The organism is Mesorhizobium sp. M7A.F.Ca.US.005.03.1.1 (assembly GCF_003997975.1).
Classification (GTDB): Bacteria; Pseudomonadota; Alphaproteobacteria; order Rhizobiales; family Rhizobiaceae; genus Mesorhizobium; species Mesorhizobium ciceri.
Genome location: NZ_RZRO01000051.1, coordinates 1 through 47,215, shown reverse-complemented (window position 1 = coordinate 47,215; position 47,215 = coordinate 1). Strand labels below are relative to the sequence as shown.

Genomic DNA, 47,215 nt, shown 5'->3' with positions numbered 1-47,215 from the left:
GCCGTCATTGCCATCCGTACCCGCGCCGCCACCGCCGAACAGACCTAGACCGCCACCGCCGTCGCCGCCGCCACCGCCCACCGACTGCACGACCATGCCGCTGGCAAAATCTCCCCGAGTTGTGATGGTCCCGGAATTTATCCCCTCGGCATTGCCGCCGATTGTCGGCACGCCCCCATTGCCGCCGTTACCCACGATACCGAAACCACTCGCACCATCACCGGCAACGCCGCCCGCCGACCGCACAAGCATACCCTTCGAGAAAGCCCCGTCCGTGGAAATGGAGCCGGCATTATCGCCTTTCGCGTCACCGCCGAAACCGCCATTGCCGCCATTGCCACCCTTGCCGGCACCGATCGCAGCGCCCAAGCCGCCATTGCCGCCGCGCCCTCCGCTGGAATTGACGGTGATGCCGTTCGAATTGACCCCGTGCGTGATGATATTGCTTTCGATCGTAGTGGTCACGGTCGCCGTGCCGCCATCGCCACCCCGCCCGCCGACGCCGCCCTTACCGCCTACCGCGATGGCGAATGCCCATGCGCCGTTACCACCATCCCCACCGCCGGCGTCGCCCGATATGCCGGGAGCATTGTCCCCCGATGTTTCGAGGGCGCCAGATGCGTTGTTTGTTATATCGACGGTTCCGCCCTTGGCGCCATCGCCGCCTTTACCACCCTTGATCTCCACAAAAGGCGGGACGGCTGTTGCATGGACAGCCGAGCCGCCATCGCCGCCGCGCCCACCCCGGGCGCTGCCAACGAAAGCGGCCTCCCCGGAGGTCGTGCGGCCGACACTATTCGTTCCCGTAGCCGGCGCCACCGGCGAATGGCCATCTCCGGCGTCAGCAGTACCGATTCCGTCATCACCATTGTCGCCCGGTGCACCATCCGTATTGATGGACAATTGCTGCGCATGGACCGGAGATTGAGCGTAAGGAAAGACCAGCCCCACCAGTGCCGTAGCGCAAAGCAATCGAGCTATCCGTTTGGGCAGAGTGGCGAGACATTGATTCGGCCGGCCGGGCAAACCCTTCTGAGTCGCCGCGGCATCACGAAGAACTTCCTCAGAACATGCCTTGGCTGAACCGTCGTCGGCCGATGCGCACGACAATACGGCAACGCGCTCTGTGAACAAAGCCATGCACTTACCCCCCATTTTACGGGGGCGCGCCTCAATGCCTGCTTGAGTCCGACGCCACCGCTATGCTCTGCTCATGCAATTGCAATAAGGATGCCGGCACTGTGCAATAAGGTTCAATGCATTAAAACAGGGCATCCGTATTCCCACTTGCGGAGCTCTGACTCAATTAGAATACATTAACTTATGCCGGATGAAACCAAAAATTTACGTGGGGAACACTGACCAAAGCCACCGACGTTTCATAGTCATCATATGATGACTATCTGCCGTTTCGCGGCCGAAATCGCAGAACAAAGCGATTGGACCGCCCGATTTCGTGATACTCGACCCGCTGGCCATGGCATCGACGCGCAAACGCCCTATATCAAAGGACAGAGTTTTTGCGCGGGAATGAACGGATGTCGGCACTTCGGCCATCAACGATCTTCACAGTGGCAATGCTGGCCACGGCAGTGCTGGCGGGCGTTTGCCTGCCGGCTTCCGCGCAAGCGCTCAATCCCGCTACCGGCAACAATGCGCTGATCCGGCAGAACGACCTGCAAATCCTGCAAAACAGGATACAGCGGCAGCAATATCAACAGCAACAGCAGCAGAATCGCGCCCAGGACCGCCAGATCTTTCAGCAACCGCCACCGGTCGTGCAGCAGCTCAAGCCAAGCTGCCAGACCCAGATAATCGGCACCACCGCCGTGAGCAATTGCCGCTGACATCAAGGCCTTTTTCGTTTATTTAGCCGACTTATGTATTTCGAGTGTCGTTGGCACATGCGAAAGTTTTGGTTTTGCAACGACGCCTTGTCGCGCTATGCGGCATTGCATCGACTGGATTGACGAATGGCAGCCACCAAGAAAAAGGCCGTACGCAAGGCAAAGAAGGGCGAGAGAATCCGCCAGGTGGCGGCTATTCCCTTCCGGCTGACCGCGCGTGGCGATATCGAGGTGATGCTGGTCACGTCGCGTACCACCAGGCGCTTCATCGTCCCCAAGGGCTGGCCGATGAAGGGCAAGAGCGGACGCAAGGCGGCCACCATCGAGGCGCAGGAGGAAGCCGGCGTGCTCGGCAAGACGCTGAAGCAGCCGGCGGGCACCTATTCCTACTGGAAGCGGCTGGCCAATCGCTTTGTCCGCGTCGACGTCATCGTCTACCTGCTCGAGGTGAGCGAGGAACTGGCCGACTGGCAGGAAGCCAAACGACGCCAGCGGGCCTGGCTGGCGCCAGCCGATGCGGCCATGCTCATCGACGAGCCGGATCTTTCAACGTTGGTGAAGACGCTGAAGATCCCTGTGCAGGTGGACCAGGCGTAGAGCCTCACTCGCCGGGGTCATCGCTTTCGGGAAACGGCCGCACCGGCGTGCCGGTATAGGCCCACAGCCACTCGCGCGGCAGCGGCCCCTTGTTTCGCTCGGCCTGCTGCGACTGCTCCCAGGCATGCGCCAGGATGCCGACCGAGCGCGACAGCACGAAAAGCCCTCGCGTCAGCGGCGGCGGAAAACCGAGTTCGCCATAGATGACGGCGGTGGCGCCATCGATGTTGAGGGGTATTTTTTTCCCCTTGCGGCGTTCGACATCCGCCTCGACCGCTTCGGCGATATCGGCGAAACGCCCATTGACGGCACCGCGTGCGGCAAATTCGCGGGTCAGTTCCAGCAAGCGCGGCGCGCGCGGGTCGACGGGATGGAAGCGATGCCCGAGCCCCGGCACATAGCCCTTCTCCTCGGCGAAGAACCGGTCGAGCCGCGCCGAGACCGCCTCATTCAGCGTCATCCCGGCATCGATCGCCACGGCAATGTCACCATAGAAGGAAAGCGCCTGCTCGCCGGCGCCTCCATGCACGTCGCCGAGAACGTTGATGGCTGAGGCCATGGCGCTGTTGATACCGACGCCGCAGGTTGCAGCCATGCGCGCGATGGCAATCGATGGCGCCTGCGGTCCATGGTCGACGGCGGCAGCCAAGGCAATGCCGAGCAATTCTGCCTGGTCCTCGCTGGGCAGTTCGCCGCGCAGCATCAGCCAGATGACAGCCGGAAAGCTGACGCGGCCGATCAGATCCTGGATCTCGTAGCCGCGCAGCCGGATGACACCAGGCCGCATCTCGATGATATCGGTCTGCCACCATTCCTCGCCGCGCTCACGGCCCGTCTTCTTCTCCGTGCCGCTCATGCGCGTGCCTTTGTCCTGGCGTGGGGCGGCAGGTCGGCGAACACCTCGCTCATATGTTCGCCGAGCGCCGGCGGCGGCTTTGTCGGCAAGGGCGCCTCGCCATCGACCATGAAGCCGCCGCGCAAAACGGTCAGCGGCTTGTCCATGCCAGCCACATCGTCGAAATGCGCGGTCACCTGGCGCTCGAGGACTTGGGGCTCGGCCAGCACTTGCGGGATCGTCAGCACCCTGCCGGCAGGCACGCCGGCGCGATTGAGCGTCTCTTCCCAGGCCGCCGCCGAGGCGCCCGCCAGGGCGTCCTCGATCTCGACTTTAAGCGCCGCACGGTTGCGCTTGCGCGTCTCGCGCTCTGCATAGCGGATATCGGAAGCCAATTCCGGCCGGCCGATCAGCCGGCACAGCGCCACGAACTGCTCCTGCTTGTTGGCGGCGATGTTGATGAGCCCGTCGCCGGTGCGAAACGCACCGGAGGGTGCCGCCGTCATGTTCTCGTTGCCCATCGGCATGGGGTCGATACCTGCGGTCAGATAGTTGGAAACCGGCCAGCCAAGTGCGGAAAGTGTGCATTCGAGCATCGAGACGTCGAGAAAGGCACCCTCGCCGCTCGTCTTCTGCCGCACCAGCGCCGAGGCGATGGCGAACGCGCCGACCAGTCCGCCAAGCGTATCGGCGACGGGATAGCCGACCCGCAGCGGCGCCGTTTCCGGTGTGCCGGTGATGCTCATGATCCCAGACAGGCCCTGGATGATCTGGTCATAGGCAGGATTATCGCGCATTGGCCCGGTCTGGCCGAAACCCGATATCGCGCAATAGACGAGGCCCGGACGGACCGTCTTCAGTGCCTCGTAGCCAAGCCCCAGCCGATCCATCACGCCGGGGCGGAAATTCTCCACCAGTGCGTCGGCGCTGGCCACCAGATCGAAAAAGCGCTCGCGATCGGCTTGCTTCTTGAGGTCGAGCACAACCGACCGTTTGCCGGCGTTCTGAGCCAGGAACGAGGCGCCCATGCCGGCGCTGTTCAGCTTCGGCGAGCCGCCGAGCTGGCGGGCGAGGTCGCCGCCTTGCGGCGCCTCGACCTTGATCACGTCGGCGCCCAGCAGCGCCAGCTGATAGGCACAGTAGGGACCGGCCAGGACATTGGTCAGGTCGAGGACGCGAATACCGGAAAGCAGTTCTGTCATGGCGTCATGGATCGATCAGGCATCGCCGGGCACATGCTCCGGTCCGCGCCGACGACGATGCTCGATGAAGGCCCAGATATGCGGGCCGGCGAGGCCGATGAAGGCGAGCGTCAGCAGTGTCAGCGACAGTTTGTGGGTGTAGAACACGGACCAGTCGCCATTCGAGATGGTCATCGCCCGGCGGAACTGGGTTTCGGCGAGCGGCCCAAGGATCATGCCGATGATGACAGGCGCGGTCGGAAAATCGAACCGCCGCATCAGGAAACCGGCGGCCCCCAGCAGATAGAGGATGACGAGGTCGATGGGCGATTGCGAAATGCCATAGGTGCCGACCGTGGCGAACACCAGGATGCCGGCATAGAGCTGCGGCGCCGGGATTTTCAGCAGCCGCACCCACAGCCCGATCAGCGGCAGGTTGAGGATGACCAGGATGACGTTGGCGATGAACAGGCTGGCGATCAGCCCCCAGACGAGGTCGCCCTGGGTCGTCAAAAGCAGTGGTCCGGGATTGATGCCGTAGCTCTGGAACGCCGACAGCATGATCGCCGCCGTCGCCGAGGTCGGCAGGCCAAGCGTCAGCATCGGCACCAGCACGCCGGCTGCGGACGCATTGTTGGCGGCCTCGGGGCCGGCAACGCCTTCGATGGCGCCGACCGTGCCGAACTCCTGCTTGTGCTTCGACAGCTTCTTTTCGATGGCATAGGACAGGAAAGTCGGGATTTCGGCGCCGCCCGCCGGCATGGCGCCGATCGGGAAGCCGATCGCGGCGCCGCGCAGCCAGGGTTTCCACGAACGTCCCCACTCGGCCGCCGTCATGTAGAGCGAGCCCTTCAGCGGCACGATCTCGTCCTTGCCGGCATAGCGGCGCGAGGCCATGTACAGCGTCTCGCCGACGGCAAACAGGCCAACGGCGGCGATGATGACGTCGACGCCGTCGAGCAGTTCGGTCATGCCGAAGGTGAAGCGCGGCTGGCCGGTCTGCAGGTCGACGCCGATCATGCCGATGACGAAGCCTGCGAACAGGCTGGTCAGGCCGCGAACGGAAGACGAGCCGAGCACCGCCGAGACGGTGATGAAGGCCAGCACCATCAGCGAGAAATATTCGGCCGGGCCGAAGGCCAGCGCGAATTTGACCACCACCGGCGCCAGGAAAGCGACGCCCATCGTGCCGATCGTGCCGGCGACGAACGAGCCGATCGCCGAGGTGGCGAGGGCTGCACCGCCGCGGCCGGAACGCGCCATCCTGTTGCCTTCCAGCGCGGTGACGATGGTGGCGCTTTCGCCGGGCGTGTTGAGCAGGATCGACGTCGTCGAGCCGCCGTACATGGCGCCGTAATAGATGCCGGCAAACAGGATGAAGGATGCCTCCGGCGCCACCTGATAGGTGATCGGCAAAAGCAGCGCGATGGTCAGCGCCGGCCCAAGACCGGGCAGCACACCGATGGCGGTACCAAGCGTGGTGCCGAGCAGGCACCACAGAAGGTTGACCGGGGTGAAGGCGACCGAGAAGCCATGTGCCAGATGTCCGAGCGTTTCCATGGCGTCAGCCCCTCAACATGGTGATGAACGCATCGATGACCGTGTTCAGCTGGTTCTCGATGAAACCGGCACCGATGTTGACGCCGAGCGCCCTGGCGAAGCCGAAATAGGCGGCCAGCGCCAGGATAAGGCCGAGCACGACGTCCCGCAGCGTACGCTTGCTGCCGAAGCCGTAGCAGACGAGCACGAACATGATGACGGATGCCGCCGTGAAGCCGAGCGGTTGGATGAGCAGCAGATTGGCGATCAGGCCGATAACGACGAAGCCCATTGCCTTCCAGTCGGTCGGCGTCTCCTTTTCCTCCTCCGGCTGCCAGCCGCCGCGAAGCGCGGCAAGGATGAGCAACAGCGAAAGTACCACCAGGCCAACCATGGTAAGGTAGGGAAAGACGGTCGGGCCGACCTTGGAGTAGAGCGGCGACACCGGGATCGCCAGCGTCTGCCAGGCAACGGCGCCGGCGCAGGCCAGGAGCCCGATGCCTATCAACAATTCCGGCACGGCAAGCCGCGACGGCGCCGGCTGCTGGTCGCTGGTGCTCATGATTGTCCTCCCCAGGAGAGCTGGCCAAGTATGGTTGGCGAAAATGCCCGGCGCCGCATGCTTGCTCCCCACCGCAGGGTCATGCCGGCTTGCATTTCATGCGAGAAGGGGCGACCTGCGCCGCCCCTATGACGATGGATCAGGCGAGCCCGAGATCCTTCAGGATCGCCTCGATGCGGGCTGAATCCTCGGTGACGAACTTCGCATAGTCGTCGCCGGTGAGCAGGATCGGCGTCCAGTTGCGGTTCTTGCATTCGGTCGCCCACGCGTCGCTCTTGGCCATGGTCTCGATCAGGGTGATCATCGCTGCCTTGTCGGCGTCGGAAATACCCGGCGGTGCGAAGACGCCGCGCCAGTTGAACAGTTCGACATCGATGCCGGCCTCCTTCAGCGTCGGCGCATCGATGCCGTCCTGGCGCTTGTCTGCCGAGATGGCGAGCAGCCGCAGCGCGCCCGCCTTGACCTGCTCGGAAAACTCGCCAAAGCCGGAGATGCCGGCCGCGACCTGGTTGCCGAGCAGCGCCGACAACGCCTCACCGCCGCCGGCGAACGGCACGTAGGACAGGTTTGTCGCCGGCACGCCGACAGTCTTGGCAATCAGGCCGAACAGGATGTGATCGGAACCGCCTGCGGAGCCGCCGGCGACAGGAACCTTTGTCGGATCGGCCTTGAGCGCGGCGACGAAATCAGCGGCCGTCTTGAACGGCGACTCCGCCGGCACGACCAAGGCTTCGAACTCGCCGGTAAGGCGGGCGATCGGGGTGACCTGCGTCAGATTGTTGGCGGCCTTGTTGGCAATGATGGCGCCAACCATGACCATGCCGGCAACCATCAGGGAATTGCCTTTGCCGTTCCACTGGCTGATGAATTGCGGCAGCCCGACAGTCCCGCCGGCGCCGCCGACATTGGTGATCTGCGAACCCGAGATGAGCTTTTCACTGCGCAGCACCTGGTCGATCGTGCGCGCCGTCTGGTCCCAGCCACCACCCGGTGCGGCAGGCACGAAGAGCTGTATCTGGGGCGCGCCTTCGGCCAAAGCGGGAGAAAGATGCGACGTCATCAGCCCGGCACCCACGGCTGCGGTGCTCATCAAAAATCTGCGTCTGTCCAGCATGGGATTCCTCCAAATCACGACACCTCCTCCGGTGCCCGCCAAAACGCGCCTGCATCCAGACCCGTCATCGATTTCAAGCAGATGTTACGGAGTTCTGTCAACGGAAACGATATTCTACTGGACAGAACGATTTGGCGGCGCGACACAGTCGCGTCGCTCGGCTTTCTTCAAACTGGAACCGCCATGGATTCGCCAAGCAAATCGGCAGATGCGGAAATCGACCGCGCCGAAGGTGTTGCAGCACTCGATCGGGCGATTGCCATCCTCGATGCCTTCAGCACGGAGGACCGGTCGCTCAGCCTAGCCGAAATCGCGGCGCGCACCGGCCTCTACAAGAGCACCATCCTGCGGCTTGCGAATTCCCTTTTGCGCGGACGATTGCTCGAGCGCCTCGACAATGGGCGCTACCGCGTCGGACCCGCGACGTTTCGGCTCGGTGCGCTCTACCAGCGTTCGGTCGTGGCGGTCGACATCCTGCTGCCGATCATGCGCGATCTTTCCGAGCGAAGCTGGGAAAGCGTTGCCTTCTACGTTCGCTCGGGCGATGTCCGCACCTGTCTTTACCGCGTCGAATCCAAGCACCCGATCCGCTACACGATACGCGAAGGCGACGTATTGCCTTTGCTGCTCGGCTCGGGCGGCCGCGTGCTCGCAGCGTTTTCGGGCCAGCAGGGCGAACCCTACGAGACCATCCGCAAGACCTGCAACTGTCTCGCCGTCGGCGACCGCGACCCCGAGACCGGGGGCGTGTCGGCGCCGGTATTCGGGCCGGGGGGCGTCCTGCTCGGCGCCTTGACCCTGGCTGGACCAAGCACGCGCGTCGACGCGGCCTTTCTGCAGCGCATGAAGCGTCCGCTGCTCGAGGCAGCGGCCCGCGCCACCCGCGCCTTCGGCGAGGACGCCTCAATGCTCGAGCAGGCAAGCCTGGCAGCGGACGCCCTGCCGTAGAATGCGGCCTGATTGGAAGGCTCGCCCAGTTCAACTTGACCAGAACCACACGGCGGTTCTTGGCGCGGCCCGCCTCGTCATCGTTGCTGGCGACAGGTGCCATCATGCCGGCGCCTGCAGCGGTCAATCGCGCCGCTCAGGTCACCGCGCCAGCAGGATGGTCGGAGCGTCGTGATAGGTGGTCTTTACCACTTCCCGGTAACCGCACTTGGCAGCCACCCTCAGCGAAGCGCCATTCTCCGGATCGATGATACAGACGGTCTTCTCGCGCCCGAAAATCACTTCGCCCCATGCCAGGACGCGGCCAACCACCTCGGTGGCGAAGCCCGCCCCGTGCACGGCCGGAACCAGCGCCCACCCGGCCTCGGGAATGCCTTCGATCGATGGTTCCATGTCGCGCTTCAGATCGTGAAACCCGGCCTCGCCGATGAAGCGCCCGGTCGCCTTCTCCTCGATCGCCCAGAAGCCATAGCCAAGCAACGACCACAGGCCGGCGTGACGCAGGAAGCGCATCCAGCTTTCTTCGCGCGTGCGCGGCTTGCCGCCGATGAAGCGGGTGACGACGGGATCGGTCCACATCGCGGCATAGGTGTCGAAATCATCCAGCCGGTGTGCCCGCAGGATGGTTCGCTTCGTTTCGATGACAGGAGCACTGGTCGCTTGCGGATTGTTCATGGGATCTGCCTCGCACGGATCGCCAGCGCTTAGCAAATCGCCGGTGCTGCGCAAGGGGCCAGGGCAACACGGCCCATCATCCAGGCGCCGCTATGGGAATTTTGCGCGACGATGTTATTTTTCACCGCAGGCTGATTCAACACCTGCCAGCCCGACCTTTTTTCAGGCGCGCATTGGTGGCGTCAAACCCAGGGAAAAGAGCATGGATACCACCGATCTTGTGCTTGCGATCTTCCATCATCTGCTGGTGTTTTCGCTGGCGGGGATCATCGGCGCCGAATTCGTCCTGATCCGCGGCGACCTGGGTGCTGCGACGCTCAAGAGGCTCGCCGGCATCGACCGCCATTACGGCGTCATCGCCGCGCTGATCATCGTCGTCGGCATCGGCCGCGTCTTCTATGGCCTCAAGGGCTGGGAATTCTACGTCTACAACTGGGTGTTCTGGGCCAAGATAGCGGCGTTCGGCGCTGTCGGCCTGCTGTCGATCATCCCGACCGTCCGCTTCATATCCTGGAACAGGCAGGCGAGCGGCAATGCCTCGTTCCAGGTGCCGGCGACCGAACTTGCGTCCGTGAAGACCTATATCCGCGCCGAAGCTTTCATCTTCCTGCTCATCCCGGTCTTCGCCGCGGCGATGGCGCGCGGCTACGGCTACTAGGGTGGCGATCACCCTCCGACATTATCCACCCATCGAGTGCGGATGTTTGCGGATATCGGCAGTTTGCCGCCCAGTTGCTATTTGCTAGCTTGCCCTAGTTGTTGCTTCATGCGCAGCCGGTGTTGAGAGGAGATCCGCGCGGCGTTGGAGATTCATATCCCGGGAGGAGATCACGATGAGAAGATTTGTCGCCGCTCTGGCTGCTGCCGCGGCCGTCACGCTTTATGGGTTCGCGGCCAGCGCGCAGACCTATCCTGAACGAACCATCACCGTTGTGGTACCGTTTGCCGCCGGCGGTCCGACCGACACGGTCACGCGCCTCGTCGCCGAAGCGATGTCGAAGGATCTCGGCCAGCAGGTCATCGTCGAGAATGTCGGCGGCGCCGGCGGAACGCTGGGTGCCGGCCGCGTCGCCAACGCCGAGCCTGACGGCTATACGCTGCTGCTCCATCATATCGGCATGGCGACAAGTGCGACGCTGTACAGAAAGCTCGCCTACGACACGCTGAACGCCTTCGAATATGTCGGCCTCGTCACCGAGGTGCCGATGACCATCGTCGGCCGCAAGGACCTGGAGCCGACCGATCTCAAGGGGTTGGTGGAGTACGCCAAGGCCAACAAGGATTCCATAACCGTCGCCAATGCCGGCATCGGTGCGGCCTCGCATCTGTGCGGCATGCTGTTCATGAGCGCCATCAAGACGCCGCTGGTCACCGTGCCCTACAAGGGCACCGGCCCGGCCATGACCGATCTCCTCGGCGGTCAGGTCGACATCATGTGCGACCAGACGACCAACACCACCAAGCAGATCCAGGGCGGCACCATCAAGGCCTATGCCGTCACCTCGCCGGAGCGCCTCGATGTGCTGAAAGACGTCCCGACGACGGTGGAAGGCGGCCTTCCCGAAGTGCAGGTCGGCATCTGGCACGGTCTCTATGCACCCAAGGGCACACCGGCCGGGATCACCGAACGCCTGTCGAAATCGCTTCAGGTCGCGCTGAAGGACCAGAACGTCGCGGCCCGCTTCGCCGAACTCGGCACCAAGCCATCGCCCGAGGCCGATGCGACGCCCGCCGCACTGAAGGCCAAGCTGGAAAGTGAGATCGCGCGCTGGAAGCCGATCATCGAAGCCGCCGGCCAGTATGCCGACTGAGGTTTGAACAGGGGCGCCACCGGCGCCCCTGTTCGCTCGGCATCCGCTACGCACCGCGGCTTGGGAGAACCATCATGAAACCTTTCGCGATCGACAGGGCCAACGGCCTGTGCGCCGCCCTGTTCATCGGTTTCGGCGCATGGTTCGCGCTGCAATCGCTCGGCCTCGAAATCGGCACCGCGTTGCGCATGGGGCCAGGCTATTTTCCGCTGGTCCTGGCGATCGTGCTGGTCCTGCTTGGCGCCGTCATTCTCGTCCAGGCTGTACGCGTCGAGGGCGAAGCGGTCGGGCATATTGCGTGGCGCGGCATGCTGCTCATCCTGCCTGCTCCGATCTTCTTCGGCCTGACGGTGCGCGGCCTCGGATTCATCCCGTCGATCTTCCTGACGGCGCTGATCGCGTCGTTTGCCAGCCGCTGCATGAAGCCGTTGACCGCGCTCGTGCTGTCGGCCGGCCTGACATTGTTTGCATTCCTTGTCTTCAGCTACGCGCTCGGCCTGCCGTTCCGCCGCTTCGGCCCGTGGCTGGCCCCGTGGTTGGTGTCGTAAGGCGATGAGCATGGATCTGCTCGACAACCTTGCGCTCGGCTTTTCGACGGCGACGTCGCTGACCAACCTCGGTTTCTGCCTGATCGGCGTCCTTCTCGGCACGCTGATCGGCGTCCTGCCCGGCATCGGCGCCACCGCGACCATCGCCATGCTTTTGCCCATCACCTTCCAGATCGGCGACCCGGTTTCCTCCCTCATCATGCTCGCCGGCATCTATTACGGTGCGCAATATGGCGGCTCGACCACCGCCATTCTCATCAACATGCCCGGCGAATCCTCGTCCGCCGTCACCGCGATCGACGGCTACCAGATGGCCAGGAACGGCCGCGCCGGGGCGGCCCTCGCGATCGCGGCCATCGGCTCGTTCTTTGCCGGCACCGTTTCGACGTTCCTCGTCGCCATCTTTGCCCCGCCGCTGACGGCGATCGCGCTGAAATTCGGCGCGGCCGAGTATTTTTCGCTGATGATCGTCGGCCTGGTTTCGTCCGTCGCGCTCGCCCACGGCTCGATCGTCAAGGCGCTGGCCATGGTCGTGCTCGGCCTGCTGCTCGGCGTTGTCGGCACCGACATTTACACCGGCACGCCGCGCTTCACGCTTGGAATCCGGGAATATGCCGACGGGTTGAATTTCGTTGCGGTGGCGGTCGGTGTCTTTGGCATCGCCGAGATCCTGCGCAACCTCGAAAACGAGGATGAGCGCTCCGTGATGATCCGCAAGGTCACCGGCCTTATGCCGACCCGCGAGGACTTTCGGCGCATGGCAGCGCCCATCGTGCGCGGAACGATCATCGGTTCAGCGCTCGGCATCCTGCCGGGAGGCGGCGCGATCCTGGCAGCCTTTGCCTCCTACACGGTCGAAAAACGCGTCTCGAAAAACCCGAAGGAGTTCGGCAAGGGCGCCATCGAAGGCGTCGCCGGACCGGAATCGGCAAACAATGCCGGTGCGCAGACTTCCTTCATCCCGATGCTGACGCTGGGCATTCCGGCCAACCCTGTCATGGCGCTGATGATCGGCGCCATGATCATCCAGGGCATCGTGCCCGGCCCCAATGTCGCGACCGAACAGCCGGCGCTGTTCTGGGGCATCATCGCCTCGATGTGGATCGGCAATCTGATGCTGATCATCCTCAACCTGCCGCTGATCGGGCTTTGGGTGAAGCTGCTGACGATCCCCTATTACGTGCTTTTCCCGATCATCATGGCGTTCTGCTCGATCGGCGTCTACAGCGTCAACAGCAACGTCTATGATCTCTACGCCGTCGCCTTCTTCGGCTTCCTCGGCTACCTCCTGACCAAGCTGCGCTGCGAACCGGCACCGCTGCTGCTCGGCTTCGTGCTCGGCCCGCTGCTCGAGGAAAATCTGCGCCGCGCCATGATTCTCTCGCGCGGCGACCCGAGCACCTTCGTGACCAGACCGATCAGCGCCGGCCTGCTGCTCATAGCGCTCGCCGTGCTCGCCGTCGTCTTCCTGCCGGCGGTCAAGAAAAAGCGCGAAGAGGTGTTTGTGGAGGAGAGTTGAATTACGCCGCCGTTCCGCCTCGGTCCTGAACCTCTTCGACCGGGTCGAGCGGTGCGATCGGCACCAGCGGTGCCGGCACATCGGTCGTCTTGACCTCGGCCTTGCAGATGTCGGCGATGACGCAGGCCGGGCAATCCGGCTTGCGCGCCTTGCAGACGTAGCGGCCATGCAGGATCAGCCAGTGATGTGCATGGCGCATATATTCGTCCGGAATGATCTTCAACAATCCCTGCTCGACCTGTTCCGGCGTCTTGCCGGGCGCTAATCCGAGCCGGTTGCCTATGCGAAGAATGTGCGTGTCGACCGCCATCGTGTGCTGGCCGAAGGCCATGTTGAGCACGACATTGGCGGTCTTGCGCCCGACCCCGGGCAGCTTGACCAATTCATCTCGATTATCGGGTACCTCGCCGCCATGGTCGCGGATCAGCGCCTGCGACAGCGCAATCAAATTCTTCGCCTTGTTGCGCCACAGCCCGATGGTGCGGATATATTCGCCGACCCTTGCTTCCCCCAGCGCCAGCATCTTGTGCGGCGTATCGGCGGCCCTGAACAGCGCCCGCGTCGCCTTGTTGACGCCTACATCCGTCGCTTGCGCCGACAGCACCACCGCGACCAGCAGCGTGAAGGCGTTGACATGTTCGAGCTCGCCCTTCGGCTCGGGCCGCTGGACGGAAAAGCGCCGGAATATCTCTTTCACTTCGGCCGGGCTGTAGCGTAACGCGCTTCGCGCCGGCCGCGGGCGCGGCTTTGCGTTCGAACCATCGCGTCGTGCGGGCAACGGCTCTTTTTTGGACAGGGAAGAATCTTTGGACTTGGGGCTTGCCATTTCCCTCCTATAATATCCCCTCATGAGCGACACAAACGCCTCGTTTCAGGCCGACGAGCCATTCTTTCAGGCGCTACTGACCCCGCACCGGTCTCTGGGCCGGACAGGCTTCTTCGTCCTGATGGGCGCGCTGCTGTTCGGCTGGCTGGTGACAGGCGCGTTTTTCCTGTCGCGCGGCGCCTGGCCGGTGTTCGGCTTCTTCGGCCTCGACGTGGCCGCCGTCTACATCGCCTTTCGCATCAACTATCGTGCCGCTCGCGCACGCGAAGAAGTCTCGGTTTCGCGCACCAGCCTCGACATCCGCAAGACAGCCCCCTCGGGGAAATCGGAAGCGCATCGCTTCAATCCGTTCTGGGCGCGGTTTTCGGTGGCCCGTCACGCCGAGATCGGCATCACAGGCATGACGGTGCAAGGTGAAGGCCAGAACGTGCCGATCGGATCGTTCCTGGACCCCGATTCCCGCGAGAGTTTTGCCACCGCCTTTTCGCGCGCGCTGGCGGCCGCCAAGGCACGCTGAGCCAGCCGCGAGCGATTCCAGGGCTCGAATCCGGTGCCTATCCGGGTATGCGCCGCAAGAAGGCAAGTTTCGGGTGGCGATCGACGCCCCGAGGGGCGATATTCCGGCCCAAGGAGACAGTTCCATGAGCACACACACCGCAGTCCTCAAAAAGGACATCACGCCTGAGGGCAGCGATTATGAGATCGTGCGCCGTGCCATCGAGAAGATCAGTCTCGACTATCGTGATCAGCCTTCCCTCGAAGAGCTGGCCGAGGAGGTCGGCGAGACGCCGACCGGCCTGCAAAAACTCTTTACCCGCTGGGCCGGCCTGTCGCCCAAGGCCTTCCTGCAGGCGGTGACACTGGACCATGCGCGCAGGCTGCTCGATTCCGGCATGCCGCTGCTCGAGACCTCATTCGAACTGGGCATGTCCGGCCCCGGCCGGCTGCATGACCTGTTCGTCACGCACGAGGCGATGTCGCCGGGCGACTACAAGACACGCGGCGCCGGGCTCACCATCCGCTACGGCTTCCATTCCTCGCCGTTCGGTACCGCCCTGATCATGGCCACCGAGCGCGGGCTCGCCGGCCTCGCCTTCAGCGACCCCGGCGAGGAACGCGCCGCCTTCGCCGACATGTCCAGCCGCTGGCCGAACGCCATCTACGTCGAGGACATGACTGCCACCGGCCCCTATGCCGCCCGTATCTTCGACCCGACGCTGTGGCGCCCCGACCAGCCGCTGCATGTCGTCATGATCGGCACCGACTTCCAGGTTCGCGTCTGGGAGGCGCTGCTCAAGATCCCGATGGGCAAGGCCCGCACCTATTCCTCGATTGCGGCCAGCATCGGCGCCCCGTCCGCCAGCCGTGCGGTCGGTGCGGCCAACGGCGCCAATCCGCTCTCTTTCGTGGTGCCTTGTCACCGCGCCATCGGCAAATCAGGCGACCTCACCGGTTATCATTGGGGCCTGACCCGCAAGCGCGCCATTCTGGGTTGGGAAGCCGGGCAGGTATCGTAATATCGATTTTTCTCGATATTGCGAAGAAAAACATGGTTCTATCGGCGCTATCAAGTATAAGCGCTATTTACGCTGTGGTTCCGCTTTTGCAACCGAGGGCAACCTCCGGTTCCTGTAGTTGTTATTTTTGAGGCGTTATTTTAGGTAACTCTAAATTAACCACGATAAAGTGATGATGCTCTCATATTAATCCGGACGATCCGGCTTGATAGGAGGTCTCGATGACATTGTTTCGCGCCGCCTGCGGCGCAGCTCTGCTGGTTGCCAGCGTCGACGAGGCCGCGTTGGCCACGACGCAGAATGTCATCTTCAACGGCACGATCGCGCCCACCTGCACGCTGGTCGTTGCCACCAACGGTACGATGACGGCCAGTCCCGATCTCCAGTCCCTGAGCTCCCACAACAGCGGCGGCTCGGCTGGAACCGTGACGCTGACGACGACCGGAGGTGTGTCGCTGAGCGTCGACCCGGTCACCACCATGACGGTGCCATCCGCCGACAGCACGTCGACGACCTGGACACCCACCTACTCCGCCGCCGGCGCGCATTCCATCGTCGAGACCGGCTCGACAACCAGCATCACCACCCCCGGCGCAGATCTCGTCTCGGTTCACCTTGCCGGAACCAAGGGCGGCAGCAATCGCTTCGCCAACGGCAATTATCAGGCAACGGTAACGCTGCGCTGCGAATGACGCGAGCGAAGGAGGGGTCGTGAAACATGCTCGAATCCTGGCGACGGCGTTGGCCGTCGGATTGGCGCCCGTTGCCGCCAAGGCTCAGTCGATGTCGCCGATGCGTGGCGAGATCAACAGCTTCACCGACGTCTTTGCGGTTCGCGTCTTCCCCGCCAATCCCTACGACCGCAACATCCGGGTCGAAATTCACGTCTACGATCAGGATTTCCAGCCGGTAGATGCCAGGGTCTCTCCAAATGTCTTCCAACTGGCCTCCCAGGCCTCCCGTTCTGTCCTTGTGGTTGTGCCTTTCGGCGGCGCTGCCGAGCGTAAAGTGCGTATCTGTACCGAAAGCATCCCCTTTCCCAATCAACAGACGCAGATAAGGGCACAGATATGCGGAAAGTTTTTTGGGCGCCGCAAGTCCTGACACTGGCGCTCGCGGCTGTTTGGGCGGGTGCCTCGCCGGCCGGGGCCGAGGACGTCTACAACCTCAACCAGAACGAAAGCGGCTTCAACCTGCCCGGCGTCACCTTGCCCCAGGGCCAGGACGAGGTCCATGCCGCGGATGGCACCACTTGCCGTTCCGCCGTCTCCGGCTCCGGCGCCTATGTCGATCTCGGCGTCATCAGAGGCAACAGCCAGTCCGACAATGATGTCGCCACTTACGGCCGCGTGGTGATCCCCATCGGGCGTACGCCCAAGCGCGTCGATTGCAGCCGTCTCTACGAGCTTGAGGTCGAGCGCCTTCAGCTGGAGCTGAAGCTCCTCAAAATGGGCCTCGGCACCGACGGCCAGACGGCGAGTATTGCCGCCACCGCTCCCGCGACCGCATCACCGGGGTGGGCCAACGAAGGCTGGAGCATCAGAACCGGAAATGGCGATGGCAAGAAAAAGAAGAAGCAGTAGCCGCGCGCTGTTTGCGATGGCGGCACTTGCCGGTTCCTGCCTTCCGATGCAGGCGGCGATCATCGGCACCTGCACCATCATGGTCGGGGCGTCCGGAACGATGAAGGCCAGTCCCGCCATCAGCATACTGGGCTCCAAACAGGCAGGCGGATCGAGCGCCAGCGCCACCGTGGTGGCAAGCTCCCTGTTATGCTCAATACTCAACCTGCTTGACTGCTATTCGGTTTCGGCGCCGGCGCCTGCCGCATTCTCGTCCGCGCCGAGCGGCGGTGGCACCAACGTGACGTTCGCTTCGGTCTTCCGCCTCGATGGCTCGGGGGCCGATGTCAACGGAAGTGTGCCGCAGAGGGTTGCCAACGGCACCCACGCGATGCAGGTCGACCTCACCGCCACCAAGTCGAGCGGTATCTTTCCCGCCGGCAACTATCAGGGCACGGTCACCGTGCGCTGCGAATAAGGCCGCGACAACTCAAATCGGGCTGGACCATGCGCGTGGTCTGGCAAGCTGCGGCCTTACAGGTTAGCTTCCACGCAATCGGAACGATCTGCGTTCGCCCGGACGCACGAAGACGCTCCGGCATTTTGAATTTGCGTTGCCAGGAGGCCCTGCTTGATTATCGTCATCGGCTCGATCAACCTCGACCTTATCGCCAAGGTCGACCGCTTGCCGAGCCCCGGCGAGACGGTGGGCGGCTCGGCCTTCACCACCGCGCCCGGGGGCAAGGGCGCCAACCAGGCCCTGGCCGCCGCACGCGCCGGCGCCTCGGTGCGCATGGTCGGCGCCGTCGGCAGGGACAGCTTCGCCGCCGAGGCACTGGCATTGCTGCGCGACGGCAAGGTCGACCTGTCCGGCGTTGCCGAGACTCACGCCTCGACCGGCACGGCACTGATCATGGTCGCCGACGACGGCGAGAACATCATCGCCGTGGTGCCGGGCGCCAACGCTTCCGTGGTGCCCGGCGATCTCTCCAAGGCCTTTCTGAAAAAAGGCGACGTCGTGCTGCTGCAAAATGAGATTCCGCTGGCCACCGTCGATGCCGCCCTCGACCAGGCAAGGGCGGCCGGCGCCATCACGGTGCTCAACACAGCACCTTTCCAGGCGCAAGCAGCCGGCTTTCTCGGCAAGGCCGACTATGTCGTCGCCAACGAAACCGAGTTCGACCTGTATGGCGAAGCGCTGTCGCTGCAAGGCCGCGATCGGGCGGTGCACATGCGCGACTTTGCCGGAAAGACCGGCCGCACCGTCGTCGTCACGCTCGGCGGCGATGGCGTGATGGCGGCGACACCGACCGAGTTCCTGGCCGTTGCTGCGCGCAAGATCGTCCCCGTCGACACGGTCGGCGCCGGCGATACGTTCTGCGGCTATTTCGCCGCCAGCCTGTCGTCGGGCCTCACGCTCGAACAGGCGCTGGCGCGCGCCGGCGCGGCCGGCTCGCTGGCCTGCCTGAAACCTGGCGCCCAACCGGCGATCCCGCTCGCCAAAGACGTCGATCAGGCGCTGCAGGAAACCCATTAAAATGCTGCGTCCTCAAACAAAACATGCCGTGCCACCGGCAGGCGACATCTGCCGCCTGTCCGCAGTCGAACTCGCCGGCGCGATCCGGGAGAGGGAGCTTTGCGTGCGCGAGGTGGTGGCGGCATTCCTCGACCGCATCGAGGCGGTCAATCCGCTGGTCAACGCCATCGTCTCCTTGCGCGATCGCGCCGATATCCTGCGCGAAGCCGATGCGGCCGATGCCAGCCCAACGCGAGCCAAAACCAACCCGCTCTTCGGCCTGCCGATGGCCATCAAGGACCTCGCCTCGACCACGGGCCTCAGGACCTCTTTCGGCTCGCCGATCTTCGCCGATTTCGTGCCGCAGGAGGACGATTTCTTCGTCGAGCGCATCCGCAATGCCGGCGCCATTATCATCGGCAAGACCAACGTCCCCGAATTCGGGCTTGGTTCCAACACCTACAACGCCGTGTTCGGGCCGACGCTGAACGCCTTCGATCCGGCCCTGACCGCCGGAGGCTCGAGCGGCGGCGCGGCCGTTGCCCTGGCGCTCGACATGGTGCCCGTCGCCGATGGCAGCGACTTTGGCGGCTCGCTGCGCAACCCGGCCGCCTGGAACAATGTTTTTGGCTTCCGCCCGTCGCAAGGACTTGTTCCCGGCGGACCCGATTTCGAAGTCTTCCATGCGCAGATGGGCGTCGACGGGCCGATGGGCCGCAACGTCCGTGACATGGCACTGCTGCTCGATGTGCAGGCCGGTTACCACCCGCACGCGCCATTGTCCTACGAGAAACCCGGCTCGTTCCTCGAAGGGCTTGGAATACCCGCAACTGGTGGCCGCATCGCCTGGCTCGGTGATCTCGGCGGTCATCTGCCGGTTGAAACAGGCGTTCTCGGCCTGTGCGAGGCGGCACTTGGCCGCTTTGCGGAAGCGTCCTTCGCGACCGAGCCCCTGCTGCCGGATTTCGATTTCGAAGCGCTGTGGCAGGCCTTCGTGACGCTGCGCCAGGCCAGCAGCGGCTGCGCGCTCAAAACCCACTATGACGATCCCGCGAAGCGCCGCCTGCTCAAGCCGGAAGCCATCTGGGAAGTGGAGAACGCAACGCGGCTGACGGCGCCGCAGATCCGCGCCGCTTCGGTCATCCGCACGTCCTGGCATCGCACGCTGCTGTCGATCTTCGACCGCTATGATCTGATTGCGCTGCCGACAGCGCAGGTCTTCCCCTTCGACATCGATACGCATTGGCCGCGTGAGGTCGCCGGACGCACAATGGACAGCTATCACCGCTGGATGCAGGTTTCCGCCTTCGCGACCTTGGGCGGCTGCCCGGCGGCCAATGTGCCGGTCGGCTTCGACGATAGAGGGCGGCCGATGGGCATGCAGCTGATCGGCCGGCCACGCGGCGACCTTGCCGTGCTCAAGGCGGCGGCCGCCTATGAGGCAACACTGCCCTGGCCGGCCGGCGCCTGAATCGCACGCGTTGGCGTGCCGCGGCGCTTCGCGCACCGGCTTGCATCGCTATCGCCGCCATGCATTGATTATCCTCAGCCGCGCCGCCTCGGCGGTATTCCTGGGGAAAAAGCATGTCGCTCGAACTCTACGCCGCCTATGTCCTCGCTTGCATCGTCATTATCCTGGTGCCCGGTCCGACGGTCACGCTGATCATTGCCAACAGCATCCGCCATGGCTCGCGCGCCGGCCTCGCCAACGTCGCCGGCACGCAGGCCGGGCTTGCCGTGATGATCGCCATCGTCGGCATCGGCCTCAACACGCTGATCGCAGGCATGGGCCACTGGTTCGAGTGGGTACGACTGATCGGCGCGGCCTATCTGATCTGGATGGGTGTGCAGATGTTCCGCTCCAAGGGCACGTTGAATGCCGATGGAACAGCGAGAAAGCCGCGCGGCGGCTTCTTCCTGCAGGGCCTGCTGGTGGCGCTGAGCAACCCCAAGACGCTGATTTTCTTCGGCGCCTTCTTTCCGCAGTTCATTTCGCCGCAAGGCAACTACTCGCTGCAGATCGCCGTCATGGGTCTGACCGCCATGATCTTCGCCGCCTTCTCGGATTCGACTTACGCGCTGGCCGCCGGCCGCGCCGGGCGCCTGCTGTCGGCCGGCCGCATCAAACTCCTGTCGAGGATCAGCGGCAGCTTCATGGTCGGCGGCGGCCTGTGGCTGGCGTTTTCGCGGTCGAAGTAAAGGCGGCCGAGCCGGCGCCGCAAGGAGTTGCAGCACCCTGGAATGGCAACAGATTGAAAGTGTGCTGTCCCACCACCACATGAATCTGGCTTGAGGGATTCATGTCTGTCTTTTGGACTTGGGATGGTTTGAAGAGGAACGCGCCTGGCGTGATCCTCTTTATTGGTGCGTTTGCGGTTATGATCATGTTGGCGGCAAACAAATGGATCAACGACGCCAGCCCGATCCGATCGGTCGACACAGTCGAGGCAAACGTCGAAAGTGTCCGGTTGGACCATGGCCGCGGCATATATCTGGTTTCTATCGAGAACGGTTCGTCTGTCCTTATCGATGACGATCACCCGCATCTGATCGGCTCGCGCACAAACATCGAACGCGTCACGCGCGACAATGGCTTCGTCTTCTACCGATTCGTGAATTGAATCATGGCAACAGTATCTTCTCTCAGAAACCGCCTGCTTCTGTTTCAGGCAGAATACCGAGACGCAGTCATTGGTGTCGTATTCTTCTGCGCACTGCCCCTGGCGGCGCTGATCCCGATTGCGATGAACCAGGACAATCCGGTTGTGGCAACTCAGAGTGTGATGGGCACTATCGAGTATGTGAGGTTAATGCCCATCAATCCGAAGATGGCTGCCGGGCGCGGGCTGTATTACACATACGATGTCCGCCTTGATGGCAACAGCGCGGTGACATCCATCGATGATGAAGTGGGGATGCCGCACCTTGTCGGTTCGGTCATCCCCATCGAGCGGCAACATCATAAGCGCGGCGGAGACACCTATCGGTTTCTCAATGAGTGAAGACGCGTGCTCACAAGTTCAGTTCTGTTCTGACGGTCAGTTAAGCCGCCCCAGCCTCTCCACCAGCAAGGCGAAAAACGCATCATGGTCGATGTCGCGCATCACCATGGCGTTCTTCGGCCGTTTGGTGACGCCCCACCAGTCGATCACGGTCATGCCCATGGTCAGTTCCGAGGCGGTTTCCACGCTGACGTTGCAGTTGCGGCCCTTGAACAGGTCCGGCTTCAACAGATAGGCGATGACGCAAGGATCGTGCAGCGGGCCACCGTCGGTGCCGTATTTCTCTTCATCGAAGCGCTCGAAGAACTCCAACATCTCCGCGGTGGCGGTGCCGACCCTGGTGCCCAGCGCGCGGAAGGCCTGCGTGCGCTTGGCGGTGGTCAGCGCCTTGTGGGTGACGTCGAGAGGCATCATGACGATCGGAATGCCGGATTTGAGCACGACATCTGCGGCCTGCGGGTCGACATAGATGTTGAATTCGGCGGTCGGTGTGACATTGCCGCCTTCGAAGAAGCCGCCGCCCATCAGCACGATTTCCTTGATGCGCGGTGCGATGCGCGGCTCGCGGATCAGCGCCAGCGCAATGTTGGTGAGCGGGCCGAGCGCGCAAAGCGTGATCGTGCCGCTTTCTTCGCTCATCAGCGTCTCGACGATGAAATCGACCGCGTACTGGTCCTGCAGCTTCATCGTCGGTTCGGGCAATTGCGGACCGTTGAGGCCGGTCTTGCCATGCACTTCCTCGGCGGTGACCAGTTCGCGCGTCAGGGGCCGGATGGCACCGGCATAGACCTTGATGTCCGGGCGGCCGGCCAGCTCGCAGATCTTGCGGGCATTCTTTTCGGTAAGCTTCAGCGGCACGTTGCCGGCAACGGCTGATATGCCGACGATCTCCAGTTCGGAGCTGCCGAGCGCCAGCAATATGGCGACGGCATCATCCTGGCCGGGATCCGTGTCGATGATGATCTTGCGTGACTGGGGCATTTCAATTCCTTGTTTGGCGAGGTCGTGGACTTGCATCGATCCGATCGGAACATCCAAATGACGCCGAAGCGGCCGCGAGCTGCCAGGCCGAACCGCTCGACCGGGGAAGACAATCCCGACCCGCGCGCTTTTCCTTGCATCTGCTCGCCGTTTCAAGCGCCATGTCTGTCATTCCTGTGAGTCCACGGCCTGGTCTTTTTGGGCGGGTCTGTTGACGGCTTGAACTTGGTCGCGGGGCGGACCATATCAAGGCCATCGGGAAAAATGCCATCTGGGTTTTTCCACTTTATGTCGCTCTTGAGAGGACAGTGTAACATGAGCCGAATGACGCCCTTTTCCAGCCCGCTTCTGCTTGGTTTCGACGCCATGGAAAAGACCCTGGAACGCTTGGCGAAGTCCGGTGACAGCTACCCTCCCTACAACATCGAACGCCTCAGCGGCGCCGACGGCAAAACCGAAAGGTTGCGCATCACATTGGCGGTCGCCGGTTTCGCCGAAAGCGATCTCGATGTCACCACGGAGGAAAACCAGTTGGTCGTGCGCGGCCGTCAGACCGACGACACCGAGCGCGAATTTCTTCATCGCGGCATCGCCGCGCGCCAGTTCCAGCGCTGTTTCGTGCTGGCCGACGGCATGCGGGTGATCGCAGCGGAGTTGAAGAACGGCCTTTTGGCGATCGACCTCGATCGGCCGGAGTCCGAACGGCTGGTACGGAAAATAAACATATCGGTGAAAGACTGATCTTTACCGATGGCTCTCATGCGGGATGGCCTTGAGCGGCGTCCTCGCGCCAAGGAGGCTTTGAAATGACCAGAACTGAAACTATCACCATGACCAATGGCGAATTCGCTCATCTCGGCGAGGGCTCGGTCGCTTATCTCAGAAAGGTCTCGAGCGACGAATTGCTCGGCCGTTTCCCCAATCTCGGCGAAATCGCTCCCGGCATGGAACTGTGGGCGCTGTTTGCCGCCAATGGCCAGCCGATCCTGCTTTCCGACGCGCGTGACCGCGCACTGGCCGGTGCCATGGAAAACGACCTGACCACGGTCGCCATCCACTAAGACCCAGCGCGCCGCCCTGTTAGGCGCGACCAGCAGGCTCAAACGCATAGGGCCGCCCGTGGCGGCCCTTGAAGTTCGTCTCACCAGAAAAATCAGGCCGCGTGCGAGGCCTGGGTGTCCGATAAAAGCGCGTGGATAGCCGCGGCGTCGCGCGTACCCCTGATCTTGGCCACCGTGTCGGCGTCACGCAGCACTCGCGCGATGCGCGACAGTGCCTTGAGGTGATCGGCACCCGCCCCTTCCGGCGCCAGCAGCAGAAACACCAGATCGACGGGCTGATCGTCCAGCGATTCGAAATCGACAGGCGTCTCCAGCCGGGCGAAAACACCTGCGATGCGCTTCACGCCGGCCAGCTTGCCGTGCGGGATGGCGATGCCGTTGCCGACGCCGGTCGAACCCAGCCGCTCACGCTGCAGGATGGTGTCGAACACCTCCCGCTCCGGAATGCCGGAAATCGCCGCCGCCCGTTCGGACAGCAATTGCAGCAGCTGCTTCTTGGAGTTCGCCTTCAACGCCGGCAATATCGCCGGAACGTTGATAAGATCGCTCAGATCCATGCTTGAAAATCCCTTGTTCGCCTGCCGTCACCAGTCCTCACCCCTCGTGCGGCCGGCTCTTATCCCAGTGCGACCTCGTCGTCACCGTGCGACCCTTGTCGTCACCGTGCGACCGTTGTCGTCACGCTTGTGCGACCTTGGTCGTCGACGGGTCGATCCAACCGATATTTCCATCGGGTCGGCGATAGACGATGTTGAGATGGTCGGTTCCCGCGTTGCGGAAGACGAAGACCGGGCTGTCCTTGGTGTCGAGCTCGATGACCGCCGACGCCACCGACATGGTCTTCAGCGTCATGGTTGATTCGGCGACGATGGCCGGCGCGAAATTCTCCGGAATGTCCTCGTCGTCATCGGCAAGCGGCGCCATCACCGTGTAGGCTATGTCGGTCGGTTGGCCGTTGGCGGCGCCCGAATTGTGCGATTTCAGCCGGCGCTTGTAGCGCCTCAGGCGGGTTTCCAGACGGTCCGCCGCCGCCTCGAAGGCAAGCGTCGGATCCTGGGCATCGCCGGTGGCCTGCAGCGAAGCGCCGGAATCCAGCCGGATCATGCAATCCGCCGAATAGCGCGAACCCGATTTGATGACCGTGACATGTCCGGCAAAGCCGCGATCGAAATATTTGCCGATCGCTTCGCCGACACGATCGTTGATGCGTGTCCGAAACGCATCGCCGATGTCCATGTGTTTTCCCGATATGCGCAGATTCATCTGAAAACTGACCTTCCTTGCTCAGGCTTCAAACTGGCCCGAGTTTATACTCGTGATCCGTGCGCACAAGCTTTGCGGCGTCACTTGCGCCGATTTTAAATCCAGACTTTCCGGTTGATCACAAGCCGCCCTTTGACCGTCCCGAGGCCAACGTCGTGACGGACCATCCGCATGCGGGCATCTAGCCCGTCTCATGCGGGCGGGCTTCTAGCCAGTTCACCGCGGCTTGTCAATGAAGTGCTGGCTTGTGGAAAATCGACTCGCCTCAGCGCCCGGCGCTGGCCATCGCACGTTTCTCGCGCCGGCGCTGCACCGAGGAGGGGATATTCATGCCTTCCCGGTACTTGGCGACCGTACGCCTTGCAATGTCGACGCCACTTTCGCGCAACATGTCGACGATTGCATCGTCGGAAAGCACGTCGACGGGCTTCTCCTCGTCGATCAACTGCTTGATGCGGTCACGCACGGCTTCCGAGGAGTGCGCATCGCCGCCGCCCGATGCGGCGATCGAGGCGGTGAAGAAGTAGCGAAGCTCGAACACGCCGCGCGGCGTCAGCATGTATTTATTGGCTGTGACCCGGCTGACGGTCGATTCGTGCATGCCGATGGCGTCGGCCACCGTGCGCAGATTGAGCGGCTTCAGCTGCCGCACGCCATGGACGAGGAAGGCGTCCTGCTGGCGAACGATTTCCGAAGCGACCTTGAGGATGGTCTTTGCCCGCTGGTCGAGGCTGCGCGTCAGCCAGTTGGCGTTCTGCAGGCATTCGGCCAGAAAATCCTTTTCCGCCTGGTTCTTGGCCTGCGGAGAGACCTGGGCGAAATAGATATGGTCGACCAACACCCGCGGCAGCGTTTCGGCATTGAGTTCGACCGTCCAGCTGCCGTCATTGGCCGCGCGCACCTCGACATCGGCGACGATCGCGTCGCTGGCGCCGCCCGAAAACGCCATGCCCGGCCGGGGATCGAGCGCCCGGATTTCGGCCAGCATGTCGAGCAGATCCTCCTCGTCGACACCGCAGATCCGTTTCAATGCGTGAAAATCGCGCCGTGCCAGGAGTTCGAGATTGGCGACCAGCGCCTTCATCGCCGGATCGAGCCGGCTCCGCACGGCAAGCTGCAGCGACAGGCATTCGGCCAGGTCGCGGGCAAACAGGCCGGCCGGCTCGAAGGTCTGACACACCGCCAGCACCTTCGCCACGGCGGCCGCATCCGCACCGAGACGAGCGGCGATCTCTGCCAGATCGGCACGCAGATAGCCGGTCTCGTCAAGGCCGTCGGCGAGGTCGGCGGCGATCAGACGTGCAGCCGGATCGGCGAAGGCTAGCGCCACCTGTTCACCGACATGGTCGCGCAGCGTGATCGCAGCAGTCGCCATATCGCCGGCGTCAAACCACTCGGATGAGGAACCCGCGCCATTGCCGGAAGCCGATTTCCATTGCGCCGTCAGGTCGGGACCGAGCCGCTCGCTGGTGCCCGGGTCGTCGGGAAACAGGTTTTCCAGCGACGTGTCGAGCTTGTCCGAGATCGCCTCCGCGCTCCACTGCGTCTCGTTTTCGAACCAGTCGCCTTCGGAGGTGGCTTGCGGCTCCGCCTCGATCTTCTGCGCCTGGTCGCTGGCGGCATCGTCCTGCGGCTCGGCGCGCTCCAGCAGCGGATTGCGCTCGATTTCCTCGTCGATGAAATGCTCGAGCTCGACATGGGTGAACTGCAGCAGCCGAATCGACTGCATCAGTTGCGGCGTCATCACTAGCGACTGCGATTGTCGTAGCTGTAGTTTGGCCGCCAACGCCATGGTTCGGTTTCAAACGCCTCGTCTACGCATCCGGACTTCCGGAAAGGAATTTTGCAGCCGGCCATAGAAACTGGCCCGGCTTTTGCTTGTCAAGGCAATTGGTAGCAAAACTCGCTTACCGGAGCGTTATCTCGGAGCAAAATCGAGGAAAAAGCGCCGCGCGAACCGCAAAAATCGTGTCAGGAAACAAATTTCACGCTCAGAGGGTGAAACCCTCGCCGAGGTAAAGTCGCCGCACATCCGGGTTTGCCACCACTTCGTCGGCCCTTCCATGGGTCAGCACCTGGCCGGCATGGATGATGTAGGCGCGGTCGATGAGGCCGAGCGTTTCGCGCACATTGTGATCGGTGATGAGGACGCCGATGCCGCGCGCCGTCAGGTGGCGCACCAGTTGTTGAATATCCGCGACGGCGATCGGATCGATGCCGGCGAAAGGCTCGTCGAGGAGCATGTAGGCCGGACGCGTCGCCAGCGCTCGCGCGATTTCCAAGCGTCGCCGCTCGCCGCCCGAAAGCGACATGGATGGCGCCTTGCGCAGATGGCTGATGTGGAATTCCTCGAGCAGTTCGTCGAGATTGCGCTCGCGCACCTTGCGGTCCTTTTCGACCACTTCCAGCACGGCGCGGATATTCTGCTCGACATTGAGGCCGCGGAAGATCGATGCTTCCTGCGGAAGATAGCCGATGCCGAGGCGTGCGCGACGGTACATCGGCATCGACGTGACATCGAAGCCGTCGATCTCGATCGTGCCTTCATCCACCGGCACCAGGCCGGTAACCATATAGAAACAGGTCGTCTTGCCGGCGCCGTTGGGGCCGAGCAGTCCAACGGCCTCTCCGGCGCGCACGCCGATGGTGACGCCGCTGACGACCTTGCGGCCCTTGTAGCTCTTGGTCAGCCCCTTGGCGATCAGGGTTCCCTTGAACTTTCCCGCATCGACGGTCACCGTGGCCGGCGCCGAAAGCTTGCCGGCGGCCCGTCCCGGAAGACGCGCCGTCAGCGACGACAGGCTGGCCATCAGGGGTTCGTCGCTCCCGATTTCGGCGGCGGTGTGATCGACATCTGGACGCGTTGCCCAGCGCATGGATCCACCTGAGCCAGCCCGCTTTTCATCTGCACGGTAAGTTTGCAGCCCACCAGAACGTTGTCGTTTTGCGACAGAACGACCTTTTTGCCCGAAAGCACCAGCACCTGGCTCTTCATATCGAAGCTGCCTTGATCGCCGGTCGCGATCTGCGCATCCGACTTGATATAGACCTTGTCGGAGATCTCCAGGTGATCGATGTTGGCCGAGCCCGTCATCGCAGCACCCGCGGCCTCCGTGCCCTTGGCAGCGGCGTTGGGGTCCTTGACGTAGTAGACCGTCATCTTGCCGGCCTTCATCAATGTCGGCCCCTGGACGACGCTGACATTGCCCGTGAAGATGGCGACACTGTCGGCCTGGCGGACTTCCAGCTTGTCGCTCTCGATCTGGATCGGCTTGTCGCCGGACAGTTTGAGGCCTGATTGACTGGTCGTCTGCGCCCATGACGGCACGAGTCCGAGCAGCAGCAACGCTGAAGTTGCAGCCGCGAGCCGCGTCGAACTACTGAGCCGCATTGGTTTCTCCGCTGTTTCCCTGTGCCGCCTTCAGGGCGGCGGAATCGATGTTGACGCGCACTTTGTTCTCGAAAACCAGAATCTTGCCATTGTCCTGAACCGACATCGTATCCGCCGTGATCCGCGACCCGCCACGGCTGACATCGACGGGATCTCCTGTCTTCATAGTGCCTTTGCCCATGTCGAGGAAGACCGATTTGAACTTGGCCTGCATGCCGTCGGTCGTGGTGATCGTCACGTCGCTGGTCAGGTTCATCGTATTGCCGTCGCGATCGTAGGTGCCGTGCGAGGCCTTGACCGCCGCCACATTGTCGGACGCGATCGGCACCTTGGCGTCGATGCCTTCCAGCTCGATGATACCTTGCGTGCTGACATCCTGAATGGCACGCAGCGCCGTCATCGAATAAGGCTGCTTCTGCTTGGTGAAACCGTTGAGCTTGGGATTGGCCATCACCAGCTTGCCGTTGGAAAAGGCAGTGCCTTCCGCCTGAATCTTCACCGAGACGGGTGCGGCGAGATAGGAGTAGACCGGGAAAGCGACCGCTATCAGTGCTGCGGCCACCGGCACGGCAAATTTGAGAACGCGCACGCGGCGCGAATGACGCTGTGCACGGTCGAAAGCATCGCCGCGCGTCCGGCCGTCCGCCGGGGGAGCCAACACCGCCTCGGCGTCGGTCGGTTCAATCGGTCGCGCTAACATTCACTGCTTTCTTCTAACCCTGCCCGCCCTCGGGCACCGCCTATAGGTGGGACGCCGGCGCTTTCAAGCAAGCACAAGCCCACGAAAACTGCAAAAATGTGACAGCCGCCTTTGTACAGACGAAAACGAAGTCCGCACAACTGCCGTCTTCTCCATAGCAGAAACAGACACGCGGCGTAAAATTTATCAGCCATCGGTCTCGTCGCCCGACCTGGTGGCGATTGCACGAATATGTGAGCAGACCGACGCCTGGAGAGGGCCCCGACCCGGCCCCGTCGACTGCCGACGCGGATAGCCACCTCACGTCCAGGCGCCGACTTGTCTCGGCATGCGCAAAAGAGAACTGCTTCCAGATGGGAGGATCATGGTCTAAAAGCGTCTCCTCCCGCCGACTGAAAGGCTGACCATGGCACTGAGAGCCGACGACCTGATCGACCGCCGCCGTTTGCGGCGCAAGCTGACATTCTGGCGCGTCGTCGCCATAGGCATTATAGCCCTTGGGGTGATTGCGCTTTCAACCTGGTTCTATGGCGACGATTTCGGCGGCTCGACGGTCGACCATATTGCCAAGGTCAAGATCGAAGGCACGATCACCGAGGACGAGGAACTGATCAAGCGGCTGGAAACCATCCGTCTTTCATCGAAGGTGAAAGGCGTGATCCTGTCGATCGATTCGCCTGGCGGCACCACCGTTGGCGGTGAATCGATCTATGAAGAAGTGCGCAAGCTGGCCGCCGACAAGCCGGTGGTGGCGGAAGTCGGCACGCTCGCCGCATCGGCGGGCTATATGATCGCCAGTGCCGCAGATCACATCGTTGCCCGCAAGACCTCGATCGTCGGCTCGATCGGCGTGCTGATCCAGTATCCCGACGTCAGCGGCCTGATGGACAAACTCGGCGTCAAGCTGGAGGAGGTGAAATCCTCGCCGCTGAAAGCCGCGCCCTCTCCCTTCAAGCCGACCAATGACGACGAGCGCGCCATGGTTCGCAAGCTCATCCTCGACAGTTACAACTGGTTCGTCGACATCGTCGCCGAACGCCGCAAGATGAGCCGCGAACAAGCGCTGGCGCTTGCCGACGGCTCGATATTCACCGGTCGCCAGGGCGTTGCCAACGGGCTGATCGACGCCGTCGGCGGCGAGGCCGTGGCGGTCGACTGGCTGGCGACCAAGGGCGTCGATGCCAAGCTCAAGGTCGTCGAGTGGAAGGATACCGAACGGCGCAGCGGCTTCCTGTTCTCGAAAGCGATGGCGCAAACGATCGGCAGTGCGCTCGGCCTGCCCGCCTACAGCAGCGACGTCATCCATGAACTCGGAGCCGACCGCTTGTTTCTTGACGGTCTCGTTTCCGTCTGGCACCCTTGAGAAGCCGTTTGGGGCAAGTGAAAAAAGCAAATAAAATCATCCTCATAATTTTGACCGCACTGCTTTCACGGGGACCCGTCTCATGATCAAGTCCGAACTTGTGCAGATTATTGCCACGCGCAATCCGCATCTTTTCCTGCGCGACGTCGAAAACATCGTCGGCGCGATCTTTGATGAAATCACCGACGCCCTTGCCGAAGGCAACCGGGTCGAGTTGCGTGGCTTCGGCGCTTTTTCGGTGAAAAATCGTCCCGCCCGCACCGGACGCAATCCGCGCACCGGCGAATCCGTCGAGGTCGAGGAGAAATGGGTGCCGTTCTTCAAGACCGGCAAGGAACTGCGTGAAAGGCTGAACGGCGGCAAGTAGGCGCGACGCCAGCGCCTGACGGCCTTTCGGACAGGCCAGCTTCCGACGGAAAACATCATGTTCAATCGCTTCATCCTTATCGCGATCTTCGTGCCCCTGGCGATCATCCTGATCGCACTCGCTGTCGCCAACCGCGAACTGGTCGCCTTCACGCTGGACCCGTTCAATCCCGGCAATCCGAAGCTGACCCTGACTTTGCCGCTGTTCATCTTCCTGTTCCTGGCGCTCGCCATCGGCATGATCGTCGGCAGTCTGGCTACGTGGGTCAAACAGGGTCGCTATCGCAAGCTGGCGCGCCAGCGCGGCGTCGAAGCCGAGAACCTGCGCCAGGCGGTCAGCCGTGCGCCGGCGGTATCACAAAGCCAGGCACCGGGGTCCGCCCAGGAGGCAGCATTGCCGAAGCCGACCGCTTGAGCCGCCAATCGGCGGTTTTGTCCTCACGGAGTTTTTCATGCTGACCATTTCGGCCGCAGAGGTCGACCATGCGCTGACCTTTCCCCGGCTGGTCGAGACGCTGCGCATGGCGTTTCGCGACGGCGCGGTGCAGCCTGTCAGGCATCATCATACGATCGAGCGGCCCGATGGTGCCGCCTCCACACTGCTTTTGATGCCGGCCTGGACCGATCTCAACGCGGCCGGCACGTCGGCCGGCGGTCACGTCGGCGTCAAGATCGTCACCGTGTCGCCCGACAACAATGCCATCGGCAAGCCCGCGGTGATGGGGCTCTATCTTCTGCTCAACGGCGCCACCGGCGAACCCGAGGCCCTGATCGACGGCCAGCGGCTGACACAATGGCGCACCGCCTGTGCTTCGGCGCTCGCGGCCTCCTATCTCGCCCGCGACGATGCCTCGCGGCTGCTTGTGGTCGGCGCCGGCGCGCTGTCGCCCTTCCTCGCCAAGGCGCACTCGGCCGTGCGGCCCATCAAGACCATCCGCATCTGGAACCGCACCCCGGCCAATGCCGAGAAAGTCGCGGCCGATCTGTGCGCCCAGGGCTTCGCCGCCAGTGCGGCAAGCGATCTCGATACGGAGCTTGGGCAGGCCGACATCGTCTCCTCGGCGACGATCACGACCACGCCGTTGATCAAGGGCGCATTGTTGCGGCCGGGAACCCATGTCGACCTGGTCGGCGGCTTTACGCCGACGATGCGCGAGAGCGATGACGATGCGATCAGGCTTGCCCGCGTCTATGTCGACACCCGCGCCGGCGCCACCAAGGAAGCCGGCGACATCGTCCAACCGCTGGCCTCCGGCGTGCTGAAACCGGAAGCCATCGTCGCCGATCTGCACGAATTGGCGCGCGGCCGGAAGAAGGGCCGCGAGAGCGCCGGTGAGATCACGCTGTTCAAGTCGGTCGGAGCGGCGCTCGAGGATCTTGCCGCCGGCATTGCCGTCTACAAGGCGCTCACGGCCTAGTTTACCGTCGCACCCATTTCGGCGCCCATCGCCTCGGCGATCACACGAAAATCGTGATCCCCGATTTCAAAAAGGCCAAAGCGAAGCTGATAACCCCAGTTCGACTTGGCCGCGGTGAAGTCCAGCCTGTCGAGCAGCGGCTTGATCGGCGCTTCCTCGGCCTTGGCCCATGCCACATCGCGGCGGAACGGCGTGAAGCCGGCGCCCATATCGCCCTGATAAGGCTCGCCTTCCCGCACGATGCCTATCGCCGTGAAAGCCTGCAGGCCGTCTTTCTCGCCCAAAACAGTGGTCGGCGAATAGTAGACGACGCCATCACCCGGCTTGACGCGACGCAGCGGTGCCGCCTTGCCGTGGTTGACCTGCATGAAGCCGGCTGTGCGACCACGCCGGACATGCTCGGCCGACGCCACCGCTATCCAATACGCGCTCATTTCTGTTCCCCATTGGCCTGTTCCCCGTCGGACAGCCAGTAGACGCGCAGGCGATGATTATCGGGATCGAGCGCGACAAAAGTACGGCCGAAATCCATGTCGGTCGGCGTCTGCAGGATCTTCAGCCCGCGCCCGGACCAGTCGGCATGGGCGGCATCGACCGCATCGGGCGTATCCAGCGCAAACACGATTTCGGCGCCACCGCCTGACGTGGCGGCTGCCGGCTCCACCGTATGGCGCGACCACAGGCCGAGCTTGAAGCCGGCATCGAGCACGAACAGCACGAAGGTCGGCGAACTTTCGACCGGCTCACGACCGAGCAGCGCGCTGTAGAAGGCACCGCTCTGCTGCGGCTGGTCGACATAGAGGATGACGAAATTCGGGGTGGCCATATCTGCTCTCCAAGGTTCGGTGTTTCGACTTGACGAACATACGATAGGCTACTGTCAGAATATGGCAGCAGTCATCGCGAACCACGCGGCTTGTCGAGCGTCGTTCGCCATTCCTTGAGCAGCGCCTGGCGACGACGCGGATAGCGCGTGTCCATTGCTTGGAGTTCGGCGATGCGATCGGCGCGAAAATGCCGGAAATCCTGCCGCATCTCGCACCACGCCACCACCACCCGCACCTTGTCGAAGAAGCCCAGCGCAAATGGCCAGACGACGCGCTGGGACACGGCCCCGCCGGCATCGCGGTAGAGAAAGCCGAGCTTGCGCTCGTTGCGGATGGCCTGCCGCACCAGACCAAGATCGATGCCCTCGGTGGCCGCGGCAGGAGGCCCGACCAGCAGTGTGCTCGCGTCAAGATCCTCGCGCAGATCGTCGGGCAGCACGGCTGCGATCTTGGCCAACGCGTTGGCGGCGGCGGCCGAGAGACGCTGGTCCGGCTGCCTGGCGACCCAGCGCGAGCCGAGCACAATGGCTTCGATCTCCTCGTCGCTGAACATCAGCGGCGGCAGCATGAAGCCGGGCTTGAGCACATAACCCAACCCCGCCTCACCTTCGATCGGCGCGCCCTGGCCCTGCAGCGTGGCGATGTCGCGGTAGAGCGTGCGGATCGAAACGCCCGTCTCGTCGGCAAGCATGTGCCCGCTCACCGGCCGGCGATGCCGGCGCAAGCACTGTATGAGGTCGAGTAGGCGTTCGGAGCGGGACATCGAGCAGATTTGCCTGTTTCTTTGACATTGGTCCATCGCCGGCAGACATAAACCGGAGAGGCCGACCTGTCGGACTTGGTTGCGAAGCCGGTTGCCCTATGTCAAAAGCGGCCACGCCGTTCGGAGTTGCCCCCGCTTGAAGTCTTTTCGCGACAAACGCCGCGACAACCGTCCACATCCATCCGCCAAGAGTGCGGCGGACGTGTCACGCCCGCGTCCCGGCCAGGCTCCTGCCAGACCGGAAGCGCCACCGCGCGAGCGCCATGAGGCGAAGACGGAAAATCGTTCCGAACCGAACTCGGCGCCGCGCATCCTGGCCCGCCGCGAAGGCGCTCTGCCCACTGAACATCTTCCCGTGATCCTGGAAGTGGCGCCCAATGCCGATTATGCGCTGCTCGACAGCGGCACCGGCCAGAAGCTCGAACAATATGGCCCCTACCGGATCGTGCGGCCAGAGGGCCAGGCGATCTGGCAAAAGGCCTTGCCGGCAAAGGAATGGGAGCGCGCCGACGCCGTCTTCACCGGAGACACCGACGAGGAGGGGATCGGCCGCTGGCGTTTCCCGAAGCTGCCGCTCGGCGAGACCTGGCCGATGAAGCATGACGGCATCGACTATCTCGGCCGTTTCACCTCGTTTCGTCATGTCGGCGTCTTTCCCGAGCAGGCTTCCCACTGGGACCACATGGCCGGGCTGATCGCGGCGGCGAAGCGACCGGTCAAGGTGCTGAACCTGTTCGGCTATACCGGTCTCGCTTCCTTGGTGGCGGCTCGCGCCGGTGCCGAGGTCACCCATGTCGATGCCTCGAAGAAGGCGATCGGCTGGGCCCGCGAAAACCAGGAGATGGCCGGCCTCGGCAGCAAGCCGATCCGCTGGATCGTCGACGACGCGGTCAAATTCGCCGAGCGCGAGGAGCGCCGCGGCAGCCGCTACGATATCATTCTGTTCGACCCGCCGGCCTATGGCCGTGGCCCCAAGGGCGAGGTCTGGCAATTGTTCGAGGACCTGCCGGATTTGACCGACCTCTGCCGGGCGATCCTGACGCCGAAGCCGCTCGCCGTGGTGCTGACCGCCTATTCGATCCGCGCCTCCTTCTTCGCCATCCACGCCCTGATGCGCGATACCTTTGCCGGCATGGGCGGCAAGGTTGAATCGGGTGAGTTGATCATCCGCGAAAAGTCCGCCGGCCGGGCGCTATCGACCTCATTGTTTTCGCGTTGGGTGGCTGAATGAACGAGCGGCATGCAGGCGCACCTGGCCAGGTGAAGGAGGTCACCAGCCTCGCCAATCCGCTGGTCAAGGACATCAAGGCGCTCGCTCAGAAGAAATTCCGCGACCAGCAGAGCGCCTTCATGGCCGAGGGGTTGAAGCTGGTCATCGATGCGCTCGATCTCGGCTGGCAGATCAGGACATTGGTTTTCGCCAAGGCCGGGCGCGGCAACGCTGCGGTGGAGAAGGTGGCCGCACGCACGGTTGCGGCAGGCGGCATGGTGCTCGAAGTGTCGGAGAAGGTGCTGGTCGCCATCACCCGTCGCGACAACCCGCAAATGGTGGTCGGCGTCTTTTCGCAAAAATTCCTCGCCTTGAAGGATGTCCGCGCTGACAATGGCGACGTCTGGGTGGCGCTCGACCGGGTGCGCGACCCCGGCAATCTCGGCACCGTCATCCGCACCGTCGATGCCGTCGGCGCCAAAGGCGTCATCCTGGTCGGCGATACCACTGATCCATTCTCCGTGGAGACGGTGCGTGCCACCATGGGTTCGATCTTTGCCGTGCCGGTGGCGAAGGCGACAACCGAGGCTTTCCTCGCCTGGCGAGGCGGGTTTTCAGGCCTCGTCGCCGGAACCCACCTGAAAGGCGCCGTCGACTACCGCTCGGTCGATTTTTCCCGCGGGCCCGTGCTGCTGATGATGGGCAACGAGCAGCAGGGACTGCCCGAAAGCCTGGCTGCGAGTTGCGACAGGCTGCTCAGGATTCCGCAAGCGGGCCGTGCCGATTCGCTCAATCTGGCCGTTGCCACCGGCATCATGCTGTTCGAGATCCGGCGCGGCGCGCTGAAGCTCGAGCCAATCCTGGACCAGCAATGAAGGTTGCCTGCCCGTGAGATCATGGTCTCCCTACGCATTGCTCGTCGTCGCGGCCATCGCGCTCGACCAGTGGATAAAATACCTGGTCGAGGCCGATCTGCCTTTTCAGGAGAAGGTTGATCTGCTGCCCTTCCTGGCGCTGTTTCGCACCTACAATACCGGCATCGCCTTCTCGATGTTCTCGTCCTTCGGCGACACCGGGCTGATCGTCATTTCGCTCGCCGTCGTTGCCTTCGTGCTGTTCCTGGCGACCCGGATCGCGCCGTCCCAGATCCTTGCCCGCACCGGCTTTGCGCTGATCGTCGGCGGCGCGCTCGGCAATCTGATCGACCGCGCCGTCAACGGCCACGTCATCGACTACATCCTGTTCCACACGCCGGTCTGGTCCTTCGCCGTCTTCAACCTTGCCGACGCCTTCATTTCGGTTGGTGCGGCACTGGTCGTCTTCGACGAGCTGGTCGGCTGGCGGCGCGAACCCAAAGCCAGTCCTTCCAAGGATTGACCCCGTGCGGCCATCGCCGCACAGTTCATGTCGTCAAGATCGCGGAGAAAGACATGTCCGAAACCTTCAAAGCCATCCTCGTTTCGCGTGACGCCGAGAAAAAGCAGTCGGTCGCCGTGACCGATCTCACCGAGGCCGACCTGATGGAAGGCGATGTCACCGTCGCGGTCGAGGCAACGACGGTGAACTACAAGGATGGCTTGGCGATCACAGGCAAGGCGCCGGTGATCCGCCGCTGGCCGTTGGTGCCGGGCATCGATTTCGCCGGCACCGTCATTTCGTCCTCGCATCCCGACTGGCGCGCCGGAGACAAGGTCGTGCTGAATGGCTGGGGCGTCGGCGAAACCCATTTCGGTGCCTATGCAGGCCGTGCCCGCGTCAGGGGCGACTGGCTGGTGCCGCTGCCGCAAGGCATCAGCCCGCATGACGCGATGGCCGTCGGCACCGCAGGATATACCGCCATGCTCTGTGTCATGGCCCTGGAGCGGCACGGCATCCTGCCCGATCGCGGCCCGGTGGTGGTGACGGGGGCAGCCGGCGGCGTCGGCTCGGTCGCGGTCTCCATCCTGTCCAGCCTCGGCTACCATGTCATTGCTTCCACCGGCCGCAATGCCGAAAGCCCCTTTCTGATGGACCTTGGCGCCGCCGAGGTGATCTCGCGCGAGGAGCTTGCCCAGCCGGCCAAGCCGCTGGCCAAGGAGCGCTGGGCGGGCGGCATCGACGCTGTCGGCAGCCACACGCTGGCCAATGTGCTCTCGATGACCTCCTATGGCGGCGCGGTCGCCGCCTGCGGCCTGGCCGGCGGCATGGACCTGCCGGCCAGCGTCGCGCCCTTCATCCTGCGCGGTGTCTCATTGCTCGGCATCGATTCAGTGATGGCGCCGAAAGCAGTCCGCCTCGAGGCATGGCGCCGCATCGGCACCGACCTCGATCTGCAGAAGCTCGCCAGCCTGTCCAGCACCATCGGGTTCGACGGCATCGTCGATGCCGCGCGCGATATCGTCGAGGGCAAGATCCGCGGCCGCGTCGTCGTGGATATGTGACTCCGCCCAACTGCCGGAAGGGCGGATGCAATCGCCAGATCTGGTGGCAAACCCGCCGCGCCTCGGCAAAAAGCGCTCATCCGCTAAAATTGGAACGATCCGCCGCAATTTTCCATAAGCTCTGTCTGGCAAGAATTTCGCATGATCGCGCAATCCGGCAGCCAACAGGCGGACACTGGCGACGATGTCGATGCGGTGCTCCCGCCGGCGTCGACGCGGCGCTTCGTCGCCGCGCCGCCGCTGGTGCCCGAGCCGGAATTCTCCAGGCGCGAAGGCCTGTCCTTTCTGACATTCGTCGCCATCGTGGTGATGGCCGGGCTGGCGCACCTGACCGGGGCACCGATGTTCATCAGCGTTGCATTGCTCGCAACCGGCCTAGCCGGCCTTGCCATGCATCTGCGCGCCAGGCGCAGCGAACATCGCACCGCCGCCCTTCTTGACGAAACCACGGCCCGCAGCCGCGCCGAGATCGAGACGCTGGCCGACCGCATGTGGGAGATGCAGGAGAGCGATGAGCGCTTTCGTGGCCTGATCGACGCGCTTGGCGATCTCGTCATCCATCGCGACCGCGACGGCTACATCGTCTATGCCAACAAGGTCTTCGCCGATCTCGTCGAGATCGACCAGCGCGATCTTGCCGGCAAGACCCTGGCGGAACTCGGCATCGAGGTCGGCATGGTTCCCGATGCCGCCTTTTCCGACCATGAGTGCCTGAGTTCCACCGATGTCTCTATCAGCACGCCGAGCGGGCAGCGCTGGTTCTCCTGGATCGAACTGTCGGTGCGCGACAAGGACAGTGGCGCGGTTTCGCACCGCGCCATCGCCCGCGACATCACCGCCCGCAAACGCGCCGAGTCCTCGCTGATCACCGCACGCGAACGGGCCGAATATGCCAGCCAGGCCAAATCGCGTTTCCTCGCCACCGTCAGCCATGAAATCCGCACCCCGATGAACGGCATCATGGGCATGGCCAGGTTGCTCGCCGACACCAGCCTGTCGCCGGAGCAGCAGACCTATGTCGGCGCCGTCTCGACCTCAGCCAGCGCATTGCTTGCCCTGATCGAGGATCTTCTCGACTATTCCAAGATCGAAGCCGGGCGTTTCGACCCGGAGCCGCAGCCGATGTCGGTGCGCGAGATCGCCGACAACATCATCGAATTGCTGGCGGCGCGCGCCTTCGCCAAGGATATCGGGCTGGGTTGTCATGTCGAACCCGACGTGCCGCAATTGATCACCGCCGATCCAGGCAAGGTCAGGCAGGTGCTTCTCAACCTCATCGGCAACGCCATCAAGTTCACCGACAGCGGCGGCGTGCTGGTGAGCATTGCACGCGCACGCACCGAAACCAGCGACCGCATATGCTTTACCATCGCCGATACCGGTCCGGGCCTGCATGATGCCGACCTGGAGCGCATTTTCGAGGAGTTCGAGCAGGCGGACGGCACGTCGACACGCACACATGGCGGGGCCGGCCTCGGCCTTGCCATCTCCAGGCGCCTGGTGGCCGCCATGGGTGGCACGATCTCGGTATCCAGCCGGCTCGGCCAGGGATCCGAGTTCGTCTTCGAAGTCCCTGCGACAGCGGCCACCGAAGCGCCGCAGGGCCGCCAGAATGCTCTCTCGGGCAGACGCGTGGTGATCCTGTCGAAGAACGCCGTCGAGGCCGACGCCATCGCCCGCACCATCCGTGCCAACGGTGGCGCGGTCGACATCGCCACCACCGCCGCACAGGCCGCGCCTTTCGCCGCCGGCTGCGACGCGATCCTGGTCGATGCAGCGATGGAGGAAGGCGACGGAAGGCTGCTCAAGCGCCTGCGCCAGAGCGGTTTCTCCGACTGTGAGGCGATCACGCTGATCGCGCCGACAGATCGCGGCATGCTTGGCGAGTTCCGCGCCAGCGGCTACGCAACCTTCCTGGCCAGGCCGGTGCGCGGCGGAACACTTTTGCGTGTACTGTTGAGCAGCCATGCTCCGAGCCTCGGCCCGCCGCAGCCGGAAAAGCGCGGCGCGCCGACACTGCGCGCCGTCGGCAACCGCCAGCGCGGCCTGTCGGTGCTGATCGCCGAGGACAATGACATCAATGCCATGCTGGCCCGCGCCACGCTGCTGAAGGCGGGGCATCGCGTCAGGGTGGTCGGCAACGGCAAGGCGGCCGTCGAGGCTGTCACCGGCGCCGCGCACAAGGACCGCTTCGACGTGGTCTTGATGGATCTGCACATGCCGGTCATGGACGGGCTGGACGCGATTGCCGCCATCCGCCGCCATGAGGAAGAAAGTGCCGTGCGGCCGGTGCCGATCATGGTGCTGTCGGCCGACAGCCAGGAAAAGACCCGCCATGCGGTGTTGGCCCATGGCGCCAGCGGCTTTGTCACCAAGCCGCTCGACCCCGAGGCGCTGGTCAATGCCGTCGAGGGCCAGGTCGTCGCGGCCTGAGCTTTCCACCGCCCATTCCGCACCGGGCGATCACTTAAACGTAGCCGGTTGATCGTATTCGCCAGCCGACGAAGTATTGCCCACGACGTCGTATCACGGTACTGTCACAATCCTGTTGCACCTACACCGTATCCCCGTGCCAAGAGGGATGGCTCGAAGGAGAATCACTCGTGCATACAGTTATGCCGGAATGTGACACTCGGCCGAACGCCAGCAGCGCCTTGCTTGCCGGACGTAACGTCGATTCCGTCATAAAGGGCGCCGCACTGGGCCGTATAGGCAATCTTGAAGTGCGGCTCGCTCGCAACGAGGCCGAGATCGCGGCCGCGCAGGAAGTGCGCTACCGGGTGTTCTACGACGAACTTGGCGCCAGGAAGGACCTGTTCCAGGCCCATGACCGCCGTGACGCCGACCGGTTCGATCCGCTCTGCGACCATCTGCTGGTTTTGGACACCACGCTTTCCGGTCCCGAACATCGCCGCATCGTCGGCACATATCGGCTGCTGCGGCAAGAAATCGCGGCCACGGCCGGCGGTTTCTATTCCGAAGGTGAATTCGAGCTGACCAAGCTCATTGCCCGTCACCCCGGCCAGCGTTTCCTTGAACTCGGCCGCTCCTGCGTTTTGCCGGAATACCGCTCGAAGCGCACCATCGAAGCGTTGTGGCAAGGCATCTGGGCTTACATCAACCATTATGAAATCGGTGTGATGACCGGTTGCGCTTCCTTTCACGGCACCGTGCCGGCGGCGCATGCCGAGGCGCTCACCTACCTCGCCCACCACTGCCGCACGAATTCGGCCTGGGACGTGCGCGCGGTCTCCGGGCGCTACTGCTCGATGGACCTGATGCCTATCGAGGCGGTCAATGCCAAGGCGGCGATCGCCGCGATGCCGCCTCTGGTCAAGGGCTATCTGCGCGTCGGCGCCCGCATCGGCGACGGCTGCGTCATCGATCGCGAATTCTCGACGGTCGATGTGTTCGTCGTGATGCCGGTCAAGGAGATCGGCGCACGCTACGTCAACTATTATGGCGGGGGAGCCCAGCGCTTCGCTGCGTGAGGCTAGCGAATAGAAAGTAGCGGGAGCTATCTCGTTCAACCCCTATTCGCTATTCGCTTCCTTTTCACAAAATATCTTCCGGCCGCCTGCCGGGCCGGCTCTTGTAGGACGGAAACGACCAGCCGAATTTGAGCGCGCCGCCACGCACAAGGAACGCCGCCGCAAAACCGGCAAGGTCCGAGGCGAGCGGCGGCAGTCCGGCAAGATCGCCAAGCGTGTAAAGGCCGGCACCTGCAAGGGCCGCCGTGACATAGATTTCGGGCCTGAGCAGCACCGATGGCTCGCCGGCAAGGAGATCGCGCAGAATGCCGCCGAAAGTGGCGGTGAGCACGCCGGTGATGACTGAGACGACCGTCGAACCGGTAATCGCAAGCCCCTTGGCCGCGCCCATCACCGAAAAAGCGGCGAGCCCGATGGCGTCGAGCCAGAGCAGCCATTTCCAGCGCGATTCGACACGATGCGCGCTGAAGAAGACCAGCACCGCAACCGCGGCGCAGACCAGCACATAGCCGGAGTTGGCGACCCAGAAAACCGGCAGGTTGAGGATGACGTCGCGAAGCGTGCCGCCACCTATCCCGGTGACGCTGGCCAGGAACAGGAAGCCGATAATGTCGAGCTGCTTGCGCGAAGCCGCAAGCGCTCCGGTCGCCGCGAAGACGGCGACACCGGCATAGTCGAGAAGCGCGATGGGGTTCATTGCAGGCCAGGGGAGTAAGGGAATAAGGCAGTAGGGCAGTAGGGCAGTATGTTTAGCACGAAGCCGCACGGAAGGTGCGATTGCCCTTTTCCCTACTGCCCTACTGCCCTACTGCCCTACTCCCCTACTCCCTTAACTATGCATCTTTCTCAGCCTGCTCGTTTACCGGCCCCGGCTCGACCGGCGCTTCAGCGGCGGCAAACTTCGGACCGCCTTTGGCGACGCCGACCATAGCCGGGCGCAGCACGCGGTCGCCGATCGAATAGCCCGGCTGCACGACCTGGACCACGGTGTTGGCCGGGACGTCCGGATTGGGCACTTCGAACATCGCCTGGTGGAAATTGGGATCGAACTTCTCGCCTTCCGGCGCGAGCTTCTTGACCCCATGCCGTTCCAGCGCCGACAGCATGGCGCGCTCGGTGAGGTCGACGCCTTCGATCAGCGCCTTGAAGCCGGCGTCACCCGATGCCTTGGCCTCGGCGGGAATCGCATCCAGCGCGCGGCGCAGATTGTCCGACACCGAAAGCATGTCGCGGGCGAAATTCGCGACCGCGTAGGTGCGCGCATCGTGAACATCGCGCGCCGTGCGGCGACGCAGGTTTTCCATCTCGGCCGCCACGCGCAGCGCGCGGTCCTTCAGCTCTTCATTTTCCTTCAGCAGCCGGACAAGGGCTTCATAGTCGCCGTCGGTGCTGCCTTCCGTGCGCTCGGCTGCGGGCTCGGTCGCCTCGACTTCATCGGGCGCGCGTTCGTCTTTTGCCTGGTCGCTCATCGCCGTTTCCCGTCAATCTCGAATGATGTGGATTTTGTGCCCGATATCGATGTTTGGCAGCCAAAAATCAAGGGGTAAGCGATTATGGAAGCCACCGGCCAAGGCCGGACAATGGCAGGCAAGGCATTTCGATTTTAATTCAAATTTTACCTTAACTGCCGGCTTTGCTTGCCCCACAGGCAGGATGGGGGAACCATTCCCTTACTGGAGGAGTTTCGAAGCCGACACAGGATTTTGAGACGATGACCCGCAACACGGGCGAAAAGGCAGAAGGGCTGGCCATCGAGGTCAGGCGCCAGTTGGGTGCCGAGGCGGTGACCCGCTTTCTACGCACCTTGCCGGCCTTCCGCACCGAGGCCGACATTCCCGACCGGCTCCGAGAACTGCTCGACCGCCTCGATGGGGCGGAGCGCGGTGACATCGGCTGGCGCCGGCGTTAACGCAACAATCGATCTTGGCAGCAAACCTCCTATCGGCAATAGCCGGGGAGAGCCGAACCATCTAAGGATAGATGTGTTGTGGTTCAAAATGGAGGACGTAGTGGGCAAGGTTTCGATCACCTCATCGCTGATGGCGCTTGTCGGCCTCGGCGCCATCACCTTGGCGGCTTTTCCGGCACAAGCAGACAATCTGCAGCTGCAATTGGGCAAACATGGCCCGCGGCTGAAGCTCATGGAAGATTGCGACCCCGCCTATGACGATTGCGAAGGCCCCCGTCGCGACGACCGGCGCGACCGCCGTCAACGAGGCTGCACGGAGGACCGGGCCCTCGACAAGGCAGACCGAATGGGCATCCGCCGCGCAAGGATAGAGTCCGTCGGCCGCCGGGAGATCACAGTCCGCGGCAGACAGGGTGGCGACCGCGTGCGCGTGACTTTTGGCACCGAGCGCGGCTGTCCCATCCTCGATCGCGAATAGCGATCGACCCCAGCGGAAAACCGACGCTCAGAATCATCAGCAGGTCGAACCGGCGGTTGGCAGGCTCGACCGCCGGGCCACGCGACAATTACGCACAGTAATTTTGCGTGATGTCGCCTTGCGGCGGCGAGGCACCCCGCCTATGCTTCCTGATGAACATGATTTCCCCTGAGACGGTCGCCAACAGCAAGCGCGCCTGGCTGAAGATTCTCGCCCGCTACAAGAAGCCTGACAGGCGGCGCAGCACCGTCGAACTCGCCATCACTCTCATTCCATTCGCCATACTCTGGGGCCTGTCCTCGGCGGCCTATGCCTATGGCCATTGGTGGGGACTGATCCTCATCCTTCCCGCGGCCGGGTTTCTGGTGCGCATCTTCATGATCCAGCACGATTGCGGCCACGGCTCCTTCTTCGCCAATCGCTACGCGGACGACTGGATCGGCCGCGCGCTCGGCATCCTGACGCTGACGCCCTACGATTGCTGGCGGCGCGCCCACGCGACCCACCACGCCAGCGCCGGCAATCTTGACGAACGCGGCATGGGCGACATCCGGACGCTGACCGTTGCAGAATACCGGCAGATGTCGTGGCGAGGCCGCCTTGCCTATCGTCTCTATCGCCACCCGCTGGTGATGTTCGGGCTCGGTCCGATCTGGCTGTTCATCTTCGAGCAAAGGCTGCCCGTCGGCATGATGCGCGGCGGCCTGACCCCTTGGGTGTCGTCGATGACCACCAATCTTGGCATCGCGGTCGCAGCAGCCATCCTCATTTGGTTCGTCGGTCCCGGCGCGTTCCTGGTGGTCCACCTGCCGATCGTCATCCTCGCCGGTTCGGCCGGCATCTGGCTGTTCTATGTCCAGCACCAGTTCGAGGAAACGGAATGGGCGAAGGATGTCGACTGGGAATTCCAGCACGCTGCCTTGCACGGATCGTCCTATTACGACCTCCCGCCGGTGCTGAACTGGTTCACCGGCAACATCGGTGTCCATCACGTCCATCACCTCTCCGCCAAGGTGCCGTGCTACCGGTTGCAGGAAGTGCTGCGGGATTATCCCGAGCTGCGCGACATCGGCCGTGTCACGCTGCTGGAAAGCCTGCGCTGCGTTAAACTGGCGTTGTGGGACGAGAACCGCCGCAAGCTGGTGTCGTTCCGCGAGGCACGGGCGGCGGCTTAAGCAATTCCAGCAGAAGTGGTGAACGGTTTCCAGGGAAAGCGCGTAGCGTTTTCCCTGGGGCAATTGCGTCAAACCAAGAAAAGTAAAACGACCGCCAGTCTATAGGCACCGCGCCTGGAGCTCCTATCAGGCAGCCCTGATCATGTCGGCGGCCTTTTCGGCGATCATGATGGTTGGCGCATTGGTGTTGCCACCAATCAGTGTCGGCATCACCGAGGCGTCGACGACACGCAAGGCTTCAAGCCCGCGCACCTTGAGTTGCGGATCGACCACCGCCATCTCGTCGACCCCCATCCGACAGGAGCCGACCGGGTGATAGACCGTGTCGGCGCGGGTACGGATATGGGTCATCAGATCGGCATCGCTTGGCTCGCCGGCGATGTGCATTTCCTTGTGCCGGTAGCGCGTCAGCGCCGGTGAAGCCAGCACCTGCCGGGTGATCCTCACGCCTTTCAACAGCAGCTCCGCATCGCGCTGGTCGCCGAGAAAGCGCGGATCGATGCGCGGCGCGGCAAGTGGATCGGCACTGGCCAGCCCAACCTCGCCACGCGAGTGCGGCCGCAATATGCAGACATGACAGGAGAAGCCGAAGCCGTAGTGCAGCGTGCGCGCATGGTTTTCGACCAGCCCGATGACGAATTGCAGCTGCAGGTCAGGGCGCTCAAGCGCCGGGTCGGATTTGACGAAAGCGCCGCTCTCGGCCGCCGGCGAGGCGATCAGCCCGGTCCCATCCCGCCGCCACTGCGCGATATGCCGTAGGAAACCCAACGCGCCGCGCGGGCTCATGCCAAGCATATCGGTGTCCTTCGATCTCCAGCCGACGATGAAATCGAGGTGGTCCTGCAGGTTCTTGCCGACGCCCGGCAGTTCGTGGACGACGGGAACGCCATGCACGGCAAGTTCGGCCGCCGGGCCGATACCCGACAGCAACAGAAGCTGCGGCGAACCGAAGGCACCGCCACACAGGATCACCTCGCACGACGCCTGCGCCACTGCCTCGCCTTTGCGTGTCCGGTAGCGGATACCGGTGGCCCGCTTGCCGTCAAGGACGATGCGTGTGGCGTGCGCCCGCGTGATCACGGTCAGATTGGTCCGCTGCATCACCGGATGGAGATAGGCGGCGGCAGTCGAACAGCGCTCGCCATTACGGGCGCCACCGGCAAATTGGGTCACCTGGAAATAGCCGGCGCCCTCTTGTTCCGGTCCGTTGAAATCGTCCGAGGCGCGAATCTGGTTTTCGGCACAAGCCTCTATGAAGGCCTTGGCGATTGGCCTCGGCGAGCGCTGGTTCGACACTTTCAGCGGGCCGTCCCCGCCATGCAGGGCATCAGTGCCGCGCTCATTGCCTTCGGCGCGCCGGAAATAGGGCAGCACCTCATCCCACGACCAGCCCTCACAGCCCAGATCGGCCCATTCGTCATAGTCGCTGCGATGGCCTCTGACATAGAGCATCGCATTGATGGCGCTGGAGCCGCCCAGCGCCTTGCCGCGCGGCTGGTAGCCGTTGCGGCCGCCAAGACCTTGCTGCGGCACGGTTTCGAAGGCCCAGTTGTTGATCCTGGGCCGGCCGGAAAGCATACCGATAATGCCAGCCGGAGCGCGGATCAGCATATCCCTGCCCTCGCCGCCAGCTTCGATCAGGCAGACCGTTTTCGAGGGATCTTCCGAAAGCCGTGCGGCAAGCGCACAGCCGGCGGACCCACCGCCGGCTATGACATAGTCGTAACGCATGAAGACCCCTCCCCGATCATTCCGGATTTTCCATCCGGAAGCTCAAGAGAAGGCTTGAACAGGGGGCGTTGTAAAGACGCGCGGAATTACCGCAACGTCAGCTGCTGCGAACGCGCCGCCAGGAGTATTTCGGGCCTTTTGGTTCCGGCACGGCGGCTGGCTGGTAGTAGAGCCCCAATCCGCCGGTGCGGCCCTCCTCCAGACGCTTCAACAGCACGGGGTTCGATATCTCGAACTCGTCGAAGCCCAGGCGCAGCATATGCGGCAGTTGGTCGACCAGTACCTGGCCCGTGGCGCGAACGGCACCTTCGAAATGGTAGCGGCCGCGCAGCAGTTCTCCCTTGGAGAAGGAGCGGCCGTCGCTGAAGGCCGGAAAGGCCAGCGCCACCAGCGACAGCTGGTCGAGCAGGTCGGCGATCTTCTCGAGCTGATCACCCGGCTGCAGCAGGACGCCGAGCCGTTCCTTGGCCGAGCGGCGCACCTCCGGATCGAGATCGAGGAAGACTTGCAACGGCAGGATGAAGCGGCCGTTGCCGGACAGCGCATCGGCGCTTTCGGCATGCGTCCACTCATCCTCCTGAAAACCCGCAGGGGTCCAGAGCCGGGTCTCCGGTGTCGTCGGTCCAGTCATCAAAAAGTTCCTAAACAGTCAAACGAAACCAAGGATGTGTTGAGATTCAGGTCAGGCTGCGCCGAAAATGGCGGCTTCCGAGAACCGGAGCGGAGCATACTTGAAGTACGTGAGCACCGGAAGCGCAGGAAGCCGCCGTTTGCAGGCCAGCCTTACCTGAATATCAGCATATCCTAAAGGGATGCGTCGGTCAGCGACTTCTCCAGCCCCGACAGGTGAATGCCGCACTCGGTCTTGGCATGACCGGCCCAGCGGCCGCTGCGCGCGTCCTCGCCCGGCTGCACCGGCTGCGTGCACGGGAAGCAGCCGATCGACAGATAGCCATAAGCGACCAGCGGATTTTCGCGCAGCGCATGCGCGCGCATATAGTCGGCCTGGTCCGATGTCGTCCAATGCGCCAGCGGATTGATGCGGATGCGCGGCCCGACCGCCTCGAAC

At 63.3% G+C, this 47,215-nt stretch carries 55 protein-coding genes and 2 pseudogenes; 33 read left to right on the top strand and 24 right to left on the bottom strand.

Features of this window, described 5'->3' with window-relative positions:
- Positions 1-1,140, bottom strand: a pseudogene (locus EN990_RS36695) (autotransporter outer membrane beta-barrel domain-containing protein); the annotation flags it as partial.
- Between the two features lie 398 nt (positions 1,141-1,538).
- On the opposite strand from EN990_RS36695, the gene EN990_RS20825 reads away from it, so the two are divergent.
- The gene (locus tag EN990_RS20825) at positions 1,539-1,847 is read left to right on the top strand and encodes a hypothetical protein (protein WP_013529617.1); all 309 of its coding nucleotides are present in this window, start codon (positions 1,539-1,541) and stop codon (positions 1,845-1,847) included.
- 126 nt (positions 1,848-1,973) lie between these two features.
- The gene (locus EN990_RS20820; RefSeq protein ID WP_013529616.1) at positions 1,974-2,444 is read left to right on the top strand and encodes an NUDIX hydrolase; all 471 of its coding nucleotides are present in this window, start codon (positions 1,974-1,976) and stop codon (positions 2,442-2,444) included.
- A gap of 4 nt (positions 2,445-2,448) precedes the next feature.
- Here the strand turns inward: EN990_RS20820 and EN990_RS20815 are convergent, their stop codons facing one another.
- From EN990_RS20815 to EN990_RS20795, 5 genes are all read right to left on the bottom strand, one after another.
- Positions 2,449-3,300 carry a citryl-CoA lyase gene (locus tag EN990_RS20815; protein WP_063168996.1) on the bottom strand — a complete coding sequence of 284 codons (852 nt, stop codon included), beginning with the start codon at positions 3,298-3,300 and terminating at the stop codon, positions 2,449-2,451.
- Positions 3,297-4,481 carry a CoA transferase gene (locus EN990_RS20810; RefSeq protein WP_127369358.1) on the bottom strand — a complete coding sequence of 395 codons (1,185 nt, stop codon included), beginning with the start codon at positions 4,479-4,481 and terminating at the stop codon, positions 3,297-3,299. Before EN990_RS20810 ends, EN990_RS20815 begins: the two co-directional genes overlap by 4 nt.
- A gap of 15 nt (positions 4,482-4,496) precedes the next feature.
- The gene (locus EN990_RS20805) at positions 4,497-6,020 is read right to left on the bottom strand and encodes a tripartite tricarboxylate transporter permease (protein ID WP_013529613.1); all 1,524 of its coding nucleotides are present in this window, start codon (positions 6,018-6,020) and stop codon (positions 4,497-4,499) included.
- Positions 6,021-6,024: 4 nt separating this feature from the next.
- Positions 6,025-6,561 (bottom strand): tripartite tricarboxylate transporter TctB family protein, encoded by a 537-nt coding sequence (locus EN990_RS20800; RefSeq protein ID WP_027161342.1) that lies wholly within the window; start codon positions 6,559-6,561, stop codon positions 6,025-6,027.
- A 139-nt stretch (positions 6,562-6,700) separates the two neighbouring features.
- The gene (locus EN990_RS20795; protein ID WP_013529611.1) at positions 6,701-7,675 is read right to left on the bottom strand and encodes a tripartite tricarboxylate transporter substrate-binding protein; all 975 of its coding nucleotides are present in this window, start codon (positions 7,673-7,675) and stop codon (positions 6,701-6,703) included.
- Positions 7,676-7,858: 183 nt separating this feature from the next.
- Between EN990_RS20795 and EN990_RS20790 the strand changes: the two genes are divergently transcribed.
- Positions 7,859-8,623: an IclR family transcriptional regulator gene (locus EN990_RS20790; RefSeq protein ID WP_013529610.1), complete on the top strand. Its 765-nt coding sequence runs from the start codon at positions 7,859-7,861 to the stop codon at positions 8,621-8,623.
- 34 nt (positions 8,624-8,657) lie between these two features.
- On the opposite strand, the pseudogene EN990_RS36230 reads toward EN990_RS20790, so the two are convergent.
- Positions 8,658-8,759: pseudogene (locus tag EN990_RS36230) on the bottom strand (DUF4892 domain-containing protein); the annotation flags it as partial.
- A gap of 5 nt (positions 8,760-8,764) precedes the next feature.
- Complete coding sequence (locus EN990_RS20780; RefSeq protein ID WP_013529609.1) at positions 8,765-9,298, bottom strand: GNAT family N-acetyltransferase; 534 nt, start codon at positions 9,296-9,298, stop codon at positions 8,765-8,767.
- 202 nt (positions 9,299-9,500) lie between these two features.
- Here EN990_RS20780 and EN990_RS20775 point away from each other — a divergent pair, with 202 nt between their 5' ends.
- The 4 genes from EN990_RS20775 (at position 9,501) to EN990_RS20760 (ending at position 13,176) form a co-directional block, all read left to right on the top strand.
- Entirely contained in the window at positions 9,501-9,956 is a 456-nt protein-coding gene (locus tag EN990_RS20775) for a DUF2214 family protein (RefSeq protein ID WP_024502811.1), read from the top strand.
- Between the two features lie 175 nt (positions 9,957-10,131).
- Positions 10,132-11,109, top strand: a complete 978-nt coding sequence (locus EN990_RS20770; protein ID WP_063168999.1) for a tripartite tricarboxylate transporter substrate-binding protein — start codon at positions 10,132-10,134, stop codon at positions 11,107-11,109.
- Between the two features lie 74 nt (positions 11,110-11,183).
- Complete coding sequence (locus tag EN990_RS20765; protein ID WP_063169000.1) at positions 11,184-11,657, top strand: tripartite tricarboxylate transporter TctB family protein; 474 nt, start codon at positions 11,184-11,186, stop codon at positions 11,655-11,657.
- 10 nt (positions 11,658-11,667) lie between these two features.
- Positions 11,668-13,176 (top strand): tripartite tricarboxylate transporter permease, encoded by a 1,509-nt coding sequence (locus tag EN990_RS20760; protein WP_063169001.1) that lies wholly within the window; start codon positions 11,668-11,670, stop codon positions 13,174-13,176.
- A 1-nt stretch (position 13,177) separates the two neighbouring features.
- Here the strand turns inward: EN990_RS20760 and nth are convergent, their stop codons facing one another.
- Positions 13,178-14,002 (bottom strand): endonuclease III, encoded by an 825-nt coding sequence (gene nth / locus EN990_RS20755; RefSeq protein ID WP_063169002.1) that lies wholly within the window; start codon positions 14,000-14,002, stop codon positions 13,178-13,180.
- Positions 14,003-14,024: 22 nt separating this feature from the next.
- Here nth and EN990_RS20750 point away from each other — a divergent pair, with 22 nt between their 5' ends.
- The 11 genes from EN990_RS20750 to EN990_RS20700 all read left to right on the top strand — a co-directional run bounded on the left by EN990_RS20750 (position 14,025) and on the right by EN990_RS20700 (position 21,599).
- On the top strand, positions 14,025-14,519 hold the full coding sequence (locus EN990_RS20750) for a DUF2244 domain-containing protein (protein WP_127384622.1): 495 nt from the start codon (positions 14,025-14,027) through the stop codon (positions 14,517-14,519).
- 124 nt (positions 14,520-14,643) lie between these two features.
- A complete protein-coding gene (locus tag EN990_RS20745; RefSeq protein ID WP_024502817.1) occupies positions 14,644-15,519 on the top strand; it encodes a bifunctional helix-turn-helix domain-containing protein/methylated-DNA--[protein]-cysteine S-methyltransferase in 876 nt (291 codons plus the stop codon).
- 221 nt (positions 15,520-15,740) lie between these two features.
- The gene (locus EN990_RS20740; RefSeq protein WP_027161336.1) at positions 15,741-16,211 is read left to right on the top strand and encodes a hypothetical protein; all 471 of its coding nucleotides are present in this window, start codon (positions 15,741-15,743) and stop codon (positions 16,209-16,211) included.
- 19 nt (positions 16,212-16,230) lie between these two features.
- Entirely contained in the window at positions 16,231-16,623 is a 393-nt protein-coding gene (locus EN990_RS20735; protein ID WP_027161335.1) for a hypothetical protein, read from the top strand.
- Positions 16,590-17,102, top strand: a complete 513-nt coding sequence (locus EN990_RS20730; RefSeq protein WP_027161334.1) for a hypothetical protein — start codon at positions 16,590-16,592, stop codon at positions 17,100-17,102. The genes EN990_RS20735 and EN990_RS20730 overlap by 34 nt, the downstream gene beginning before the upstream one ends.
- On the top strand, positions 17,077-17,559 hold the full coding sequence (locus EN990_RS20725; RefSeq protein WP_027161333.1) for a hypothetical protein: 483 nt from the start codon (positions 17,077-17,079) through the stop codon (positions 17,557-17,559). Before EN990_RS20730 ends, EN990_RS20725 begins: the two co-directional genes overlap by 26 nt.
- A 153-nt stretch (positions 17,560-17,712) precedes the next feature.
- Positions 17,713-18,618, top strand: coding sequence for a ribokinase (locus EN990_RS20720; RefSeq protein ID WP_127388363.1), 906 nt, complete (start codon positions 17,713-17,715; stop codon positions 18,616-18,618).
- 1 nt (position 18,619) lies between these two features.
- Complete coding sequence (locus EN990_RS20715; RefSeq protein ID WP_063169005.1) at positions 18,620-20,068, top strand: amidase; 1,449 nt, start codon at positions 18,620-18,622, stop codon at positions 20,066-20,068.
- Positions 20,069-20,181: 113 nt separating this feature from the next.
- Positions 20,182-20,796 (top strand): LysE family translocator, encoded by a 615-nt coding sequence (locus tag EN990_RS20710; RefSeq protein WP_013529595.1) that lies wholly within the window; start codon positions 20,182-20,184, stop codon positions 20,794-20,796.
- Between the two features lie 101 nt (positions 20,797-20,897).
- Complete coding sequence (locus EN990_RS20705; protein WP_013529594.1) at positions 20,898-21,218, top strand: hypothetical protein; 321 nt, start codon at positions 20,898-20,900, stop codon at positions 21,216-21,218.
- 3 nt (positions 21,219-21,221) lie between these two features.
- Positions 21,222-21,599 (top strand): hypothetical protein, encoded by a 378-nt coding sequence (locus tag EN990_RS20700; protein ID WP_063169006.1) that lies wholly within the window; start codon positions 21,222-21,224, stop codon positions 21,597-21,599.
- A gap of 36 nt (positions 21,600-21,635) precedes the next feature.
- Here the strand turns inward: EN990_RS20700 and EN990_RS20695 are convergent, their stop codons facing one another.
- Positions 21,636-22,580, bottom strand: a complete 945-nt coding sequence (locus tag EN990_RS20695; RefSeq protein ID WP_063170333.1) for a nucleoside hydrolase — start codon at positions 22,578-22,580, stop codon at positions 21,636-21,638.
- Positions 22,581-22,895: 315 nt separating this feature from the next.
- Between EN990_RS20695 and EN990_RS20690 the strand changes: the two genes are divergently transcribed.
- Positions 22,896-23,321, top strand: a complete 426-nt coding sequence (locus tag EN990_RS20690; RefSeq protein WP_013529591.1) for an Hsp20 family protein — start codon at positions 22,896-22,898, stop codon at positions 23,319-23,321.
- Positions 23,322-23,386: 65 nt separating this feature from the next.
- Positions 23,387-23,641, top strand: a complete 255-nt coding sequence (locus tag EN990_RS20685) for a DUF1150 family protein (RefSeq protein WP_013529590.1) — start codon at positions 23,387-23,389, stop codon at positions 23,639-23,641.
- Between the two features lie 92 nt (positions 23,642-23,733).
- On the opposite strand, the gene ptsN is transcribed toward EN990_RS20685, so the two are convergent.
- From ptsN to lptC, 6 genes are all read right to left on the bottom strand, one after another.
- Positions 23,734-24,198, bottom strand: coding sequence for a PTS IIA-like nitrogen regulatory protein PtsN (gene ptsN, locus EN990_RS20680; protein WP_013529589.1), 465 nt, complete (start codon positions 24,196-24,198; stop codon positions 23,734-23,736).
- A 121-nt stretch (positions 24,199-24,319) separates the two neighbouring features.
- Positions 24,320-24,904: a ribosome-associated translation inhibitor RaiA gene (gene raiA, locus EN990_RS20675; protein WP_013529588.1), complete on the bottom strand. Its 585-nt coding sequence runs from the start codon at positions 24,902-24,904 to the stop codon at positions 24,320-24,322.
- Between the two features lie 265 nt (positions 24,905-25,169).
- Positions 25,170-26,696 (bottom strand): RNA polymerase factor sigma-54, encoded by a 1,527-nt coding sequence (rpoN, locus tag EN990_RS20670; RefSeq protein ID WP_064995568.1) that lies wholly within the window; start codon positions 26,694-26,696, stop codon positions 25,170-25,172.
- A gap of 199 nt (positions 26,697-26,895) precedes the next feature.
- Positions 26,896-27,714 carry an LPS export ABC transporter ATP-binding protein gene (lptB, locus tag EN990_RS20665; protein WP_013529586.1) on the bottom strand — a complete coding sequence of 273 codons (819 nt, stop codon included), beginning with the start codon at positions 27,712-27,714 and terminating at the stop codon, positions 26,896-26,898.
- Positions 27,714-28,295, bottom strand: a complete 582-nt coding sequence (locus tag EN990_RS20660) for an LptA/OstA family protein (protein ID WP_013529585.1) — start codon at positions 28,293-28,295, stop codon at positions 27,714-27,716. Before EN990_RS20660 ends, lptB begins: the two co-directional genes overlap by 1 nt.
- The gene (gene lptC, locus EN990_RS20655; RefSeq protein WP_013529584.1) at positions 28,282-28,995 is read right to left on the bottom strand and encodes an LPS export ABC transporter periplasmic protein LptC; all 714 of its coding nucleotides are present in this window, start codon (positions 28,993-28,995) and stop codon (positions 28,282-28,284) included. Before lptC ends, EN990_RS20660 begins: the two co-directional genes overlap by 14 nt.
- 406 nt (positions 28,996-29,401) lie before the next feature.
- Here lptC and sppA point away from each other — a divergent pair, with 406 nt between their 5' ends.
- From sppA to EN990_RS20635, 4 genes are all read left to right on the top strand, one after another.
- Positions 29,402-30,358, top strand: a complete 957-nt coding sequence (sppA, locus tag EN990_RS20650; protein WP_127368692.1) for a signal peptide peptidase SppA — start codon at positions 29,402-29,404, stop codon at positions 30,356-30,358.
- A gap of 82 nt (positions 30,359-30,440) precedes the next feature.
- A complete protein-coding gene (locus EN990_RS20645; RefSeq protein WP_006200394.1) occupies positions 30,441-30,725 on the top strand; it encodes an integration host factor subunit beta in 285 nt (94 codons plus the stop codon).
- A 57-nt stretch (positions 30,726-30,782) separates the two neighbouring features.
- Positions 30,783-31,139 carry a DUF1049 domain-containing protein gene (locus EN990_RS20640; RefSeq protein ID WP_064995565.1) on the top strand — a complete coding sequence of 119 codons (357 nt, stop codon included), beginning with the start codon at positions 30,783-30,785 and terminating at the stop codon, positions 31,137-31,139.
- A gap of 37 nt (positions 31,140-31,176) precedes the next feature.
- Positions 31,177-32,142 carry an ornithine cyclodeaminase family protein gene (locus EN990_RS20635; RefSeq protein ID WP_064995564.1) on the top strand — a complete coding sequence of 322 codons (966 nt, stop codon included), beginning with the start codon at positions 31,177-31,179 and terminating at the stop codon, positions 32,140-32,142.
- On the opposite strand, the gene EN990_RS20630 is transcribed toward EN990_RS20635, so the two are convergent.
- The 3 genes from EN990_RS20630 to EN990_RS20620 form a co-directional block, all read right to left on the bottom strand.
- The gene (locus EN990_RS20630; RefSeq protein ID WP_127368691.1) at positions 32,139-32,576 is read right to left on the bottom strand and encodes an EVE domain-containing protein; all 438 of its coding nucleotides are present in this window, start codon (positions 32,574-32,576) and stop codon (positions 32,139-32,141) included. The two genes, EN990_RS20635 and EN990_RS20630, sit on opposite strands and share 4 nt — an antisense overlap.
- Positions 32,573-32,968, bottom strand: a complete 396-nt coding sequence (locus EN990_RS20625) for a VOC family protein (protein WP_013529579.1) — start codon at positions 32,966-32,968, stop codon at positions 32,573-32,575. Before EN990_RS20625 ends, EN990_RS20630 begins: the two co-directional genes overlap by 4 nt.
- 71 nt (positions 32,969-33,039) lie before the next feature.
- Positions 33,040-33,732, bottom strand: a complete 693-nt coding sequence (locus tag EN990_RS20620) for a YafY family protein (RefSeq protein ID WP_063169010.1) — start codon at positions 33,730-33,732, stop codon at positions 33,040-33,042.
- A 136-nt stretch (positions 33,733-33,868) separates the two neighbouring features.
- Between EN990_RS20620 and EN990_RS20615 the strand changes: the two genes are divergently transcribed.
- The 6 genes from EN990_RS20615 to EN990_RS20590 all read left to right on the top strand — a co-directional run bounded on the left by EN990_RS20615 (position 33,869) and on the right by EN990_RS20590 (position 40,853).
- A complete protein-coding gene (locus EN990_RS20615; protein ID WP_013529577.1) occupies positions 33,869-34,963 on the top strand; it encodes a class I SAM-dependent rRNA methyltransferase in 1,095 nt (364 codons plus the stop codon).
- Entirely contained in the window at positions 34,960-35,817 is an 858-nt protein-coding gene (locus EN990_RS20610) for an RNA methyltransferase (RefSeq protein WP_127384620.1), read from the top strand. The genes EN990_RS20615 and EN990_RS20610 overlap by 4 nt, the downstream gene beginning before the upstream one ends.
- 13 nt (positions 35,818-35,830) lie before the next feature.
- Positions 35,831-36,319 (top strand): signal peptidase II, encoded by a 489-nt coding sequence (gene lspA / locus EN990_RS20605; RefSeq protein WP_127384619.1) that lies wholly within the window; start codon positions 35,831-35,833, stop codon positions 36,317-36,319.
- Between the two features lie 53 nt (positions 36,320-36,372).
- Positions 36,373-37,362, top strand: a complete 990-nt coding sequence (locus EN990_RS20600; protein WP_127384618.1) for an MDR family oxidoreductase — start codon at positions 36,373-36,375, stop codon at positions 37,360-37,362.
- Positions 37,363-37,503: 141 nt separating this feature from the next.
- The gene (locus EN990_RS20595; protein ID WP_027161326.1) at positions 37,504-39,795 is read left to right on the top strand and encodes a PAS domain-containing hybrid sensor histidine kinase/response regulator; all 2,292 of its coding nucleotides are present in this window, start codon (positions 37,504-37,506) and stop codon (positions 39,793-39,795) included.
- Between the two features lie 182 nt (positions 39,796-39,977).
- Positions 39,978-40,853, top strand: a complete 876-nt coding sequence (locus EN990_RS20590) for a GNAT family N-acetyltransferase (RefSeq protein ID WP_164766130.1) — start codon at positions 39,978-39,980, stop codon at positions 40,851-40,853.
- Between the two features lie 64 nt (positions 40,854-40,917).
- Here EN990_RS20590 and EN990_RS20585 read toward each other — a convergent pair whose 3' ends face one another.
- Positions 40,918-41,550: a trimeric intracellular cation channel family protein gene (locus EN990_RS20585; RefSeq protein WP_127388361.1), complete on the bottom strand. Its 633-nt coding sequence runs from the start codon at positions 41,548-41,550 to the stop codon at positions 40,918-40,920.
- A 136-nt stretch (positions 41,551-41,686) separates the two neighbouring features.
- The gene (grpE, locus tag EN990_RS20580) at positions 41,687-42,322 is read right to left on the bottom strand and encodes a nucleotide exchange factor GrpE (RefSeq protein ID WP_027161324.1); all 636 of its coding nucleotides are present in this window, start codon (positions 42,320-42,322) and stop codon (positions 41,687-41,689) included.
- Between the two features lie 242 nt (positions 42,323-42,564).
- Between grpE and EN990_RS20575 the strand changes: the two genes are divergently transcribed.
- The 3 genes from EN990_RS20575 to EN990_RS20565 all read left to right on the top strand — a co-directional run bounded on the left by EN990_RS20575 (position 42,565) and on the right by EN990_RS20565 (position 44,415).
- Entirely contained in the window at positions 42,565-42,762 is a 198-nt protein-coding gene (locus EN990_RS20575; RefSeq protein WP_024502834.1) for a hypothetical protein, read from the top strand.
- Positions 42,737-43,240: a hypothetical protein gene (locus EN990_RS20570; RefSeq protein ID WP_348629891.1), complete on the top strand. Its 504-nt coding sequence runs from the start codon at positions 42,737-42,739 to the stop codon at positions 43,238-43,240. The genes EN990_RS20575 and EN990_RS20570 overlap by 26 nt, the downstream gene beginning before the upstream one ends.
- A 152-nt stretch (positions 43,241-43,392) precedes the next feature.
- Positions 43,393-44,415, top strand: coding sequence for a fatty acid desaturase (locus EN990_RS20565; protein ID WP_013529567.1), 1,023 nt, complete (start codon positions 43,393-43,395; stop codon positions 44,413-44,415).
- 126 nt (positions 44,416-44,541) lie between these two features.
- Here the strand turns inward: EN990_RS20565 and EN990_RS20560 are convergent, their stop codons facing one another.
- The 3 genes from EN990_RS20560 to EN990_RS20550 form a co-directional block, all read right to left on the bottom strand.
- Positions 44,542-46,146 carry a GMC family oxidoreductase N-terminal domain-containing protein gene (locus tag EN990_RS20560; protein ID WP_127384617.1) on the bottom strand — a complete coding sequence of 535 codons (1,605 nt, stop codon included), beginning with the start codon at positions 46,144-46,146 and terminating at the stop codon, positions 44,542-44,544.
- A 97-nt stretch (positions 46,147-46,243) separates the two neighbouring features.
- Entirely contained in the window at positions 46,244-46,777 is a 534-nt protein-coding gene (locus EN990_RS20555; RefSeq protein ID WP_127369057.1) for a DUF934 domain-containing protein, read from the bottom strand.
- Between the two features lie 173 nt (positions 46,778-46,950).
- On the bottom strand, positions 46,951-47,215 hold a 265-nt coding region (locus EN990_RS20550), incomplete at its 5' end, for a phosphoadenosine phosphosulfate reductase family protein (RefSeq protein WP_164766129.1).

Bases quoted from the DNA above. Each gene is read 5' to 3' on its own strand.
- EN990_RS20725 (WP_027161333.1), top strand. From the start codon at position 17,077: ATGGCAAGAAAAAGAAGAAGCAGTAGCCGCGCGCTGTTTGCGATGGCG.
- EN990_RS20565 (WP_013529567.1), top strand. From the start codon at position 43,393: ATGAACATGATTTCCCCTGAGACGGTCGCCAACAGCAAGCGCGCCTGG.
- EN990_RS20715 (WP_063169005.1), top strand. From the start codon at position 18,620: ATGCTGCGTCCTCAAACAAAACATGCCGTGCCACCGGCAGGCGACATC.
- EN990_RS20730 (WP_027161334.1), top strand. From the start codon at position 16,590: ATGCGGAAAGTTTTTTGGGCGCCGCAAGTCCTGACACTGGCGCTCGCG.
- EN990_RS20710 (WP_013529595.1), top strand. From the start codon at position 20,182: ATGTCGCTCGAACTCTACGCCGCCTATGTCCTCGCTTGCATCGTCATT.
- raiA (WP_013529588.1), bottom strand. From the start codon at position 24,904: ATGAATCTGCGCATATCGGGAAAACACATGGACATCGGCGATGCGTTT.
- sppA (WP_127368692.1), top strand. From the start codon at position 29,402: ATGGCACTGAGAGCCGACGACCTGATCGACCGCCGCCGTTTGCGGCGC.
- EN990_RS20560 (WP_127384617.1), bottom strand. From the start codon at position 46,146: ATGCGTTACGACTATGTCATAGCCGGCGGTGGGTCCGCCGGCTGTGCG.
- EN990_RS20625 (WP_013529579.1), bottom strand. From the start codon at position 32,968: ATGGCCACCCCGAATTTCGTCATCCTCTATGTCGACCAGCCGCAGCAG.
- EN990_RS20750 (WP_127384622.1), top strand. From the start codon at position 14,025: ATGAGCGACACAAACGCCTCGTTTCAGGCCGACGAGCCATTCTTTCAG.
- rpoN (WP_064995568.1), bottom strand. From the start codon at position 26,696: ATGGCGTTGGCGGCCAAACTACAGCTACGACAATCGCAGTCGCTAGTG.
- EN990_RS20660 (WP_013529585.1), bottom strand. From the start codon at position 28,295: ATGCGGCTCAGTAGTTCGACGCGGCTCGCGGCTGCAACTTCAGCGTTG.
- lptC (WP_013529584.1), bottom strand. From the start codon at position 28,995: ATGTTAGCGCGACCGATTGAACCGACCGACGCCGAGGCGGTGTTGGCT.
- EN990_RS20610 (WP_127384620.1), top strand. From the start codon at position 34,960: ATGAACGAGCGGCATGCAGGCGCACCTGGCCAGGTGAAGGAGGTCACC.
- EN990_RS20640 (WP_064995565.1), top strand. From the start codon at position 30,783: ATGTTCAATCGCTTCATCCTTATCGCGATCTTCGTGCCCCTGGCGATC.
- EN990_RS20780 (WP_013529609.1), bottom strand. From the start codon at position 9,298: ATGAACAATCCGCAAGCGACCAGTGCTCCTGTCATCGAAACGAAGCGA.
- EN990_RS20795 (WP_013529611.1), bottom strand. From the start codon at position 7,675: ATGCTGGACAGACGCAGATTTTTGATGAGCACCGCAGCCGTGGGTGCC.
- EN990_RS20600 (WP_127384618.1), top strand. From the start codon at position 36,373: ATGTCCGAAACCTTCAAAGCCATCCTCGTTTCGCGTGACGCCGAGAAA.
- EN990_RS20800 (WP_027161342.1), bottom strand. From the start codon at position 6,561: ATGAGCACCAGCGACCAGCAGCCGGCGCCGTCGCGGCTTGCCGTGCCG.
- EN990_RS20765 (WP_063169000.1), top strand. From the start codon at position 11,184: ATGAAACCTTTCGCGATCGACAGGGCCAACGGCCTGTGCGCCGCCCTG.
- grpE (WP_027161324.1), bottom strand. From the start codon at position 42,322: ATGAGCGACCAGGCAAAAGACGAACGCGCGCCCGATGAAGTCGAGGCG.
- EN990_RS20630 (WP_127368691.1), bottom strand. From the start codon at position 32,576: ATGAGCGCGTATTGGATAGCGGTGGCGTCGGCCGAGCATGTCCGGCGT.
- nth (WP_063169002.1), bottom strand. From the start codon at position 14,002: ATGGCAAGCCCCAAGTCCAAAGATTCTTCCCTGTCCAAAAAAGAGCCG.
- EN990_RS20555 (WP_127369057.1), bottom strand. From the start codon at position 46,777: ATGACTGGACCGACGACACCGGAGACCCGGCTCTGGACCCCTGCGGGT.
- EN990_RS20585 (WP_127388361.1), bottom strand. From the start codon at position 41,550: ATGAACCCCATCGCGCTTCTCGACTATGCCGGTGTCGCCGTCTTCGCG.
- EN990_RS20690 (WP_013529591.1), top strand. From the start codon at position 22,896: ATGAGCCGAATGACGCCCTTTTCCAGCCCGCTTCTGCTTGGTTTCGAC.
- EN990_RS20590 (WP_164766130.1), top strand. From the start codon at position 39,978: ATGCCGGAATGTGACACTCGGCCGAACGCCAGCAGCGCCTTGCTTGCC.
- EN990_RS20645 (WP_006200394.1), top strand. From the start codon at position 30,441: ATGATCAAGTCCGAACTTGTGCAGATTATTGCCACGCGCAATCCGCAT.
- EN990_RS20770 (WP_063168999.1), top strand. From the start codon at position 10,132: ATGAGAAGATTTGTCGCCGCTCTGGCTGCTGCCGCGGCCGTCACGCTT.
- EN990_RS20790 (WP_013529610.1), top strand. From the start codon at position 7,859: ATGGATTCGCCAAGCAAATCGGCAGATGCGGAAATCGACCGCGCCGAA.
- EN990_RS20740 (WP_027161336.1), top strand. From the start codon at position 15,741: ATGACATTGTTTCGCGCCGCCTGCGGCGCAGCTCTGCTGGTTGCCAGC.
- EN990_RS20760 (WP_063169001.1), top strand. From the start codon at position 11,668: ATGGATCTGCTCGACAACCTTGCGCTCGGCTTTTCGACGGCGACGTCG.
- EN990_RS20820 (WP_013529616.1), top strand. From the start codon at position 1,974: ATGGCAGCCACCAAGAAAAAGGCCGTACGCAAGGCAAAGAAGGGCGAG.
- EN990_RS20595 (WP_027161326.1), top strand. From the start codon at position 37,504: ATGATCGCGCAATCCGGCAGCCAACAGGCGGACACTGGCGACGATGTC.
- EN990_RS20815 (WP_063168996.1), bottom strand. From the start codon at position 3,300: ATGAGCGGCACGGAGAAGAAGACGGGCCGTGAGCGCGGCGAGGAATGG.
- EN990_RS20685 (WP_013529590.1), top strand. From the start codon at position 23,387: ATGACCAGAACTGAAACTATCACCATGACCAATGGCGAATTCGCTCAT.
- EN990_RS20620 (WP_063169010.1), bottom strand. From the start codon at position 33,732: ATGTCCCGCTCCGAACGCCTACTCGACCTCATACAGTGCTTGCGCCGG.
- EN990_RS20635 (WP_064995564.1), top strand. From the start codon at position 31,177: ATGCTGACCATTTCGGCCGCAGAGGTCGACCATGCGCTGACCTTTCCC.
- EN990_RS20695 (WP_063170333.1), bottom strand. From the start codon at position 22,580: ATGCCCCAGTCACGCAAGATCATCATCGACACGGATCCCGGCCAGGAT.
- EN990_RS20775 (WP_024502811.1), top strand. From the start codon at position 9,501: ATGGATACCACCGATCTTGTGCTTGCGATCTTCCATCATCTGCTGGTG.
- EN990_RS20825 (WP_013529617.1), top strand. From the start codon at position 1,539: ATGTCGGCACTTCGGCCATCAACGATCTTCACAGTGGCAATGCTGGCC.
- EN990_RS20745 (WP_024502817.1), top strand. From the start codon at position 14,644: ATGAGCACACACACCGCAGTCCTCAAAAAGGACATCACGCCTGAGGGC.
- EN990_RS20705 (WP_013529594.1), top strand. From the start codon at position 20,898: ATGTCTGTCTTTTGGACTTGGGATGGTTTGAAGAGGAACGCGCCTGGC.
- EN990_RS20810 (WP_127369358.1), bottom strand. From the start codon at position 4,481: ATGACAGAACTGCTTTCCGGTATTCGCGTCCTCGACCTGACCAATGTC.
- ptsN (WP_013529589.1), bottom strand. From the start codon at position 24,198: ATGGATCTGAGCGATCTTATCAACGTTCCGGCGATATTGCCGGCGTTG.
- EN990_RS20700 (WP_063169006.1), top strand. From the start codon at position 21,222: ATGGCAACAGTATCTTCTCTCAGAAACCGCCTGCTTCTGTTTCAGGCA.
- lptB (WP_013529586.1), bottom strand. From the start codon at position 27,714: ATGGCCAGCCTGTCGTCGCTGACGGCGCGTCTTCCGGGACGGGCCGCC.
- EN990_RS20805 (WP_013529613.1), bottom strand. From the start codon at position 6,020: ATGGAAACGCTCGGACATCTGGCACATGGCTTCTCGGTCGCCTTCACC.
- EN990_RS20575 (WP_024502834.1), top strand. From the start codon at position 42,565: ATGACCCGCAACACGGGCGAAAAGGCAGAAGGGCTGGCCATCGAGGTC.